This is a genomic window from Pseudomonas sp. JAI115 (genome assembly GCF_014200835.1).
GTDB lineage: Bacteria > Pseudomonadota > Gammaproteobacteria > Pseudomonadales > Pseudomonadaceae > Aquipseudomonas > Aquipseudomonas putida_A.
The window spans coordinates 1-57,671 of the sequence record NZ_JACHCY010000019.1 but is presented as its reverse complement, the minus strand read 5'-3'; the positions used below and the strand labels follow the sequence as shown (position 1 = coordinate 57,671).

53 protein-coding genes (1 of these 53 running past the window's edge) are annotated in these 57,671 nt (G+C 60.9%); 33 read left to right on the top strand and 20 right to left on the bottom strand.

Annotation, left to right across the window (positions count from 1 at the left end):
• From HDC30_RS26580 to HDC30_RS26555, 6 genes are all read left to right on the top strand, one after another.
• On the top strand, positions 1-996 hold the 3' portion of the coding sequence (locus HDC30_RS26580; protein WP_409347926.1) for a polysaccharide deacetylase family protein. The gene continues 81 nt to the left of window position 1, outside the view; the window shows 996 of its 1,077 coding nt (coding positions 82-1,077); the start codon falls outside the window, past its left edge; it ends in the stop codon at positions 994-996.
• A gap of 337 nt (positions 997-1,333) precedes the next feature.
• Positions 1,334-2,728 carry a PhoH family protein gene (locus HDC30_RS26575; RefSeq protein WP_027610931.1) on the top strand — a complete coding sequence of 465 codons (1,395 nt, stop codon included), beginning with the start codon at positions 1,334-1,336 and terminating at the stop codon, positions 2,726-2,728.
• Positions 2,729-2,966: 238 nt separating this feature from the next.
• On the top strand, positions 2,967-3,440 hold the full coding sequence (gene moaC / locus HDC30_RS26570; protein ID WP_027610932.1) for a cyclic pyranopterin monophosphate synthase MoaC: 474 nt from the start codon (positions 2,967-2,969) through the stop codon (positions 3,438-3,440).
• Complete coding sequence (locus HDC30_RS26565; RefSeq protein WP_183785823.1) at positions 3,437-3,679, top strand: MoaD/ThiS family protein; 243 nt, start codon at positions 3,437-3,439, stop codon at positions 3,677-3,679. The genes moaC and HDC30_RS26565 overlap by 4 nt, the downstream gene beginning before the upstream one ends.
• A gap of 3 nt (positions 3,680-3,682) precedes the next feature.
• Positions 3,683-4,135: a molybdopterin synthase catalytic subunit MoaE gene (moaE, locus tag HDC30_RS26560; protein ID WP_007965204.1), complete on the top strand. Its 453-nt coding sequence runs from the start codon at positions 3,683-3,685 to the stop codon at positions 4,133-4,135.
• Positions 4,136-4,408: 273 nt separating this feature from the next.
• The gene (locus tag HDC30_RS26555) at positions 4,409-5,185 is read left to right on the top strand and encodes an ABC transporter substrate-binding protein (protein ID WP_096795178.1); all 777 of its coding nucleotides are present in this window, start codon (positions 4,409-4,411) and stop codon (positions 5,183-5,185) included.
• A 100-nt stretch (positions 5,186-5,285) separates the two neighbouring features.
• Here the strand turns inward: HDC30_RS26555 and HDC30_RS26550 are convergent, their stop codons facing one another.
• The 5 genes from HDC30_RS26550 to HDC30_RS26530 form a co-directional block, all read right to left on the bottom strand.
• A complete protein-coding gene (locus tag HDC30_RS26550) occupies positions 5,286-5,912 on the bottom strand; it encodes a transcriptional regulator (RefSeq protein WP_183785821.1) in 627 nt (208 codons plus the stop codon).
• A 92-nt stretch (positions 5,913-6,004) separates the two neighbouring features.
• Entirely contained in the window at positions 6,005-7,132 is a 1,128-nt protein-coding gene (locus HDC30_RS26545; RefSeq protein ID WP_027610936.1) for an FAD-binding oxidoreductase, read from the bottom strand.
• A gap of 152 nt (positions 7,133-7,284) precedes the next feature.
• The gene (locus HDC30_RS26540; protein ID WP_183785819.1) at positions 7,285-8,229 is read right to left on the bottom strand and encodes an ornithine cyclodeaminase family protein; all 945 of its coding nucleotides are present in this window, start codon (positions 8,227-8,229) and stop codon (positions 7,285-7,287) included.
• A gap of 137 nt (positions 8,230-8,366) precedes the next feature.
• Positions 8,367-9,839 (bottom strand): ATP-dependent RNA helicase RhlB, encoded by a 1,473-nt coding sequence (rhlB, locus tag HDC30_RS26535; RefSeq protein ID WP_183785817.1) that lies wholly within the window; start codon positions 9,837-9,839, stop codon positions 8,367-8,369.
• 96 nt (positions 9,840-9,935) lie between these two features.
• Entirely contained in the window at positions 9,936-10,592 is a 657-nt protein-coding gene (locus HDC30_RS26530) for an alpha/beta hydrolase (protein ID WP_183785816.1), read from the bottom strand.
• Positions 10,593-11,060: 468 nt separating this feature from the next.
• Here HDC30_RS26530 and HDC30_RS26525 point away from each other — a divergent pair, with 468 nt between their 5' ends.
• The 9 genes from HDC30_RS26525 to HDC30_RS26485 all read left to right on the top strand — a co-directional run bounded on the left by HDC30_RS26525 (position 11,061) and on the right by HDC30_RS26485 (position 19,333).
• On the top strand, positions 11,061-12,092 hold the full coding sequence (locus HDC30_RS26525; protein WP_007965188.1) for an amino acid ABC transporter substrate-binding protein: 1,032 nt from the start codon (positions 11,061-11,063) through the stop codon (positions 12,090-12,092).
• Positions 12,093-12,157: 65 nt separating this feature from the next.
• Positions 12,158-13,339, top strand: coding sequence for an amino acid ABC transporter permease (locus HDC30_RS26520; RefSeq protein WP_097086328.1), 1,182 nt, complete (start codon positions 12,158-12,160; stop codon positions 13,337-13,339).
• A 10-nt stretch (positions 13,340-13,349) separates the two neighbouring features.
• Positions 13,350-14,447 carry an amino acid ABC transporter permease gene (locus tag HDC30_RS26515; protein WP_027610941.1) on the top strand — a complete coding sequence of 366 codons (1,098 nt, stop codon included), beginning with the start codon at positions 13,350-13,352 and terminating at the stop codon, positions 14,445-14,447.
• A gap of 13 nt (positions 14,448-14,460) precedes the next feature.
• Positions 14,461-15,225: an amino acid ABC transporter ATP-binding protein gene (locus HDC30_RS26510; RefSeq protein ID WP_003221897.1), complete on the top strand. Its 765-nt coding sequence runs from the start codon at positions 14,461-14,463 to the stop codon at positions 15,223-15,225.
• 135 nt (positions 15,226-15,360) lie between these two features.
• Entirely contained in the window at positions 15,361-16,020 is a 660-nt protein-coding gene (locus tag HDC30_RS26505; protein ID WP_183785815.1) for a FadR/GntR family transcriptional regulator, read from the top strand.
• The gene (locus HDC30_RS26500) at positions 16,010-17,296 is read left to right on the top strand and encodes a CynX/NimT family MFS transporter (protein ID WP_183785814.1); all 1,287 of its coding nucleotides are present in this window, start codon (positions 16,010-16,012) and stop codon (positions 17,294-17,296) included. The genes HDC30_RS26505 and HDC30_RS26500 overlap by 11 nt, the downstream gene beginning before the upstream one ends.
• Positions 17,297-17,500: 204 nt before the next feature.
• On the top strand, positions 17,501-17,971 hold the full coding sequence (locus tag HDC30_RS26495) for a nuclear transport factor 2 family protein (protein ID WP_183785813.1): 471 nt from the start codon (positions 17,501-17,503) through the stop codon (positions 17,969-17,971).
• 39 nt (positions 17,972-18,010) lie between these two features.
• On the top strand, positions 18,011-18,313 hold the full coding sequence (locus HDC30_RS26490; protein ID WP_097086337.1) for a GIY-YIG nuclease family protein: 303 nt from the start codon (positions 18,011-18,013) through the stop codon (positions 18,311-18,313).
• 84 nt (positions 18,314-18,397) lie between these two features.
• Positions 18,398-19,333, top strand: coding sequence for a glutathione S-transferase family protein (locus tag HDC30_RS26485; RefSeq protein WP_183785812.1), 936 nt, complete (start codon positions 18,398-18,400; stop codon positions 19,331-19,333).
• Positions 19,334-19,491: 158 nt separating this feature from the next.
• Here HDC30_RS26485 and HDC30_RS26480 read toward each other — a convergent pair whose 3' ends face one another.
• Both HDC30_RS26480 and yejK read right to left on the bottom strand, forming a co-directional pair.
• A complete protein-coding gene (locus HDC30_RS26480) occupies positions 19,492-19,842 on the bottom strand; it encodes a glutaredoxin family protein (RefSeq protein WP_115988153.1) in 351 nt (116 codons plus the stop codon).
• Complete coding sequence (gene yejK, locus HDC30_RS26475) at positions 19,842-20,846, bottom strand: nucleoid-associated protein YejK (protein ID WP_095138266.1); 1,005 nt, start codon at positions 20,844-20,846, stop codon at positions 19,842-19,844. The genes HDC30_RS26480 and yejK overlap by 1 nt, the downstream gene beginning before the upstream one ends.
• Positions 20,847-21,241: 395 nt before the next feature.
• On the opposite strand from yejK, the gene HDC30_RS26470 reads away from it, so the two are divergent.
• Positions 21,242-21,523, top strand: a complete 282-nt coding sequence (locus tag HDC30_RS26470) for an HU family DNA-binding protein (RefSeq protein ID WP_003221909.1) — start codon at positions 21,242-21,244, stop codon at positions 21,521-21,523.
• A gap of 191 nt (positions 21,524-21,714) precedes the next feature.
• Here HDC30_RS26470 and rlmF read toward each other — a convergent pair whose 3' ends face one another.
• From rlmF to HDC30_RS26445, 5 genes are all read right to left on the bottom strand, one after another.
• On the bottom strand, positions 21,715-22,734 hold the full coding sequence (gene rlmF / locus HDC30_RS26465) for a 23S rRNA (adenine(1618)-N(6))-methyltransferase RlmF (RefSeq protein WP_183785811.1): 1,020 nt from the start codon (positions 22,732-22,734) through the stop codon (positions 21,715-21,717).
• 234 nt (positions 22,735-22,968) lie between these two features.
• Positions 22,969-25,815 (bottom strand): valine--tRNA ligase, encoded by a 2,847-nt coding sequence (locus HDC30_RS26460; protein WP_183785810.1) that lies wholly within the window; start codon positions 25,813-25,815, stop codon positions 22,969-22,971.
• Positions 25,816-26,064: 249 nt separating this feature from the next.
• A complete protein-coding gene (locus HDC30_RS26455) occupies positions 26,065-26,460 on the bottom strand; it encodes a DNA polymerase III subunit chi (protein ID WP_183785808.1) in 396 nt (131 codons plus the stop codon).
• Between the two features lie 8 nt (positions 26,461-26,468).
• Positions 26,469-26,897, bottom strand: coding sequence for a DNA polymerase III subunit chi (locus HDC30_RS26450; protein WP_183785806.1), 429 nt, complete (start codon positions 26,895-26,897; stop codon positions 26,469-26,471).
• A 60-nt stretch (positions 26,898-26,957) separates the two neighbouring features.
• The gene (locus HDC30_RS26445) at positions 26,958-28,448 is read right to left on the bottom strand and encodes a leucyl aminopeptidase (protein ID WP_027610952.1); all 1,491 of its coding nucleotides are present in this window, start codon (positions 28,446-28,448) and stop codon (positions 26,958-26,960) included.
• 308 nt (positions 28,449-28,756) lie between these two features.
• On the opposite strand from HDC30_RS26445, the gene lptF reads away from it, so the two are divergent.
• From lptF to pdxJ, 8 genes are all read left to right on the top strand, one after another.
• Positions 28,757-29,878 carry an LPS export ABC transporter permease LptF gene (lptF, locus tag HDC30_RS26440; protein WP_183785804.1) on the top strand — a complete coding sequence of 374 codons (1,122 nt, stop codon included), beginning with the start codon at positions 28,757-28,759 and terminating at the stop codon, positions 29,876-29,878.
• The gene (gene lptG / locus HDC30_RS26435) at positions 29,871-30,932 is read left to right on the top strand and encodes an LPS export ABC transporter permease LptG (RefSeq protein ID WP_103369733.1); all 1,062 of its coding nucleotides are present in this window, start codon (positions 29,871-29,873) and stop codon (positions 30,930-30,932) included. Before lptF ends, lptG begins: the two co-directional genes overlap by 8 nt.
• A gap of 172 nt (positions 30,933-31,104) precedes the next feature.
• The gene (lepA, locus tag HDC30_RS26430; RefSeq protein WP_003221926.1) at positions 31,105-32,901 is read left to right on the top strand and encodes a translation elongation factor 4; all 1,797 of its coding nucleotides are present in this window, start codon (positions 31,105-31,107) and stop codon (positions 32,899-32,901) included.
• 9 nt (positions 32,902-32,910) lie between these two features.
• On the top strand, positions 32,911-33,765 hold the full coding sequence (lepB, locus tag HDC30_RS26425) for a signal peptidase I (protein WP_025112167.1): 855 nt from the start codon (positions 32,911-32,913) through the stop codon (positions 33,763-33,765).
• A 183-nt stretch (positions 33,766-33,948) separates the two neighbouring features.
• The gene (rnc, locus tag HDC30_RS26420; RefSeq protein ID WP_024011703.1) at positions 33,949-34,638 is read left to right on the top strand and encodes a ribonuclease III; all 690 of its coding nucleotides are present in this window, start codon (positions 33,949-33,951) and stop codon (positions 34,636-34,638) included.
• Positions 34,631-35,533: a GTPase Era gene (gene era / locus HDC30_RS26415; RefSeq protein ID WP_003221935.1), complete on the top strand. Its 903-nt coding sequence runs from the start codon at positions 34,631-34,633 to the stop codon at positions 35,531-35,533. Before rnc ends, era begins: the two co-directional genes overlap by 8 nt.
• A gap of 168 nt (positions 35,534-35,701) precedes the next feature.
• A complete protein-coding gene (gene recO, locus HDC30_RS26410) occupies positions 35,702-36,391 on the top strand; it encodes a DNA repair protein RecO (protein ID WP_183785802.1) in 690 nt (229 codons plus the stop codon).
• Between the two features lie 39 nt (positions 36,392-36,430).
• Positions 36,431-37,174: a pyridoxine 5'-phosphate synthase gene (gene pdxJ / locus HDC30_RS26405; RefSeq protein WP_064382428.1), complete on the top strand. Its 744-nt coding sequence runs from the start codon at positions 36,431-36,433 to the stop codon at positions 37,172-37,174.
• Between the two features lie 126 nt (positions 37,175-37,300).
• Here pdxJ and mltF read toward each other — a convergent pair whose 3' ends face one another.
• Positions 37,301-38,761, bottom strand: coding sequence for a membrane-bound lytic murein transglycosylase MltF (mltF, locus tag HDC30_RS26400; RefSeq protein ID WP_097086355.1), 1,461 nt, complete (start codon positions 38,759-38,761; stop codon positions 37,301-37,303).
• A gap of 285 nt (positions 38,762-39,046) precedes the next feature.
• Here mltF and purL point away from each other — a divergent pair, with 285 nt between their 5' ends.
• The 4 genes from purL to HDC30_RS26380 all read left to right on the top strand — a co-directional run bounded on the left by purL (position 39,047) and on the right by HDC30_RS26380 (position 45,308).
• The gene (purL, locus tag HDC30_RS26395; protein WP_183785800.1) at positions 39,047-42,943 is read left to right on the top strand and encodes a phosphoribosylformylglycinamidine synthase; all 3,897 of its coding nucleotides are present in this window, start codon (positions 39,047-39,049) and stop codon (positions 42,941-42,943) included.
• Positions 42,944-42,948: 5 nt separating this feature from the next.
• Complete coding sequence (locus HDC30_RS26390) at positions 42,949-43,260, top strand: YqfO family protein (RefSeq protein WP_097086744.1); 312 nt, start codon at positions 42,949-42,951, stop codon at positions 43,258-43,260.
• A 1,147-nt stretch (positions 43,261-44,407) separates the two neighbouring features.
• Entirely contained in the window at positions 44,408-44,770 is a 363-nt protein-coding gene (locus tag HDC30_RS26385) for a DUF6124 family protein (RefSeq protein ID WP_183785798.1), read from the top strand.
• 244 nt (positions 44,771-45,014) lie between these two features.
• The gene (locus HDC30_RS26380; RefSeq protein WP_027610959.1) at positions 45,015-45,308 is read left to right on the top strand and encodes a hypothetical protein; all 294 of its coding nucleotides are present in this window, start codon (positions 45,015-45,017) and stop codon (positions 45,306-45,308) included.
• Positions 45,309-45,390: 82 nt separating this feature from the next.
• Here the strand turns inward: HDC30_RS26380 and nagE are convergent, their stop codons facing one another.
• The 7 genes from nagE to HDC30_RS26345 form a co-directional block, all read right to left on the bottom strand.
• Complete coding sequence (gene nagE, locus HDC30_RS26375; protein ID WP_183785796.1) at positions 45,391-47,106, bottom strand: N-acetylglucosamine-specific PTS transporter subunit IIBC; 1,716 nt, start codon at positions 47,104-47,106, stop codon at positions 45,391-45,393.
• A gap of 35 nt (positions 47,107-47,141) precedes the next feature.
• On the bottom strand, positions 47,142-49,655 hold the full coding sequence (gene ptsP / locus HDC30_RS26370) for a phosphoenolpyruvate--protein phosphotransferase (RefSeq protein ID WP_183785794.1): 2,514 nt from the start codon (positions 49,653-49,655) through the stop codon (positions 47,142-47,144).
• Between the two features lie 181 nt (positions 49,656-49,836).
• Entirely contained in the window at positions 49,837-50,859 is a 1,023-nt protein-coding gene (locus tag HDC30_RS26365) for an SIS domain-containing protein (protein ID WP_183785792.1), read from the bottom strand.
• Positions 50,840-51,946, bottom strand: a complete 1,107-nt coding sequence (gene nagA, locus HDC30_RS26360; protein WP_183785790.1) for an N-acetylglucosamine-6-phosphate deacetylase — start codon at positions 51,944-51,946, stop codon at positions 50,840-50,842. The genes HDC30_RS26365 and nagA overlap by 20 nt, the downstream gene beginning before the upstream one ends.
• Positions 51,947-51,976: 30 nt before the next feature.
• Positions 51,977-52,708: a GntR family transcriptional regulator gene (locus HDC30_RS26355; protein WP_027610964.1), complete on the bottom strand. Its 732-nt coding sequence runs from the start codon at positions 52,706-52,708 to the stop codon at positions 51,977-51,979.
• 282 nt (positions 52,709-52,990) lie between these two features.
• Positions 52,991-53,506, bottom strand: a complete 516-nt coding sequence (locus HDC30_RS26350; RefSeq protein ID WP_183785788.1) for a murein L,D-transpeptidase family protein — start codon at positions 53,504-53,506, stop codon at positions 52,991-52,993.
• A gap of 48 nt (positions 53,507-53,554) precedes the next feature.
• Entirely contained in the window at positions 53,555-54,106 is a 552-nt protein-coding gene (locus tag HDC30_RS26345; RefSeq protein WP_150370332.1) for an NUDIX hydrolase, read from the bottom strand.
• Positions 54,107-54,252: 146 nt separating this feature from the next.
• On the opposite strand from HDC30_RS26345, the gene HDC30_RS26340 reads away from it, so the two are divergent.
• From HDC30_RS26340 to purT, 5 genes are all read left to right on the top strand, one after another.
• The gene (locus HDC30_RS26340; RefSeq protein ID WP_003221960.1) at positions 54,253-54,852 is read left to right on the top strand and encodes a CoA pyrophosphatase; all 600 of its coding nucleotides are present in this window, start codon (positions 54,253-54,255) and stop codon (positions 54,850-54,852) included.
• Between the two features lie 60 nt (positions 54,853-54,912).
• Complete coding sequence (locus HDC30_RS26335) at positions 54,913-55,437, top strand: gamma carbonic anhydrase family protein (RefSeq protein WP_183785786.1); 525 nt, start codon at positions 54,913-54,915, stop codon at positions 55,435-55,437.
• Complete coding sequence (locus HDC30_RS26330; protein ID WP_183785784.1) at positions 55,434-55,649, top strand: DUF1289 domain-containing protein; 216 nt, start codon at positions 55,434-55,436, stop codon at positions 55,647-55,649. The genes HDC30_RS26335 and HDC30_RS26330 overlap by 4 nt, the downstream gene beginning before the upstream one ends.
• A gap of 165 nt (positions 55,650-55,814) precedes the next feature.
• Positions 55,815-56,282 (top strand): VUT family protein, encoded by a 468-nt coding sequence (locus HDC30_RS26325; RefSeq protein ID WP_007967799.1) that lies wholly within the window; start codon positions 55,815-55,817, stop codon positions 56,280-56,282.
• Between the two features lie 99 nt (positions 56,283-56,381).
• A complete protein-coding gene (gene purT / locus HDC30_RS26320) occupies positions 56,382-57,563 on the top strand; it encodes a formate-dependent phosphoribosylglycinamide formyltransferase (RefSeq protein WP_003221968.1) in 1,182 nt (393 codons plus the stop codon).
• The last annotated feature ends 108 nt before the right edge of the window (positions 57,564-57,671 follow it).

Genomic DNA, 57,671 nt, shown 5'->3' with positions numbered 1-57,671 from the left:
GCCTCGCGTGCGGAAATCCTCATGTTCGCCCGGGGCCTGCTCGGCACCGAAGCGCTGGACGAGGCCGCGCTGGCCCAGCGCCTTGGGCTGCGCACGGTCAACGTCGACGCGATCAGCCACCTGCGTCAGCGGCTTTGGGAACGTCTGTTGGCCAACTACAACTTCGCCCAGCAGAGCTGCGATCAGGATGCCTCGTTCTGCTTCCTCGTCGAAGACCTGCCGACCCTGCGCGAGCAGGCCGCCAAGTTCGTGGTCAGCGACGACAGCTATTACACCAAGTGGGCCGAGCCGAGCCGGCTGTTTCATCTGCAGTATCTGGACGAGCTGATGCGCAAGGCCGCGCTGTCGCCGCAGACCAGCAGTGAAATCGATCGTTTCGGCGACTATGAACGCAGCGGCGACGAGATGCATGACCGGCTGTTTCTGCTGAGTTTCGACAGCGCTGCAAACCTGCAGCCGGACAACACCGACTGGATCGCCGACTACCTGCGCAAATCCAATCTCAGCGGCACGTTCTTTCTGTTGGGCAAGGATGTGCAGGCGCGGCTCGCTGATCGCTCGGTGAGCAATCTGCAATCGGAGTTCTCGAAACAGTGTGTCGGCGTGCAGGGTTGGGAGTTCCGTTCCCACAGCTATTGGCAAGACTGGCAGGACTCGGTGCGCCGCAGCAGTGACTTGGTGAAAAACAAGTTGCCGGAAAACTACGTGCCGCTGTTCCGTCCGCCGGAGGGGCAGCGTCGCTCTGATGCTGGCAGTTTCTTCCGCAATCAGGGCCTGCAAGTGGCGCTGTGGGATATCGATGCACAGGACGGCGCCGGCAAGCTCAAGGGCGCGCAGAGTGCGCAGCGGGTGCTGACCCTGATGCTGCTGTGGCGTCACGGGGTGATCAATTTCAACATGAAACAGGATGCGGTGAAGACCGCGTTGCCGTGGCTGATCACGCAAACTGCGCAAAGCGGCATCGGCTTTGAAGACTGTCAGGACGGGTTTCGCTGATAAACGGAAAAAGCCCGGAAACATTGGGCTTGGGGCGATTTTTCTAGAGAATTCGATGCAGGCGGACTTCCGACTTTAGCGGGGTCTGGACGGTCCGCCAAGGGCTTTTCGTCATTCTGCAAAATAAACTTAAAAAAACCGTCAAAGTGCTTTTTTATGTCATGGGTTTTGGAGTATTACGAAGACAGACCGCCGAAACCTGCAACACAGGTGGCGTCTTCCAAGACTCCTTTTGTGTGCAGTTCATCCAGGCCCTCGTGGATGAATTCGGCAGTCACTTCGAGGCGCAGCACCGCCCAGGTATTGCGTCGAATGGCTCCCACAAAGGTGACCGAGTATGGATGATCACGGACGTAGCCCTTCTTCCAACCAGCCAATCCTTTATGTACTCGATACCAACGTATTGATTCACGATCCAAATGCCCTGCTGAATTTCGAAGAACACCACGTCGCGATCCCGATGACCGTGCTCGAAGAGCTGGACAAGCTCAAGAGCGGCCATCACAGCGTTGCTGCCGAATGCCGCCAGGCGATCCGCCTGATCGACAAGACCCTGGGCGATGCCTCCCCCGAGGACGTTGAACTGGGTGTGCCGATCCAGCGCGGCAAGGGCGGCCCAAAGGGCTTGCTGTCAATTCTGATGAGCAAACAGGCCGAGTCGAACCTGATTCTGCCCGAGCATCTGAACGACAACAAAATCATCAACCAACTGATCGACCTGCACACCCGTGATCCGAAGAAGGCCGTGGTGCTGGTCACCAAAGACATCAACATGCGCCTCAAGGCGCGCGCCTGCGGGATCGATGCCGAGGACTACAGCACCGACCAGTTGGTCGACGACGTGTCCCTGCTGCCCAACGGCTACCACAACATGACCGGCTCCTTTTGGGACCGCGTGAGCAAGGTCGAAACCCGTCAGGATCACGGCCGCACCTGGCATCAGGTGCAGTTGATCGACAACCTGCCGGCGGTGCACATCAACGAGTTCATCATTGACGAACAAGGCTTTGTCGGCTGGATCAAGGAAATCCAGGAAGACAAGCTGCTGATCCTCGACCTGCATCAGGAACCGCTGCTGCATCAGGAAGCCTGGGGTCTCAAACCGCGCGATATCTACCAGAGCCTGGCGCTGTATGCCTTGCTGGATCCGGACATTCACCTGGTCAACCTGTCGGGTGCAGCGGGTTCCGGTAAAACCATTCTGGCGCTGGCTGCGGCGATCGAGCAGACCATGGTCAGCAAACGCTATCGCCGGATCATTGCGACCCGCAGCGTGCAGGGCCTGGACCAGGAAATCGGCTTCCTGCCGGGCACCGAAGCGGAAAAAATGGAGCCTTGGCTGGGCGCCATCACCGACAACCTCGAAGCCTTGCACATGGATGACGAAAACACCCATGGCAGCGTCGATTACATCCTCAGCAAAGTGCCGTTGCAGTTCAAATCGCTCAACTACATTCGTGGTCGCAGCTTCCAGCAGAGCCTGATCCTGATCGACGAATGCCAGAACCTCACGCCGCACCAGATGAAAACCATCATCACCCGGGCCGGCGCCGGTTCCAAAGTGGTGTGCCTGGGCAACCTGGCACAGATCGACACCCCTTACCTGTCCGCGACCAGCTCCGGGCTGACCTACCTGACCGAACGTTTCAAGGATTTCCCCAACGGGGTGCACATCACCCTGCAAGGGGTGCCTCGCTCGATTCTGGCCGAATACGCCGAATCGCATTTGTAACCCTTCCAACAAAACCGGGCGGCTCAAAAGCCGCCCGGTTTTTTTATGGGCAAGTGCCTGTCCAATGTGGGAGCGGGCTTGCTCGCGAAAGCGGTGTGTCAGCCACCAAATGTGTGCCTGATACACCGCTTTCGCGAGCAAGCCCGCTCCCACAGGGGATAGTGGTGAATTCATAATCAGTGATGCGGAAATTTGACCCGCAGGTTTACAATCCACGCTCCTGATCAGGAGTAATCCCGTGCTGACTCATCTCGATTCCCAAGGTCGCGCCAACATGGTCGACGTCACCGAAAAAGCCGTGACGTTCCGTGAGGCGACGGCCCAAGCGCTGGTGCGCATGCTCCCCGAAACCCTGCAGATGATCGTCAGCGGCGGCCATCCCAAGGGCGACGTGTTTGCCGTGGCGCGCATTGCCGGCATTCAGGCGGCTAAGAAAACCAGTGATCTGATCCCGCTGTGCCATCCGCTGATGCTGACCGGGGTCAAGGTTGAACTCAGCGCTGAAGGTGACGACAGCGTGCGCATCGTCGCCCGCTGCAAGCTGTCAGGGCAGACCGGCGTGGAGATGGAAGCACTGACCGCTGCCAGCGTCGCCGCACTGACCATCTATGACATGTGCAAAGCGGTGGATCGCGGCATGATCATCGAAAGCGTGCGTCTGCTGGAGAAGGTCGGCGGCAAGAGCGGGCATTTTCAGGCGGAGCAGCCATGAAGCTGACGGTTAAATTCTTTGCCCGTTATCGTGAAGCGCTGGGCGTGGACTCGGTGGAGGTCGAAGGCGATTTCGCCACGGTCGACACTGTGCGTGCGCTGCTCGCGCAACGCGAGGGCGCCGAAGTGCTGAGCGAACAGAACCTGATGTGCGCACGCAACGAAGACCTGTGCCCGCTCGACGAGCCGGTGAGCGATGGCGACGAAGTGGCGTTTTTCCCCACCGTGACCGGAGGCTGAGGCATGGCGATTCGGGTGCAGTCCACGGCGTTCGATCCCGGCGCTGAAGTCAACGCGATGCACGCGGCGAATGTCGGTGTCGGCGCGGTGGTGAGTTTTGTCGGCTACGTGCGCGACTTCAACGACGGTCTGGATGTGGCGGGGATGTTCCTTGAGCATTATCCGGGCATGACCGAAAAAGCCCTCGGCAAGATCGCCGTCGAGGCCGAGCAGCGCTGGCCGCTGCTGAAGCTGGAAGTGCTGCACCGCATCGGCGCGCTGGAGCCTGGCGAGCCGATCGTGTTTGTCGGTGCGGCCAGTGCCCATCGCCAGGCGGCGTTCGACGCCTGCGCCTTTGTCATGGACTACCTGAAAACCCGCGCGCCGTTCTGGAAAAAAGAGAACACCAGCGACGGCCCGCGCTGGGTCGAGGGGCGTGACAGTGATCATGCCGCTGCGGATCGCTGGAAGAAGTAATTACTGCATCGCCCTCTAGTCAGCCATCGCTGGCAAGCCAGCTCCCACAGTGTTTTGTGTCGTGCACATATTTTATGTCCACCACTGAACCGTGTGGGAGCTGGCTTGCCAGCGATGAGGCCATCTGCAACACCAAAACCTTTCTTTCCTCTAATTGACGATTTGTACACATGAGTCCAATATGGATTTATAAGTACAAAAAAGACATATCCCCCCGTTCCAGCTCTTTTCTTCTGTCTTGCCAAACCAACAACAACCCGCGAGAGAACGAACATGAAGAAACTCCCCCTGATCACCGGTCTGGCCCTGAGCCTGTTGGCGTGCACCAGCTCGTTTGCCGCCGAGAAAACCCTGCGCATCGGCATCGAGGCCGCTTATCCACCGTTCGCTTCGAAAACCGACAAGGGTGAAATCGTCGGTTTCGACTACGACATCGGCAACGCCCTGTGCGCGCAGATGAAGGTCAAATGCGTGTGGGTCGAGGGTGAGTTCGATGGTCTGATTCCTTCGTTGAAAGTGAAGAAAATCGACATGGCGCTGTCGTCGATGACCATCAACGAAGACCGCAAGAAGTCGGTGGATTTCACCCACAAGTACTACTTCACGTCGTCACGGCTGGTGATGAAGGAAGGCGCCACGGTCGATGACCAATACGCCAGCCTCAAGGGCAAGAGCGTCGGCGTGCAGCGCGCCACCACCACCGATCGTTATGCTACCGAGGTGTTCGAACCGAAGGGCATCAACGTCAAGCGCTACGGCAATAACGAAGAAATCTACATGGACCTGGCGGCCGGGCGGCTCGATGCGATTTTCGCCGACACCATCCCGCTGAACGATTTCCTGTCGATGCCACGCGGCAAGGGCTATGCGTTTGTCGGGCCGGAGCTGAAGGATCCGAAGTACGTGGGCGAGGGCGCGGGGATTGCGGTGCGCAAGGGCAATACCGAGCTGGTCAGCGAGTTGAACACGGCCATCGACGGGATTCGGGCGAGTGGCGAATATCAGAAGATTTCCCAGAAGTACTTCAAGTCCGACATCTACGGCGACTGATAGTCCGCTATCGCGAGCAGGCTCACTCCTACAGGGGAACGCATTCCAACTGTAGGAGTGAGCCTGCTCGCGATGGGGCCAGAACTGCCAATGCAGATCTTCAGCCCTTCAATTCCTTCAAATGCTTGTACACCGTCGCCCGCCCCATGTTCAGCACATTGGCCACATAGTTCGAGGCGCTCTTGCCCTTGAACGCGCCTTCGGCGTGCAGCGCCAGCACCAGTTCGCGCTTGTGATCGCGGGTCAGCAGATTCAGGCTCAGCTGCCGCTCGCGCAGCCAGGCGTGGAGGAAGGTGTTGATGCGTTCCTGCCAGTCATCGCGAAACAGTGAATCCGGCTGCGGGATCAGTTTGCTCGGCGACAGGAACAGATCCAGCGCAGCCTTGGCATTCTCGAACAGCGAAATATTCAGGTTGATGCACAGCACCGCCAGCGGCCGCTCTTCGCGGTCGCGCAGCACGGTGCTCAGGCTGCGGATTTTCTGGCCGTCCCAATTGAGCTTTTCGTACGGGCCGATGTTGCGCTCACTGACCTCCTCGCTGAGCATGTCTTCAAGCGATGAATCGTCGCCGATCTCGCGCTTGGACAGGTTGTTGGCGATGTAGTCGACCTTCTGCGTGCGCAGGTCGTGCAGCACCACCTCGGCGTGGGGAAAGAACAGCGTGGCGATGGCGTCGGCGATGGCACGGAAGTTATCCAGTGCCGGATCGATTTCGGGGGCGGTCATGTTTGTGGAGCTCCAGGCGGCGTCAGCGCCCCCGTGCACGGGGGCGCTGCGAGTGTGCCGCAATCCGTTGAGCGCGTCATCCGCAGGGGCCATCAGCGCAGTCGTGAAGGGGAGAGCATGGCGCTGCTCAGGCCGAACTGCTGCAACGACTCAGGCAACGGCTGACCACGCACCAATGCCGCGCTGGCCTGGCCCATGGCCGGTGAAGTCTGAATACCGTAACCGCCCTGGGCCGCGACCCAGAACAGCCCCGGCACCTGCGGATCGAAACCGCTGAGCAGATCACCGTCGGCGACGAAGCTGCGCAGTCCGGCCCAGGTGCGGGTCGGGCGGCGAATGGTCAGGGTCGTAGCCTCTTCGATCTGATAGATGCCCATGGCGATGTCCAGCTCTTCCGGTTGCACATCATGCGGTTCGACCGGATCGGCGTTGGCCGGCGAGCCGAGGAACATCCCGGCGTCGGGCTTCATGTAGAACGATTCGTCGAGGCTGACCAGCATCGGCCAGTGATGAATGTCCACGCCCTCGGGGCCGGCGAAAATGAACGCTGCGCGGCGCTTGGGTTGCAAGCCCAGCGCCTGGGCGCCAGCCAGTGCGCCGATCTGGTCGGCCCAGGCGCCGGCGGCGTTGATGATGACCGGCGCGCTGAAGGTCTGACCGTTGGTTTGCACCTGCCAGAGGCCAGCGGCGTCGCGCGTCAGGCCCAGCACTTCGCAATCGGTGTGCACTTGGCCGTTGTTGCGGCGGATACCGCGCAGGTAGCCCTGATGCAGGGCGTCGGTGTCGATGTCACTGGCGGTCGGATCGTAGATCGCGCCGTGGACTTTTTCCCGACGCAGGATCGGCAGACGGGCGCAGGCTTCGTCGGCGCTGAGCAACTGCATTTCTGGCACTGTGGCTTTAGCGCTGAGGTACTGGTTGTTCAGCTCGGCGGCGTCACCGCTGAAGTCCACGGTCATTTCGCCGCGCGGTGTCAGCAATGGGTGCTCGCAAAAGCCGCTCGGCGGATGGTCGAAAAACTCACGGCTGGCCAGCGTCAGCGCCCGCACCTGCGGCGTACCGTAGGCGGCGGTGTACAGCGCGGCAGAACGCCCGGTGGAGTGATAGGCCGGGTGCGATTCACGTTCGAGCACGATCACTTTGGCGTGGGGCGACAGCCAGAAACCGGTGGAAGCGCCGGCAATCCCGCCGCCGATGATGATGAAATCTGCCTGGCTCATGAAAGGTCTCCGGTGTTTACGCAATATCAAGGCGTTCACTAGTCCCCTGTGGGAGCGAGCCTGCTCGCGAAAGCGGTGTATCAGTCGACATCTTCGGTGAATGTCAGACCGCATTCGCGAGCAGGCTCGCTCCCACAATGGGATGTGTGGTGTCAGTTATTTAATTGATAAACCGCATTGGCCAGCGCAATGTCTTCCAGGCCCAGGCCAATTGAACGGAAAAATACGTGACGGTCGTAACCGGGGCGCGGCACTTTCTCGCTGAGCAGGTCGGCGAGGTCACCGACAATCGCAGACTTGTCCCAGCCATGCTGCTCGGTCGCGATCAACATCTCACCGGCCGAGCCCGGCGTGGTCAGCCGATAGTCACAGAACACTTGCATGTCGCCCAGGCTCTGCGGCGGCACCTCATGGGCGCGTGGCGCGTTGGTGCTGATCGAGGTGATCAGCGCCGGTTTGCTCAAGCTGGCCGGGTCGATGACCGGGCCGGCGGACGAGGTGCAGAGCATGATCACGTCCGCGTCTGTGAGGGCGACATCGCGGCTGTCGGCAATCTTCACCCCCGGGTAGATCTCTTTCAGCAGCGCCCGGGTTTCAGCGTCTTCAGACAGGCTCGGCGAATACACGCTGATGTTCTGCCAGTCGCGCAGACCTTTCACGTAATGCAAATGAGCCTGGGCAACCTTGCCGCTGCCGATGATCGCCAGTCGTTGGGCATTCAGCGGGGCGAGGGCATCGACTGCAACGGCGGTGGTCGCTGCAGTGCGTGCGGTGGTCAGCTCGCCGGCATCGCAAAGCAGCAGCGGTTGGCCGGTTTTCATCGACATTAATAGGGTCCACGCTGTCACCAGTGGCCCTTGCTCGCGGACGATGTACGGCGAGGTCTTGACCCCGTACACGCCGTCCTCGGCCAGCACCCCCAGATAATTGATGAAGTCGCCGGCGCCCTGCGGAAACTCCACCAACTGCTGCGCCGGTTGCACGGCGTGGCCGGCGGCGAGGTCGCGGAACAGTTTTCGCAGGATCTGCGGCACGTCGATGCGCGCCAGCAGCTCGCGGGCCTGGGTGTGGTCGATCACGTAGGGTGTACTGGTCATGTCAGGCTCCACGGTCTGGATATAAACTAATTTGTCCATTATGGACTTTTAGTTGTCTACCGCAAGCGCCTGTTGAAAACGCCGGGCAAAAAAAAGCGCAGTCCGTTGCCGGCTGCGCTTTTTGCGTTACAGATCGCTTACTGCGGCTGCGGACGCTTGCGTTCCACCGCGCGCAACAAATGCGTCGGCGGTGTTTCGCAGCTGATCTTGCGACCGAGTTTCTCTTCGATCGACGGCAACTGGTAGGAGTCGTCCTCGCCGGCGAAGCTGATCGACACGCCGTCGGCGCCCGCGCGACCGGTACGGCCGATGCGGTGTACGTAGTCGTCCGGCACTTCCGGCAGGGTGAAGTTGATCACGTGGCTGATGCCGTCGATGTGGATGCCGCGACCGGCGACATCGGTGGCCACCAGCACGCGGATCTTGCCTTCGCGGAAGCCTTCGAGGGTCTTGATGCGCTTGTGCTGCGGCACGTCGCCGGACAGTTGCGCGGCGTTGATGCCGTCACGCACCAGGCGCTCTTCGATGCGGCGCACTTCGTCCTTGCGGTTGGCGAAGACGATCACGCGTTCCCAACCGTTGTCGTTGACCAGGTTGTAGAGCAGTTTGTATTTGTCAGCCGCGGCCACCGCATAGATGTGCTGCTCGACGTTTTCGTTGGCCACGTTGGTGACTTCGATTTCAACGATTGCCGGATCGGTGGTCCATTGCTTGGCCAGGTTCATCACGTCTTCGGTGAAGGTCGCGGAGAACAGCAGGGTCTGACGCTCGGACTTCGGCGGGGTCTGGCGAATGATCTGCCGCACTTGCGGGATGAAGCCCATGTCGAGCATGCGGTCGGCTTCGTCCAGCACCATCACTTCGACCATGTCCAGATGCACGTCGCCGCGCTGGTTGAAGTCGAGCAGACGGCCCGGGGTGGCGACGAGGATGTCGCAGTGGCGCGCTTCGAGGTGCTTGAGCTGCTTGTCGAAGTCCATGCCGCCAACGAACGTCATCACGTTGAGGCCGGTGTACTTGGTCAGGTCTGCAGCATCCTTGGCGATCTGCACCACCAGCTCGCGGGTCGGCGCGATGATCAGCGCACGGGGTTCACCCATGTAGCGTTCTTTCGGCGGTGGCGTCTGCAACAACTGAGTGATGATCGAGATCAGGAACGCGGCGGTCTTGCCAGTGCCGGTCTGCGCGCGACCGATGGCGTCTTTGCCGGCGAGGGTAAAACCCAGCACCTGCGCCTGGATCGGCGTGCAATACGGGAAGCCCAGGTCCTGGATGGCGTGCATCAGTTCCGGAGCGAGCTTGAAATCGTGAAAGCGGGTTTTGCCTTCCTGGGGTTCGACGACGAAATCTTCGAGCTTCCAGGGAATGACCGGTGCCTTGGGCTTCGGTTCGCGGCGCGGCCGGGGTGGTTTCGGCGCTTCGGCGCGGACCGGTTCGGTGGCGATGGCAGGTTGCGGCTTGGGCTGGGGTGTCGCTACCGGAGCCGGACGTTCAGCCTTGGGCGCATCGCTGCGAGGGCCGGGGGCGTGCGACGGCGCACTGGGGACTGGCGCGAGCTGCTCAGCCTCGCTTTTACCGAACATTTTCTTGAGTGCTTTGAGCACGGTCATCTCATCAATTGGTTAAGGAATGTACGCCGGCCAGTGTAATGCAAGAAACGGGCGCGGCGTAGTGGGATGATCAAAGCGGTCCGCCAAGCGGCCGAATCAACGCAGGCGTTCGCTCAGCCAGACGCCAATGTCGCGAATTTCTTCGGGTAACACTTCGTGCTCCATTGGGTATTCCTGCCATGTCACGGTGACACCATGCTTCACCAAATGCTCATAGGCGCTGCGCCCCATCGAGTTCTGCACCACGCCGTCGAACTGGCCGTGCAGGCACAGCGCGGGAATACGCTGTTGACTGGCTGAAAGCTCCATCTCGTCAGTGAAGGTCGGGGCATAGGTGGAGAGGGCAAGTACGCCACCCAACGGACCTTGCCACTTTATATAACCGGTGTGCAGAACGACGGCGCCCCCCTGGGAAAACCCGGCGAGAAAAATCCGCGAAGCGTCTATTCCGCTGGCGCGCTCCTTTTCGATCAATTCAATGATGCGATCCGCCGACGCTTCCAGCTGCTCACGATCAATCGACCGCGCCGGGCTCATGGCCTTTATGTCGTACCAGCTCGGCATCTCGTAACCACCATTGATGGTGACGGGCTGGGTTGGCGCTTGCGGCAATACAAAGCGGGTAGTCAGCAGGCTTTCCTGCAGCGCTTCGGCGACCGGCAAGAAGTCATAGCGGTCCGCGCCGAGGCCGTGCAGCCAGATTACGCAGGCGTCTGCAGGCTTTACGGGTTGAAGAATCAGGGGCTCGGTCATGGCTGCTCCAAAAATGTGCGGGCGCTCTCAATAAGTGCGTGATTGAGGTGCGCGTCCGGTCGATCCGTTAAGAAGATGTCGCAAGGCTACAAGTTTTGCTATTGACCTGTCGCGCAATCGCTTCAGCAGGCGGTGTGGTACGGGCTTTGCTATGGAGGATTCTGTACGAAGCGTCCTACGCCTTGCGGTAACACTATCAGTGTACGTCTTGCGACGGGATTGCAAAGAATCCGGTGATGGATGTTCGCCAATGGCCGCTACGGGCAAAGCGAACGTGAAATGGCTACAGCCCGTTCGGCCGATTGGTGAGAAGTGAGTTGTCCATGATGTGGATTTTCTCCTACTAGACTCATAGCGAAGGTCTTACGTCGGTTGACCCCAAAAAAAGCCAACACGGGTCAACAACGCCTCAAAAGGGTGCGACTGGACTCAAGCTCCGACACAACAAGAGCAAAACTGGAGGTTTGAATGAAGATGTTGAAATCCACTCTGGCGGTCGTGACTGCAGCAGCAGTACTCGGCGTCAGCGGGTTCGCTCAGGCGGGTGCAACCCTGGATGCCGTGCAGAAGAAAGGTTTCGTGCAATGTGGCGTGAGCGACGGTCTGCCGGGTTTCTCGGTGCCGGACGCTTCGGGCAAGATCCTCGGGATCGACGCTGACGTCTGCCGCGCTGTGGCCGCTGCCGTATTCGGCGACGCCAACAAGGTCAAGTTCAGCCAGTTGAACGCCAAGGAGCGCTTCACCGCGCTGCAGTCCGGCGAAATCGACCTGCTCTCGCGCAACACCACCATGACCAGCTCGCGCGACGCCGGCATGGGCCTGAAATTCCCGGGCTTCATCACTTACTACGACGGCGTGGGCTTCCTGGCCAACAACAAGCTGGGCGTGAAAAGTGCCAAGGAACTGGACGGTGCAACCATCTGCATCCAGGCCGGTACCACCACCGAACTGAACGTGTCCGACTACTTCCGCGCCAACGGCCTGAAGTACACCCCGATCACTTTCGACACCTCCGATGAAAGCGCCAAGTCGCTGGAATCCGGTCGTTGCGACGTGCTGACCTCCGACAAGTCGCAGCTGTACGCACAGCGCAGCAAACTGGCTTCGCCAAAAGACTACGTGGTGCTGCCGGAAACCATCTCCAAAGAACCACTGGGCCCGGTCGTGCGTAACGGCGACGACGAGTGGCTGGCGATCGTTCGCTGGGTTGGCTACGCGCTGCTGAACACTGAAGAAGCCGGCGTGACCTCGAAAAACGTGCTGGAAGAAGCCAAATCCACCAAGAACCCGGACGTCGCTCGTCTGCTGGGTGCTGACGGTGAATACGGTAAGGACCTGAAACTGCCGAAGGACTGGGTTGTGAAAATCGTTTCGCAGGTCGGTAACTACGGTGAAATCTTCGAGAAAAACCTCGGCAAGAGCACTCCGCTGGAAATCGACCGTGGCCTGAACGCGCTGTGGACCAACGGCGGCATTCAGTACGCACCACCAGTGCGCTAATGGTTCTATCACCCGGCGGGCCAACCGCCGGGTGATGTTCTGTTCCATTTCTTCCGGGGCACTTCATGCAAAATTCAATCGGCGCACCAAAGCAGAGGCTCAGCCTCAGCGATCCGCGAGTGCGTGCGTGGCTGTTTCAGATCATCACCGTCGTGGCGGTGGTCGCCATGGGCTGGTATCTGTTCGACAACACCCAGACCAACCTGCAGCACCGGGGCATCACCTCCGGTTTCGACTTTCTGGAGCGCAGTGCCGGGTTCGGCATCGCTCAGCACCTGATCTCCTACACCGAAGCGGACAGTTACGCTCGGGTGTTCGTGATCGGCTTGCTCAACACCCTGTTGGTGACCTTCATCGGCGTGATCCTGGCGACCCTGCTGGGCTTCATCATCGGTGTGGCGCGGCTGTCGCCGAACTGGATCATCAGCAAACTGGCGACCGTGTATGTGGAAGTGTTCCGCAACATTCCGCCGCTGCTGCAGATCCTGTTCTGGTACTTCGCGGTATTCCTGACCATGCCGGGACCGCGCAACAGCCACAACTTCGGCGACACTTTCTTCGTCAGCAGCCGGGGCCTGAACATGCCGGCCGCGCAAATGGCTGACGGCTTCTGGGCGTTCTTCATCAGCGTGGTGCTGGCCATTGTCGCCATCGTGCTGATGTGCCGCTGGGCCAACAAGCGTTTCGAAGACACCGGCGTCCCGTTCCACAAGTTCTGGACCGGTCTGGCGATCCTGCTGGTGATCCCGACCTTGTGCGCGCTGATCTTCGGCGCACCCCTGCACTGGGAAATGCCGCAACTCAAGGGTTTCAACTTCGTCGGTGGCTGGGTGTTGATCCCGGAACTGCTGGCGCTGACCCTCGCCCTGACCGTGTACACCGCGGCGTTCATCGCGGAAATCGTCCGTTCGGGGATCAAGTCGGTCAGCCATGGCCAGACCGAAGCGGCGCGTTCGCTCGGCCTGCGCAATGGCCCGACCCTGCGCAAGGTGATCATTCCGCAAGCCTTGCGAGTGATCATTCCGCCGCTGACCAGCCAATACCTGAACCTGGCGAAGAACTCGTCGCTGGCCGCCGGTATCGGTTATCCGGAAATGGTTTCGCTGTTCGCCGGCACCGTGCTCAACCAGACCGGTCAGGCCATCGAAGTCATTGCCATCACCATGAGCGTGTACCTGGCGATCAGTATCAGCATTTCCCTGCTGATGAACTGGTACAACAAGCGCATTGCGCTGATCGAGCGGTGAGGAAACGCGCATGACAACCCATACTTTCAAACCCGACATGCCACCGCCGGCCAAGGTCTTCGGCCCGATGGCATGGATACGCGCGAACATGTTTTCCAGCTGGCTCAACACCCTGCTGACCCTGTTTGCGTTCTACCTGATCTACCTGGTAGTACCACCGATCCTCAGTTGGGCGATTCTCGATGCCAACTGGGTCGGCACCACCCGCGCCGATTGCACCAAGGACGGCGCCTGCTGGGTGTTCATTCAGCAGCGTTTCGGCCAGTTCATGTACGGCTATTACCCGGCGGAACTGCGCTGGCGCGTTGACCTGACCGTGTGGCTGGCGGTGATCGGCGTGGCACCGCTGTTCATCAAACGCGTGGCACACAAAGCTGTGTACGGCCTGAGCTTCCTGGTGATCTACCCGATTGTCGCCTGGTGCCTGCTGCACGGTGGCGTGTTCGGCCTCGACGCCGTGGCGACCAGCCAGTGGGGCGGTCTGATGCTGACCCTGGTCATCGCCACCGTGGGTATCGCCGGCGCCTTGCCGCTGGGGATCATTCTGGCGCTGGGCCGGCGCTCGAACATGCCGGCGATTCGTGTGGTCTGCGTGACCTTCATCGAGTTCTGGCGCGGCGTGCCTTTGATCACGGTGCTGTTCATGTCCTCGGTGATGCTGCCGCTGTTCCTGCCCGAAGGCATGAACTTCGACAAGCTGCTGCGGGCGCTGATCGGGGTGATCCTGTTCCAGTCGGCCTACGTTGCCGAAGTGGTGCGCGGCGGTCTGCAAGCGATCCCCAAAGGTCAGTACGAAGCGGCAGCGGCGATGGGCCTCGGTTACTGGCGCGCCATGGGCCTGGTGATTCTGCCGCAAGCCCTGAAGCTGGTGATTCCGGGCATCGTCAACACCTTCATTGCGCTGTTCAAGGACACTAGCCTTGTGATCATCATCGGGCTGTTCGACCTGCTCAACAGCGTCAAGCAAGCCGCTGCCGACCCGAAATGGCTGGGCATGGCCACCGAAGGCTACGTGTTCGCCGCCCTGGTGTTCTGGATTTTCTGTTTTGGTATGTCGCGCTATTCCATGCATCTGGAACGCAAGCTCGACACTGGCCACAAGCGTTAGGAGTTCTCTGTAAATGAGCGAAGCAATCAAAAAGCCTGTCGGCCCTGAAGGCATTATCCAGATGCAGGGCGTCAACAAGTGGTACGGCCAGTTCCATGTGCTGAAAGACATCAACCTCAACGTCAAACAGGGCGAGCGCATTGTCCTGTGCGGCCCGTCGGGTTCGGGCAAATCGACCACCATTCGCTGCCTCAACCGTCTGGAAGAACACCAGCAGGGCCGCATCGTCGTCGATGGTGTGGAGCTGACCAACGACCTCAAGCAGATCGAAGCGATCCGCCGCGAAGTCGGCATGGTGTTCCAGCACTTCAACCTGTTCCCGCACCTGACCATCCTGCAGAACTGCACGCTGGCGCCGATGTGGGTGCGCAAGATGCCCAAGCGCAAGGCCGAGGAAATCGCCATGCATTATCTGGAGCGCGTACGCATTCCGGAGCAGGCGCATAAATTCCCGGGGCAACTGTCCGGCGGTCAGCAACAGCGTGTGGCGATTGCCCGCGCGCTGTGCATGAAACCGAAAATCATGCTGTTCGACGAACCGACCTCGGCCCTCGACCCGGAGATGGTCAAAGAGGTGCTGGACACCATGATCGGCCTCGCCGAAGACGGCATGACCATGCTCTGCGTGACCCACGAAATGGGCTTCGCCCGCACCGTGGCCAACCGTGTGATCTTCATGGACAAGGGCGAAATCGTCGAACAGGCGGCGCCGAACGACTTCTTCGACAACCCGCAGAATGACCGTACCAAACTGTTCCTGAGCCAGATCCTGCATTGATCGAAATCAGCCAGTGAAATAAACCCGGACCTGTTCCGGGTTTTTTTTGCCCGCGATTTGCCCCTTGTGCCGATTCGGCTGCCTGACTACCATGTCAGGAAATTCATCCTATGATTGGATGAAAGGGCGAATTTCATGACAGACATCTCACCTTTGATCAAGCGATCCCTGGTCGATCAGGCCTTGGATCAACTGCGCCAGCGCATCAGCGATGGCGTGTGGCAGGTCGGCGAACGGCTGCCGACCGAGCCTGAGCTGTGCGCCGATCTGGGCATCAGCCGCAACACCGTGCGCGAAGCCATGCGCGTGCTGGCGTTTTCCGGGTTGATCGAAATCCGTCAGGGCGACGGCAGTTATTTGCGCGCAGTGGTCGATCCGATGGACACGCTCAAAGCGTTGTCCCGCTGCTCGCTGGAGCAGGCACGCGAGACTCGGCACATCCTCGAAGTCGAGGCCATTGGCCTGGCCGCGCTGCGTCGCACCGATGAAGATCTCGCCGCATTGCGCGAAGCGCTCGGCACCAGCGGCAGCCACTACCACGGCGATCTCGACACTTACATTGCCTGCGATCTGGTGTTCCACCGCCGTCTGGTGGACGCCGCGCACAACCCCACCCTCAGCGAGTTGTATCGCTATTTCTCCAGCATCGTCGGCGCGCAATTGCGCCAGACGCTGAACATCGTCCCGCGCCGTCAGGAAGTGTTCGACCTGCACATCGAGTTGCTCGATGCCGTCGAACAACGCGACCCGGAACGGGCCAAAGCCATATCGAGGCAGTTGATCAATGAACCTTGAAAGCGAGAAAAACTTTTCAACCCCCAAGCGCACGGCGGAGCTCGAAGAGCTGCTGATCGACGCCGAGGCTGACGACGAACAAGTACAGCAAAGCCATCCGCTGGTGCGCCGGCCGTGGCTGTTGCTGCTGGGGCTGATTCTGGTGGCGCTGAACCTGCGCCCTGCGCTGTCGAGCATGGCGCCGCTGCTCAGCGAAGTGTCGAAAAGCCTTGGTCTGTCTGCGGCTCAGGCCGGTTTGCTGACCACGTTGCCGGTGTTGTGCTTAGGACTGTTCGCGCCGCTGGCGCCGATTCTGGCGCGGCGTTTCGGCGCTGAGCGGGTGGTGCTGGGGATTCTGCTGACCCTGGCCGCCGGGATTATTGTGCGCAGCAACTTCGGTGAGATCGGGCTGTTTGCAGGTAGCGTGCTTGGCGGTGCGAGCATCGGCATTATCGGCGTGCTGCTGCCGGGCATCGTCAAACGCGACTTCGCCAGACACGCCGGAACCATGACCGGCGTCTACACCATGGCCCTGTGCCTGGGCGCGGCAATGGCCGCGGGTTCCACCGTGCCGTTGAGCGAACACTTCGACCACAGCTGGGCACTGGGCCTGGGCTTCTGGGTAATCCCGGCGCTGGTGGCGGCGTTGTTCTGGCTGCCGCAGGTCGGGCAGAAACACGGCGCGCACAACGTCGCCTATCGGGTGAAAGGTCTGCTGCGCGATCCGCTGGCGTGGCAAGTGACCTTGTACATGGGCCTGCAATCGTCGCTGGCGTACATCGTGTTCGGCTGGTTGCCGTCGATCCTGATCGGTCGTGGCCTGACTCCGACCCAGGCCGGCCTGGTGCTGTCCGGTTCGGTGATCATCCAGCTCGCCAGTTCGCTGGCGGCGCCGTGGCTGGCGACCCGTGGCAAGGACCAGCGCCTGGCGATCGTGGTGGTGATGGCGCTGACCCTCGGTGGTCTGTTCGGTTGCCTGTATGCACCGATTGAAGGGCTCTGGGGCTGGGCGATTCTGCTGGGGCTGGGGCAGGGCGGTACGTTCAGTCTGGCGCTGACCCTGATCGTGCTGCGCTCGCGGGATTCGCATGTGGCGGCGAACCTGTCGAGCATGTCCCAGGGCTTCGGCTACACCCTGGCGTCGATGGGGCCGTTCGCGGTCGGCGTGGTGCATGACTGGACCGGCGGCTGGAATGCTGTGGGCTGGATCTTCGGCATCATTGGCACCGGTGCGATCATTGCCGGCCTTGGTGCCGGCCGGGCGCTGTACGTGCAAGTGCAAAGCGAAAAGATCTGACGCGGTTCAACTTGTAGGAGTGAGCCTGCTCGCGATAACGGTGTGTCGGTCAACATTGCGCTGACTGATACACCGCTATCGCGAGCAGGCTCACTCCTACAGTGGTTCTGTGTGCGGCTGATATTCGCTTTGCGAATGCCGATAGTGTTTCTGCGATTTGCAGCTTATCGTGCTGGCAATCTGTCCATTTCCCGGAGTTTGCCCATGAGCGAAGCCCACGCCGCCCTGATCACCCGCTTCTACCAGGCCTTCCAGCGCCTCGACGCCGACGCCATGGCCGCCTGCTACACCGACGATGTGGTGTTCAGCGATCCGGCCTTCGGTGAACTGCGCGGGCGCGATGCCGGCGACATGTGGCGCATGCTCACCACCCGCGCCAAGGACTTCTCCCTGACCTTCGACAATGTCCGCGCCGACGAGCGCAGCGGCGGCGTGCACTGGGTGGCGACTTACCTGTTCAGCCAGACTGGCAACGTGGTGATCAACGATATCCAGGCGCGCTTCGTCTTTCGCGACGGCAAGATCTGCGAACACCACGATCACTTTGACCTGTGGCGCTGGTCGCGGCAGGCGTTGGGCTTCAAAGGCCTGCTGCTCGGCTGGACTCCGCTGGTGCGCAACGCGGTCCGGGCGCAGGCGCTGAAAGGTCTGAAGGCATTTCAGGCTACTCGCTGATAAGATCGCGGCCTGTTTCCTACACATCCAGATCCCGAAGTGACCAGCCTCAGCGAAAAACCGGTTGAAGTCGTCGAGCCAGCGAGCAAGGCCTGGTTCGTCTACCTCGTGCGCGCGGCCAACGGTTCGCTGTACTGCGGGATCAGCGACGACCCGGTGCGCCGCTTCGCCAAGCATCAAAGCGGCAAGGGCGCACGCTTCTTCCTGTCCAGCCCGGCGATGGCGCTGGTCTACACCGAGCGTTGCCGCGACAAGAGCGACGCGTTGCGTCAGGAACGGCTGATCAAAAAACTGCGCAAGAGCGCCAAGGAATGCCTGGTCGCGTCTTATCAATCTGACTGATTGGTTCCCATCAGGCAGATCTGTAGGCTGCTAATCAAATGCACGCTAAGCTGCGGACTCACTTTCTGTGCGGCGGAGCCGAGCATGTCCGAGTTGATTCTGCATCATTACCCGACCTCTCCATTTGCTGAAAAGGCTCGTCTGCTGTTGGGCTTCAAGGGGCTTTCCTGGCGCTCGGTGCACATTTCGCCGGTGATGCCCAAGCCGGATCTGACCGCGCTGACTGGCGGCTACCGCAAGACCCCGGTGTTGCAGATCGGCGCCGACATCTATTGCGACACATCGTTGATTGCCCGTCGTCTGGAGCAGGAAAAAGCCCTGCCAGCGTTTTTCCCGGAAGGCCAGGAAATGACCAGCGCCAGCTTCGCCGCTTGGGCTGATTCGGTGGTGTTCCAGCACGCGGTCAGCCTGGTGTTCCAGCCAGAATCGGTGGCGGTGCGTTTCGGCAAGTTGCCGCCGGAAGCGATCAAGGCCTTTATCGCTGACCGTGCCGGGCTGTTCAGTGGCGGCAGCGCCACGCGACTGTCGGCCGAACAGGCCAAGCATCAATGGCCAACGATCATGGCGCGGCTGGAGCAGCAATTGCAGCGCGAGCAGGGCGACTTCCTGTTCGGTGAGCCGTCGATTGCCGACTTCGCCCTGGCGCATCCGCTGTGGTTCCTCAAGGCGACGCACGTCACTGCGCCGTTGGTCGATGAATATCCGGCCGTGACTGCCTGGCTGGGCCGTGTGCTGGGCTTTGGTCATGGTGCCGCGAGCGAAATGACTGCCGAGGAGGCGCTGGAAGTGGCGCGCAGTTCGACGCCGGCGGCGCTGCCGGATGAGCAGTTTGTCGATCCGAACGGTTTCAAGGCCGGGCAGCAGGTGGCGATTGCCGCGACAGATTACGGGGTTGATCCGGTGGTGGGTGAGTTGCTGTTTGCTGGCCGCGAAGAGCTGATCCTGCGCCGTGAAGACCCGCGTGGCGGCGTGGTGCATGTGCACTTCCCGCGCTTTGGTTTCCGCATCGAAGCCCGCTGATCAGCAAGCGGCCTTTGCTTGGGGGGCAATTGTGGTGAGGGGATTTATCCCCGATGGGGCGCGAAGCGCCCCCAAAAAACTGCACGCCCTACCAAGCAGATTTTGCGACGGCTTCGCCGCCGATCGGGGATAAATCCCCTCACCACAGAGGAGTTGTGTTATTTCAGGGCGGCGAGGATCTCGTCCGGGTCGAACCCGCGAATCAACGTGCCATTCACGTCGATCAGCGGAATCCCGCGTCCACCCAGCGCCTCATACGCCTTGCGCGCCTCGGCGTTCTTCTCGATATCGAATTCCTTGAAAGGAATCCCCTTGCTGTCGAGAAAGCGTTTGGTCTGCTTGCAGTAGCCGCACCAGTCGGTGGCATACAGCACGACATGGGCCTGCGCCCGCGTCTGCTCAGAGACCATCTGCGATGGGTTGAACACCCGCTCGATCTTGCCCCAGTTCTGATAGACCACGACCACCAGCAGAACCAGCGCAACCTTCTTCAGCACATTACCGAGCATCAGTTGCGGCGCTTGAGCTGATCGGTGAGCGAGGTTGGCAGGCCCTTGATGATCAAGGTGCCGGCCTCCTCGTCGTACTCGATCTTCGAACCCAGCAGGTGCGCTTCAAAGCTGATCGATAGACCCTCGGCGCGGCCGGTGAAGCGGCGGAACTGGTTGAGGGTGCGTTTGTCCGCGGGAATCTCCGGCGACAGGCCGTAATCCTTGTTGCGGATGTGATCGTAGAAGGCTTTCGGCCGTTCTTCGTCGATCAGCTCCGACAGCTCTTCCAGGCCCATCGGCTCGCCGAGCTTGGCCTGGCTGCTGGCGTAATCGACCAGGGTCTTGGTTTTCTCGCGGGCGGAGTCTTCCGGCAGGTCTTCGCTCTCGACGAAGTCGCTGAAGGCCTTGAGCAGCGTGCGGGTCTCGCCCGGGCCATCGACGCCTTCCTGGCAGCCGATGAAGTCGCGGAAGTATTCCGAAACCTTCTTGCCGTTCTTGCCCTTGATGAACGAGATGTACTGCTTGGACTGCTTGTTGTTCTGCCACTCGGAGACGTTGATCCGCGCCGCCAGGTGCAATTGGCCGAGGTCGAGGTGGCGCGACGGCGTCACGTCCAGTTCATCGGTCACTGCCACGCCTTCGCTGTGGTGCAGCAGGGCAATCGCCAGGTAGTCGGTCATGCCTTGCTGATAGTGAGCGAACAGCACGTGGCCGCCGACCGACAGGTTCGACTCTTCCATCAGCTTCTGCAGGTGCTCTACCGCAACCCTGCTGAACGCGGCGAAGTCTTTGCCACCGTCCATGTATTCCTTCAGCCAGCCGCTGAACGGGAACGCACCGGATTCCGGATGGAACAGGCCCCAGGCTTTGCCCTGTTTGGCATTGTAGCTCTCGTTGAGGTCGGCGAGCATGTTCTCGATGGCCGCGGACTCAGCCAGTTCGGAGTCACGGGCGTGCAGAACTGCGGGCGTGCCGTCGGGTTTTTTGTCGATCAGGTGGACGATGCAATGACGGATCGGCATGGGCTTCTCGGCTGGTGGAAGGGAGGAGGGCAGGCTCCCCCGAAAAAGCGCCCAGTGTACCGCAACCACTGGTTTTGGCGCGGGGTGAAGGGCAAATCCAGGGCGGGTGGGTGCCCTTATGCAGTTTTTTACCGATTTAGAGCAATAAAGCTGACCAAATGGGTAGCTAGAGGCGGATATTTCCCCGTCTCTGTGCTAGTTTTGCCCGGTCTTACGCGAAGTCACTGCGTTAAGCGTGCAATCAGCATTTGTCAGGTCGAACCAAACCCTGATTTCGGCATCTATAACCCGACTCGTCGTGGTTATCGCCGAGGGTGCCAGATCCAGAAGATCGGGCTCGATGGCTGACACTGCACTCTGCAATCCATATGAATTTGATAGGGAAGGAACACTACATGGCTCTTACTAAAGACCAACTGATCGCCGACATCGCTGAAGCTATCGACGCGCCGAAAACCACCGCGCGTAACGCTCTGGACCAACTGGGCCAAATCGTTGCCGATCAGCTGGAAAACGGCGGCGAAATCACCTTGCCAGGTATCGGCAAGCTGAAAGTGACCGAGCGTCCTGCCCGCACTGGCCGTAACCCTTCGACTGGCGCTGCCATCGAAATCCCTGCCAAGAAAGTGATCAAGCTGGTTGTGGCCAAAGGCCTGACCGACGCTGTGAACAAGTAAGACGCAGCGATAAAAAAACCGTGCACCGGAGCGATCCGGGCACGGTTTTTTTGTGTCTGCGATTTGGCGGCGCCACGCAATCCAATGTGGGAGCGAGCCTGCTCGCGAAAGCGTTGGATCAGTCACCTTCAATATTGACCGACCTGCCGCTTTCGCGAGCAGGCTCGCTCCCACATGGAATCATCCGCGTGTTAGCGAACCCAGCGCTCGCGCCGCCAGATCTGCTGCTCGGACTTGGTCTGGAAGGTCCAGGCCACGAAGCGACTCTGCTTCTGCCCTTGCGACATCTCCACCACCTGGCTTTCCAGCACGCCGGCCTTTTTCAGGGCGGTTTCGATGGCGGGCAGGTTCGAGGCTTTTGACACCAGCGTGCTGAACCACAGCACCTTGTGCTGGAAGTGCGCGCTCTCGGCGATCAGTTGCGTCACGAAACGCGCTTCACCGCCCTCACACCACAGTTCGGCGGACTGACCACCGAAGTTCAGCACTGGCAGCTTGCGTTTCGGATCGGCCTTGCCCAGTGCGCGCCATTTGCGCTCGCTGCCCTTGGTCGCCTCTTCCATCGAAGCGTGGAACGGCGGGTTGCACATGGTCAGGTCAAAGCGCTCGCCCGGCTCCAGCAAGCCGATCAGGATGTGCTTGCGGTTTTCCTGCTGGCGCAGCTGGATCACTTTGTTCAGCCCGTTGGACTGGACGATGGCTCGGGCGGCAGCCACGGCGGTCGGGTCGATTTCCGAACCGAGGAAGTGCCAGCGGTATTCGCTGTTACCGATCAGCGGATACACACAGTTGGCACCCATGCCGATGTCCAGCACGTTGACGATCGCACCGCGCGGAACCTTGCCGTCGTTCATGCTGGCCAGCAGGTCGGCGAGGAAATGCACGTAATCGGCACGGCCCGGGACCGGTGGGCACAGATAATCCGCCGGAATGTCCCAATGCTCGATGCCATAGAACGCCTTGAGCAGCGCCCGGTTGAACACGCGCACCGCGTCGGGGCTGGCGAAGTCGATGCTTTCCTTGCCGTACGGGTTGGTGATCACGAATTTTGCCAGTTCCGGCGTGGTCTTGATCAGCGCCGGGAAGTCGTAGCGACCCTGGTGGCGATTGCGCGGGTGCAGGCTGGCCTTTTCACGCGGCTCGACGGCTTTGGCCGGGGTCGCGGCATCAGGCTTCTTGCGCGCAGGTTTGGGTGTGCGGGGGGCGTTCATGGGTGTGATCGATTCGGGTATGGCTGAAAGTGGCGGGTATTGTCCCACATCTAAAGGCAACACCGTTCAAACTGTGGGAGCGGGCTTGCTCGCGAAAGTGGTGTGTCCGCCAACACATAGGTTGAATGACACACCGCATTCGCGAGCAGGCTCGCTCCCACAGGGGATTCGTGGCGATTCTTGAATAAAAAAGGGAGGCCTTTACGGGCCTCCCTTTTTCATTGCGGCTTGCCCTTACAGGCTGGAAATCCGCGCGTGCTGCTCGGCCAGTTTGCCCAGGGCCTGTTCAGCCTCGGCCAGTTTGGCGCGTTCCTTCTCGATGACTTCGGCCGGGGCCTTGTCAACGAAACCGGCGTTCGACAGCTTGCCGCCAACCCGCTGGACTTCGCCCTGCAGACGCAGGATTTCCTTGTCCAGACGTGCCAGCTCGGCGCCCTTGTCGATCAGGCCGGCCATCGGCACCAGCACTTCCATCTCACCCACCAGAGCGGTGGCGGACAGCGGCGCTTCTTCGCCAGCCGCCAGAACGGTGATCGATTCCAGACGCGCCAGCTTCTTCAGCAGCGCTTCGTTCTCGGTCAGACGACGCTGATCTTCAGCGCTGACGTTCTTCAGGTAGATCGGCAGCGGTTTGCCCGGGCCGATGTTCATTTCGCCACGGATGTTGCGCGTGCCGAGCATCAGGCCCTTGAGCCATTCGATGTCGTCTTCGGCGGCTGGATCGATGCGCTCCTCGTTGGCCACCGGCCAAGGCTGCAGCATGATCGTCTTGCCCTGAATGCCGGCCAGCGGCGCGATGCGCTGCCAGATTTCTTCGGTGATGAACGGCATGAACGGGTGCGCCAGACGCAGCGCCACTTCCAGTACGCGCACCAGGGTGCGACGGGTGCCGCGCTGACGCTCGACCGGCGCGTTTTCGTCCCACAGCACTGGCTTGGACAGTTCCAGGTACCAGTCGCAGTATTGGTTCCAGATGAACTCGTACAGCGCTTGCGCGGCGAGGTCGAAACGGAACTGATCCAGTTGACGGGTCACTTCGGCTTCGGTGCGCTGCAGTTGCGAGATGATCCAGCGATCCGCCAGCGACAGCTCGTAGGCTTCGCCGTTCTGGCCGCAGTCTTCGCCCTTGTCCAGAACATAACGCGCGGCGTTCCAGATCTTGTTGCAGAAGTTGCGATAGCCTTCGACGCGGCCCATGTCGAACTTGATGTCGCGACCGGTGGACGCCAGCGAGCAGAAGGTGAAGCGCAGGGCGTCGGTGCCGTAGCTGGCGATGCCGTCGGCGAACTCGTCGCGGGTCTGCTTCTCGATCTTCTTCGCCAGTTTCGGCTGCATCATGCCGGAGGTGCGTTTCTGCACCAGGGCTTCCAGCTCGATACCGTCGATGATGTCCAGCGGGTCCAGGACGTTGCCCTTGGACTTGGACATCTTCTGGCCCTGGCCATCACGCACCAGGCCGTGCACGTAAACGGTCTTGAACGGTACTTGCGGAGTGCCGTCCTCGTTCTTGATCAGGTGCATCGTCAGCATGATCATCCGGGCAACCCAGAAGAAAATGATGTCGAAACCGGTGACCAGCACGTCGGTGGAGTGGAATTTTTTCAGGAACTCGGTTTGTTCCGGCCAGCCGAGGGTGGAGAACGTCCACAGACCCGAGCTGAACCAGGTGTCGAGCACGTCGTTGTCCTGTTGCAGTGCAACGTCCGGGCCGAGGTTGTGCTTGGCCCGCACTTCGGCTTCGTCGCGACCGACGTAGACCTTGCCCGACTCGTCGTACCAGGCCGGAATCCGGTGGCCCCACCACAGCTGACGGCTGATGCACCAGTCCTGGATGTCGCGCATCCACGAGAAGTACATGTTTTCGTACTGTTTTGGCACGAACTGGATACGGCCGTCTTCAACGGCGGCAATCGCCGGTTCAGCCAGAGGCTTGGTCGACACGTACCACTGGTCGGTCAGCCACGGCTCGATGACGGTACCGGAACGGTCGCCTTTCGGCACTTTCAGGTTGTGATCGTCGACGCTGACCAGCAGGCCGGCGGCGTCGAACGCCGCGACGATCTGCTTGCGCGCTTCGAAACGCTCGAGACCGGCGTACTCGGCCGGAATCTTGCCGTCGATGCTGTCGTTCAACGTGCCGTCGAGGTTGAACACCTGGGCTGCGGGCAGCACGTTGGCGTTCTTGTCGAAGATGTTCAGCAGCGGCAGGTTGTGGCGCTTACCGACTTCGTAGTCGTTGAAATCGTGGGCCGGGGTGATCTTCACGCAACCGGTGCCGAACTCTGGATCGCAGTAATCGTCGGCGATGATCGGGATGCGGCGGCCAACCAGTGGCAGCTCGACAAATTTGCCGATCAGGGCTTTGTAGCGCTCATCGTTCGGGTTAACCGCCACGGCGGAGTCGCCGAGCATGGTTTCCGGACGGGTGGTCGCGACGATCAGGAAATCGTTGCCTTCAGCGGTTTTCGCGCCGTCAGCCAGCGGATACTTGAGGTTCCACAGGAAACCTTTCTCGTCGTGGTTTTCCACTTCGAGGTCGGAAATCGCCGTGTGCAACTTGGTGTCCCAGTTGACCAGACGCTTGCCGCGGTAGATCAGGCCGTCTTCGTGCAGGCGTACGAAGGCTTCTTTAACCGCTTCCGAGAGACCGTCGTCCATGGTGAAGCGCTCGCGGCTCCAGTCCACGGACGAGCCGAGGCGGCGGATCTGACGGCTGATGTTGCCGCCGGACTGATCCTTCCACTCCCAGACTTTCTCGAGGAATTTCTCGCGACCCAGGTCATGACGGTTCTGGCCGGTGGCTTCCAGTTGACGCTCCACCAGCATCTGCGTGGCGATACCGGCGTGGTCGGTGCCCGGCTGCCACAGGGTGTTGCGACCCTGCATGCGGCGGAAACGGATCAGGGCGTCCATGATCGCGTTGTTGAAACCGTGACCCATGTGCAGGCTGCCGGTGACGTTTGGCGGCGGGATCATGATGGTGTAGGAATCGCCCGCGCCTTGCGGTGCGAAATAGTTCTCGGACTCCCAGGTGTTGTACCAGGAAGTTTCAATGGCGTGCGGCTGGTAGGTCTTATCCATGCGCGGCGGGACCCTATTGGCATTTATTCAGGAAAAGCCGGGAAGTATAGCGGGGCATGGGGCCGAGGGCGAGCGGGGGGAGGCTGGGCGGACACGAATGTTGGGGGGAGCCTTGTGGTGAGGGGATTTATCCCCGATGGGCCGCGCAGCAGCCCTAATATTTCAATCACGCTGCGTATTTGCAGGGTTCACGACTGCTGCGCAGCCGATCGGGGATAAATCCCCTCGCCACAAGGAGATCCATCCGGGTTATTCGTACTGGCTGAGGAGCCGTTCCATCCGCGCCTCGAGGCGGCGTTTGATTTCGGTCTCGATGTGCGGCGCGAAGTCGTCGATCACGTCCTGCATGATCAATTGCGCGGCGGCGCGCAGTTCGCTGTCCAGGTGCAGCAGGGCGTCCGGGCCTTTATCCACAGGCGCTGCCGGTTTGGCAGCAGGCGCCGGGGCCGGAGCTTGGTGCGGTTCGATGGCGGACGGCGCGGTGTCGACGGCCTCGAACAACATCGGAATCTGTTCCTGTTCGCCGTCCTCGACCGTGTCGGTCAGCAAGGGCGGTTGCAGGTTGTCATCGCCGAGCAACTGGCGGATCGATTCGAGATCGTCCAACAGGTGTGCAGGCTTTTGCAGCGGTTTTGGAGTGTCCATCGGCGTACTCAGAGTCGCTGTAAACGGTGGTCTTGCAGAGGATAGCCCTGTTCGCGGTAGAAACGGAAACTCTCCCGTGCCGCCGCGCGAATCGTCGGATCTTCCACCACCACTTCCGCCACGCGGGCGAATTGGCTGGCGAAGGCCGGGACTTTCAGGTCGAGGTTGACCAGCAGATCCTGATGCTCGCCGCAGTCAGCGCCAAGTCCCAGCACGATCAAACCGTCCGGTTCGCTCTCGGCAGGGCCGTGCGGCACGAAGGCTTCGCCCTTGAACGCCCACAGGCGCGCATCGAGATCGTCACGCTGAGCAGCATCGCTGCAATGCAGGTAGATGCGATGGCCCATGCGCCAGGCTTTCTCGGTGAGCTTGCAGGCAAAGTCCAGGCGAGCCGATGGGTCGGCGCTGGGCAGGATATAGAAGTCGACTTTGGTCATTGCGGTTCCTGAGCCTTGAGCGGCGTCACCGTAGAGTGACGCCGCCCAGGTTCATCGGTTTCAGGCTTTGGCGCGGTCCAGCAGGTATTGGGTCAGCAGCGGAACCGGACGGCCAGTGGCGCCCTTGTCCTTGCCGCCGCTGGTCCATGCGGTGCCCGCGATGTCCAGGTGCGCCCAGTTGAGGTTCTTGGTGAAGCGCGACAGGAAGCACGCGGCGGTGATGGTGCCGGCCTTCGGCCCGCCAATGTTGGCGATGTCGGCGAACGGGCTGTCCAGTTGCTCCTGGTATTCGTCGAACAGCGGCAGTTGCCAGGCGCGGTCGTCAGCGGCTTTGCCGGCGCTGAGCAGTTGTTCGATCAGTTCGTCGTTATTGCCCAGCAGGCCGGAAGTGTGGGCGCCGAGTGCGACCACGCAGGCACCGGTCAGGGTGGCGATGTCGATCACTGCTTGCGGCTTGAAGCGCTCGGAGTAGGTCAGGGCGTCGCACAGCACCAGACGGCCTTCGGCGTCGGTGTTGAGGATTTCCACGGTCTGGCCGCTCATGGTGGTGACGATGTCGCCCGGACGCGAAGCATTGCCGCTCGGCATGTTTTCGGCGCAGGCGAGGATGCACACCAGGTTGATCGGCAGCTTCAGTTCGAGCACCGCACGCAGGGTACCGAACACGGAGGCCGCGCCACCCATGTCGTACTTCATTTCGTCCATGCCGGCGCCCGGCTTGAGGCTGATGCCGCCGGTGTCGAAGGTGATGCCTTTGCCGACCAGCGCGTAAGGCTTCTCGGACTTCTTGCCACCGTTGTATTGCATGACGATCAGGCGCGGCGGCTGAGCGCTGCCCTGGCCGACGGCGTAGAACGAGCCCATGCCCAGGGATTTGATCTTCTTCTCGTCGAGGACTTCGACTTTCAGATCCTTGAACTCTTTGCCGAGGTTCTTCGCTTGCTCGCCGAGGAAGGTCGGGTGGCAGATGTTTGGCGGCAGGTTGCCCAGATTACGGGTGAAGGCCATGCCGTTGGCGATCGCGGTGGCATGGTTCACGGCGCGCTGCACTTCAGCCTGCGCAGCCTTGATGGTCAGCAGGGTGATTTTCTTCAGGGCGCGCGGTTCGGCTTTCTGGCTCTTGAACTGGTCGAAAGTGTATTCGCCGTCCACCAGGGTTTCCGCCAGCAGACGGGTCTTGCCGTAGCTGTCGCGGTTCTTGACGATGATTTCATCCAGGGCCAGCACGGCATCGCTGCCACCCAGACCTTTCAGGGTGTTGAGGATGCCAGCCACGATTTTACGGAACGGACGGTCGCCCAGTTCTTCATCCTTGCCCACGCCGACCAGCAGCACGCGCTCGGCTTTCAGGTTCGGCAGGCTGTGCAGCAGCAGGCTTTGACCGACCTTGCCGGCCAGATCGCCACGCTTGAGCACGGCGCTGATCGCGCCACCGCTCAGCTCGTCGACCTGTCTGGCGGCGACGCCGAGTTTGCGGCCTTCGCCGACGGCAACCACCAGGGTGGCGGTTTTCAACGTTTCTGGGCTAACGCTTTTTACAACCAGTTCCATGTCCGGATCCCTGAATGAATGGTCAACACACAGGCGTTCGACGGTGTCCGCAGTCGCCTGCTTATAGATAGAAGAGGCGCAGGTCTGTGCCTGCGACGAAGGCGGCAGTTTGAACCTCGCTCACCGCGCCTGACAACCCTCGGTTGTGCGATCTTCAACGGAATCTACGCTTGGGTGAGTGTGCGCAGTGACAGGCGCCCTCAATCACAGGATAATGCCGCATCTTTTTTCGACGGCTCTGCCTTGCGGGTCGCTCGAAACATTTGCTTGTTTGGCCGCCTTAGCCTGACAACCCTGGAGTGTCTGGTTTGATCGTCTTCCGTTATCTGTCCCGTGAAGTGATGTTGACCCTGAGCGCCGTCAGCGCCGTGCTGCTGGTCATCATCATGAGCGGTCGCTTCATCAAATACCTTGCCCAGGCCGCTGCGGGCCAACTCGATCCGGGATCGCTGTTCCTGATCATGGGTTACCGTCTGCCGGGTTTCATGCAACTGATCCTGCCGTTGGGGCTGTTTCTCGGGATCCTGCTGGCTTACGGCCGGTTGTACCTCGAAAGCGAAATGACCGTGCTCTCGGCCACCGGCATGAGTCAGCAGCGTCTGCTGCGCATGACCCTGTTCCCGGCGACGCTGGTGGCACTGGTGGTGGCGTGGCTGAGCCTGAGTCTGGCCCCGCAGGGCGCCAACCAGTTCCAGCTGCTGCTGAACAAGCAGGACGCCCTGACCGAATTCGATACCCTCGAACCTGGCCGTTTCCAGGCGTTGCGTGACGGCACTCGGGTGACCTACACCGAAAGCCTGACCGACGATCGCGTCAACCTCGGTGGCGTGTTCATCTCGCAGAAAAACCTCGGCTCCGATCAGAAGGACCGCGGGATTTCCGTGCTGGTGGCCGAGAAGGGCCGTCAGGAGATCCACTCTGACGGCAACCGCTACCTGATCCTGCACAACGGCTATCGCTATGACGGCAGCCCGGGTCAGGCCGATTACCGCGCGATCAAATACGACACCTACGGCGTATTGCTGCCAAAACCCGATGCCAGTGACGAAGTCACCGACCGTGACGCGATCCCGACTTCGACCCTGCTGGGCGCCGACGACGAGCGTTCCAAGGCAGAATTGCAATGGCGGATTTCCCTGCCGTTGCTGGTGTTCATCGTGACCCTGATGGCGGTGCCGCTGTCGCGGGTCAATCCGCGTCAGGGCCGTTTCCTGAAGCTGCTGCCGGCGATTCTTCTTTATATGGCTTACCTGACCATCCTGATTGCCGCCCGCGGCGCCCTCGAAAAAGGCAAGATCCCGCCGGCCCTTGGCCTGTGGTGGGTGCACGGGATCTTCCTGGTCATCGGTCTCGCCCTGCTGTACTGGGAGCCGTTGCGCCTGAAGCTGGCCAGCCGTCGCAGCGCTGCGCTGGAGGTGGCCCGTGGTTAAACTCGACCGCTACATCGGCAGCAGCGTATTCGTGGCGATCATCGCCGTGCTGGCGATCATTCTGGGTCTGGCGACCCTGTTTGCCTTCATCGACGAGATGAGCGACGTCAGCGATACCTACACACTGGCTGACGTGCTGAGCTTCGTCATGCTCACCGCGCCGCGTCGCCTGTACGAAATGTTGCCGATGGCCGCGCTGATCGGCTGTCTGATCGGCCTCGGCAGTCTGGCCAGCAGCAGCGAACTGACGGTCATGCGTGCCGCGGGTGTGTCCATCGGGCGCATCGTCTGGGCCGTCATGAAGCCAATGCTGGTGTTGATGCTGGCCGGCGTGCTGATCGGCGAATACGTGGCGCCGGCCACCGAAAGCATGGCCCAGGCCAATCGCTCGCTGGCGCAAGGCAGCGGCGACGCGCAGAGCGCCAAGCACGGCATGTGGCACCGTCAGGGTGAGGAATTCATCCATATCAACGCCGTGCAACCCGACGGCCTGTTGTATGGCGTGACCCGCTATCACTTCGACAAAGAGCGCCACCTGCTCAGCTCCAGCTTCGCCAAGCGTGCGGAATTCGACGGCAAGCGCTGGCTGCTCAGCGACGTGACCACCACGGTGTTCCACGAGCGCAGCACCGAAGTGGTGAATGCGCCGAGCGAGGAGTGGGACGTATCGCTGAGCCCGCAATTGCTCAACACGGTGGTGATGGCACCTGAGTCGCTGTCGATTTCCGGTCTGTGGGGCTATATCCACTATCTGGCGGATCAAGGCCTGAGCAATGGCCGCTATTGGCTGGCATTTTGGGTCAAGGTGTTGCAGCCGCTGGTCACCGCCGCGCTGGTGCTGATGGCGATCTCCTTCATCTTCGGCCCGTTGCGCTCGGTCACCCTCGGTCAGCGAGTGTTCACCGGTGTGCTGGTGGGCTTCACCTTCCGCATCGTCCAGGATCTGCTCGGCCCGTCGAGCCTGGTGTTCGGTTTCTCGCCGCTGTTCGCGGTGCTGGTGCCGGCCACGGTCTGTGCGCTGGCGGGTGTGTGGTTGCTGCGACGGGCCGGCTGATGGCCGCGTTGTTGCCAACGCTGTAACCGCGAAAACGCCTCGGTCGACAGATCGGGGCGTTTTCGTATGCAATCCGGGTGACAGGCGAACGTGACGCTTGCGCCGTGTATCAGGTACAATTCCCGGCTATTTTTCGGCGGGCCAAGCCTGCAGCCTTTTTGAGTGTTGATCCGTGAGTGATTTGAGTCATATCCGCAATTTCTCCATCATCGCCCACATTGACCATGGCAAGTCGACGCTGGCTGACCGTTTCATCCAGATGTGCGGTGGCCTGGCCGAGCGTGAAATGGAAGCCCAGGTACTGGATTCCATGGATCTGGAGCGCGAACGCGGGATCACCATCAAGGCCCACAGCGTTACCCTCTATTACAAAGCCAAAGATGGCGTCACCTACCAGCTGAACTTCATTGACACCCCGGGTCACGTCGACTTCACCTACGAAGTCAGCCGTTCCCTGGCCGCGTGTGAAGGTGCGTTGCTGGTGGTCGATGCCGGTCAGGGTGTTGAAGCCCAGTCCGTGGCCAACTGCTACACCGCCATCGAGCAAGGCCTCGAGGTCATGCCGGTGCTGAACAAGATCGACCTGCCACAGGCCGAGCCGGACCGCGTCAAGGACGAGATCGAGAAGATCATCGGCATCGACGCCACCGACGCCGTCACCTGCAGCGCCAAGACCGGCCTGGGTGTCGACGAAGTGCTCGAGCGTCTGGTCGCGACCATTCCTGCGCCGACCGGCAACATCGAAGATCCGCTGCAAGCGCTGATCATCGACTCCTGGTTCGACAACTACCTGGGCGTTGTCTCCCTGGTGCGCGTGCGTCATGGCCGCGTGAAGAAGGGCGACAAGATCCTGGTGAAATCCACCGGCAAGATCCACCTGGTCGACAGCGTTGGTGTATTCAACCCGAAGCACACCGCTACCGCTGACCTCAAGGCTGGCGAAGTGGGCTTCATCATCGCCAGCATCAAGGACATTCACGGTGCTCCGGTCGGTGACACCCTGACCCTGAGCTCGACTCCGGATGTACCGGTTCTGCCCGGTTTCAAACGCATTCAGCCACAGGTTTACGCCGGTCTGTTCCCGGTCAGCTCCGACGACTTCGAGGACTTCCGCGAAGCGCTGCAGAAACTGACCCTGAACGACTCGTCGCTGCAGTACACCCCGGAAAGCTCCGACGCCCTGGGCTTCGGCTTCCGTTGCGGGTTCCTCGGCATGCTGCACATGGAGATCATCCAGGAGCGCCTCGAGCGCGAATACGACCTGGACCTGATCACCACCGCGCCAACGGTAATTTTCGAGCTGGTGCTGAAAACCGGTGAAACGATTTACGTCGACAACCCATCCAAGCTTCCGGATGTGTCGGCCATCGAAGACATGCGCGAGCCAATCGTGCGGGCCAACATTCTGGTTCCGCAGGAACACCTGGGCAACGTCATCACCCTGTGCATCGAGAAACGCGGCGTACAGGTCGACATGCTGTTCCTCGGCAATCAGGTCCAAGTGACCTACGACCTACCGATGAACGAAGTGGTCCTGGACTTCTTCGACCGTCTCAAATCCACCAGCCGCGGCTATGCTTCGCTGGATTACCATTTCGATCGTTACCAATCGGCTAATCTGGTGAAACTGGACGTGCTGATCAACGGTGACAAGGTCGACGCCCTGGCGTTGATCGTGCACCGTGACAATTCGCACTTCAAAGGTCGCCAGTTGACCGAGAAGATGAAAGAACTGATTCCTCGTCAGATGTTCGACGTGGCGATCCAGGCGGCCATTGGCGGTCAGATCGTTGCCCGGACAACCGTCAAGGCACTCAGAAAGAACGTATTGGCCAAATGCTACGGCGGTGACGTAAGCCGTAAGAAAAAGCTGCTTGAAAAGCAAAAGGCCGGTAAGAAACGCATGAAGCAGGTCGGCAACGTGGAAATTCCACAAGAAGCCTTCCTTGCCGTGCTCAGGTTGGAATAGTCAGGTCCTATGTCACTAAATTTCCCGCTGTTGCTGGTCATCGCCGTGTTCGTCTGCGGCCTGTTGGCGTTGCTCGATCTGCTGTTCCTGGCGCCGCGTCGGCGTGCTGCCATTGCCTCTTATCAAGGCAGTGTCAGCCAGCCCGAGCCCGTGGTGGTCGAGAAGCTGAACAAAGAGCCGTTGCTGGTTGAATACGGCAAGTCGTTCTTTCCGGTGCTGTTCATCGTGCTGGTGCTGCGTTCGTTCCTGGTGGAACCGTTCCAGATTCCGTCCGGCTCGATGAAACCGACCCTGGACGTCGGCGACTTCATTCTGGTGAACAAGTTTTCTTACGGGATCCGCCTGCCGGTGATCGACAAGAAAATCATCGAAGTCGGTGATCCGCAGCGTGGCGATGTGATGGTGTTCCGCTACCCGAGCGACCCGAACGTCAACTACATCAAGCGTGTAGTCGGCCTGCCGGGCGACACGGTGCGTTACACCGCCGACAAGCGTCTGTTGGTCAATGGCGAGTCGATTGCCGAGCAACTGGTCGGCTCCGAGCCGGGCACGCTGGGCAGCGCGGAGCTCTACAAGGAAAAACTCGGCGCTGCCGAGCACCTGATCCGCAAGGAAATGAGCCGCTACCGTGCTACCCCGGACCATACCTGGACCGTGCCGGCCGGGCACTACTTCATGATGGGCGACAACCGCGACAACTCCAACGACAGTCGCTACTGGGATGACCCGAACATTCCCAAGGATCTGCTGGGCATGGTTCCCGACCAGAATATCGTCGGCAAAGCCTTCGCTGTCTGGATGAGCTGGCCGGAACCGAAACTCAGCCACCTGCCGAATTTCTCGCGGGTTGGCCTGATCAAGTAATCAATCACGGCGCTGTTGACCACAGCGCCGAATGCATTTCTGGAGTCGACACAAATCGGCACCAGGGCATGAAGCCACGATATTCAGGACGTCATTTTTGAACACAGCGTTAATTGTCCCAGGCCTGCGCCGTACCCCGGCGATGGCAGTGGAATCCAGCCACGAACTCAGCGTGGGTAAACCGTGAGCGTTTCTCTAAGCCGTCTCGAGCGCCAGCTCGGTTACACCTTCAAGGATCAGGAGCTGATGCTGCTGGCCCTCACGCACCGCAGCTTTGCCGGGCGTAATAACGAACGCCTGGAATTCCTCGGCGATGCCATCCTCAACTTCGTCGCTGGCGAGGCGCTGTTCGATCGCTTCCCGCTGGCCCGCGAAGGCCAATTGTCGCGTTTGCGCGCACGTTTGGTGAAGGGTGAGACACTGGCCGTGCTGGCCCGTGGTTTCGACTTGGGCGACTACCTGCGTCTGGGCTCGGGCGAACTGAAAAGCGGTGGCTTCCGTCGCGAATCGATTCTGGCCGATGCCCTGGAAGCGCTGATCGGCGCGATCTACCTCGATGCCGGCATGGACGTCGCTCGCGAGCGCGTACTGGCCTGGCTGGCCGGGGAGTTCGAAGGCCTGACGCTGGTCGACACCAACAAGGATCCCAAGACCCGACTGCAGGAACACCTGCAATCGCGCGGTTGCGAACTGCCACGCTACGAAGTGGTGGATATCCAGGGTGAGCCGCACTGCCGTACCTTCTTCGTCGAGTGCGAAGTGGTCTTATTGAATGAAAAAAGCCGAGGTCAGGGTGTGAGCCGTCGTATTGCCGAACAGGTAGCGGCCGCCGCAGCACTGATTGCCCTGGGCGTGGAGAATGGCAATGACTGATACAAACGCAACTCGCTGTGGCTACGTTGCCATCGTCGGCCGTCCCAACGTCGGCAAATCGACATTGCTGAATCACATCCTCGGCCAGAAGCTCGCGATCACCTCGCGCAAGCCGCAGACCACCCGTCACAACATGCTCGGGATCAAGACCGAGGGTGACGTGCAGGCGATCTACGTCGACACCCCCGGCATGCACAAGGGTGGCGAAAAGGCCCTGAACCGCTACATGAATAAAACCGCTTCGGCAGCATTGAAAGACGTCGACGTGGTGATCTTCGTAGTCGATCGCACCAAGTGGACCGAAGAAGACCAGATGGTCCTGGAGCGCGTGCAGTACGTGACCGGCCCGCTGATCGTCGCACTGAACAAGACCGACCGCATCGAAGACAAGGCCGAGCTGATGCCGCACCTGTCGTGGTTGCAGGAACAGCTGCCGAACGCACAGATCATCCCGATTTCCGCGCAACACGGGCACAACCTCGACGCGCTGGAAAAGGTCATCGCCGATCACCTGCCGGAGAACGATCACTTCTTCCCGGAAGACCAGATCACCGACCGCAGCAGCCGTTTCCTCGCCGCTGAACTGGTGCGCGAGAAAATCATGCGCCAGATGGGCGCCGAGCTGCCGTACCAGATCACCGTCGAGATCGAAGAGTTCAAGCAGCAGGGCAAGACCCTGCACATCCATGCGCTGATCCTCGTCGAACGTGACGGCCAGAAGAAGATCATCATTGGCGACAAGGGCGAGCGTATCAAACGCATCGGCACCGAGGCGCGCAAGGACATGGAGCTGCTGTTCGACTCCAAGATCATGCTCAACCTGTGGGTGAAGGTGAAGGGCGGCTGGTCCGACGACGAGCGTGCACTGCGTTCGCTGGGTTACGGCGACCTGTAATCACCGTTCCTGAGAACACCGATACCCACTGTGGGAGCGAGCCTGCTCGCGAAGGGAAGTAACATTCAGCATTGATGTTGACTGTCACTCCGCTTTCGCGAGCAGGCTCGCTCCCACATTTGGTTTTTGGGTGGTGTGTAAAAACCGCGTTTCTTCATCGAGAACTCCATGTCGCAAACCCCACCTCCTGCCCAACTCGCCTACGTCCTGCATTCGCGCGCCTACCGCGAAACCAGCGCGCTGGTCGACTTCCTCACGCCGCAAGGGCGGCTGCGGGCGGTGTTGCGCAGTGCGCGGGGCAAGGCCGGGACACTGGCGCGGCCGTTCGTGCCGCTGGAAGTCGAGTTTCGTGGCAAGGGTGAATTGAAGAACGTCGGGCGCATGGAAAGTGCCGGCAACGCGACCTGGATGGTCGGCGAGGCGCTGTTCAGTGGCCTCTACCTCAATGAGCTGCTGATCCGCCTGTTACCCGCCGAAGACCCGCACCCGGCGGTGTTCGACCATTACGCTGCAACACTGCTGGCCCTGGCCGAGGGTCGCGCGTTGGAGCCGCTACTGCGTTCTTTCGAATGGCGCCTGTTGGACGATCTCGGTTACGGCTTCTCCCTGAACACCGATATCCACAGCGAACCGGTCGCGCCGGACGGTCTCTATCGTCTGCAAGTGGACGCCGGACTTGAGCGGGTGTTTCTGTTGCAGCCGGGCCTGTTCAACGGCACCGAGCTGCTGGCCATGGCCGAAGCCGACTGGACCGCTCCCGGCGCACTGTCGGCGGCCAAGCGCCTGATGCGTCAGGCACTGGCCGTGCACTTGGGCGGTCGCCCCCTCGTCAGCCGCGAGCTATTTCGCAAGCCCTGATATGCTGTGCGCCGAATCTTTCCCTTCAGGAGCGCATCCGTGACCACCAGCAATCGCATTCTTCTTGGCGTGAACATCGACCACGTCGCCACCCTGCGTCAGGCCCGTGGCACACGCTACCCGGATCCGGTCAAGGCAGCGCTGGACGCGGAAGAGGCGGGCGCCGATGGCATCACCGTGCACTTGCGTGAAGACCGCCGGCACATTCAGGAGCGCGACGTGCTGCTGCTCAAGGATGTGCTGCAGACCCGCATGAATTTCGAAATGGGCGTCACCGAAGAAATGATGGCGTTCGCCGAACGCATCCGTCCGGCGCACATTTGCCTCGTCCCGGAAACCCGTCAGGAACTGACCACTGAAGGCGGTCTGGATGTAGCGGGGCAGGAAGAACGCATCAGGGCAGCGGTCGAGCGCCTGTCGAAGATCGGCAGCGAAGTGTCGTTGTTCATCGATGCTGACGAACGCCAGATCGCTGCGTCGAAGCGCGTCGGTGCGCCGGCCATCGAACTGCACACCGGGCGTTACGCCGATGCCGAAACCCCGACTGAAGTCGCTGAAGAGTTGAAGCGTGTGGCGGATGGTGTGGCGTTTGGTCTGGCGCAGGGCCTGATCGTCAATGCCGGGCATGGCCTGCATTATCACAACGTCGAAGCGGTGGCGGCGATCAAGGGCATCAATGAACTGAACATCGGCCATGCGCTGGTGGCGCATGCGTTGTTCGTCGGGTTCAAGTCGGCAGTGTCCGAGATGAAAGCGCTGATCTTGGCTGCCGCCAAGCACTAAGCCTCAACACAAAAACCTGTGGGAGCGAGCCTGCTCGCGAAAGCGGTAAATCAGTCAACCATGATGTCGACTGACACGACGCCTTCGCGAGCAGGCTCGCTCCCACATTTGTTTTTGGGGCGGTGGTTAGAGCGGGGCAGGCTCTTGAGCCGGTTTTGACTTGTCGATACCGGGCACATGCAGATTGCCCTCGGCCACCTGATCGCCTTCAAGCTGCGGTTGGGTCACCCAGGTGAGGATGTCGTAGTAGCGACGGATGTTCGCCACGAAATGCACCGGCTCGCCGCCCCGGGCGTAGCCGTAGCGGGTCTTGCTGTACCACTGCTTCTGCGACAGGCGCGGCAGCATCTTCTTCACGTCCAGCCACTTGTCCGGGTTCAGGCCTTCGCGGGACGCCAGTTTGCGTGCGTCATCGAGGTGACCGCTGCCGACGTTGTACGCCGCCAGCGCAAACCAGGTGCGGTCCGGCTCCTGAATCGATTCGTCGAGCTGATCCTTCATGTAGGCCAGGTACTTGGCGCCGCCCATGATGCTTTGCTTGGGATCGAGACGGTTCGACACGCCCATCGCCTGAGCGGTGTTCTGGGTCAGCATCATCAAACCGCGCACGCCGGTTTTCGAAGTGACCGCCGGTTGCCACAGCGATTCCTGATAACCGATGGCCGCCAGCAGGCGCCAGTCGACTTTCTCTTTTTTGGCGTAAGTCTTGAAGTGCTGTTCGTATTTGGGCAAGCGCTGCTGCAAGTGCTGGGCGAACGTGGTGGCGCCCATGTAGCCGAGGACATCGACGTGGCCGTAATAGCGGTCTTTCAGGCGCTGCAGGGTGCCGTTTTTCTGCACCTTGTCGAGGTAGGCGTTGATCTCGTTGAGCAGGCTGTTGTCTTCGCCGGCGGCCACCGCCCAACTCTGGCTGCGCGCATCGCCGAGGTCGAAGGCCACGCGGATGTTGGTGAAGTACACCTGGTTCATCGCCACTTCGTTGGAGTCGACCAGCGTCAGGTCGATCTGGCCTTCATCGACCATGCGCAACAGGTCGACCACTTCAACGGCGTCGGATTCTTCGTATTCGATGCCTGGAAATTTCTTTTTCAGCTCCGCCAGTTGTTCAGCGTGGGTGCTGCCCTTGAGCACCATGATTTTCTTGCCGACCAGATCGCCCGGGTCGGTAGGGCGAGACTGGCCGTTGCGGTAGATGATCTGCGGAGTGACTTCGAGGTAGGAGTGGGAAAACCGCACCTGCTTCTTGCGATCCTCGCTGCTGACCAGACCTGCCGCCGCCAGCACCGGGCCGTTCGGCTTGCCGATCTGATTGAACAGGTCATCGAGGTTGTCGGCGGTCTCGATCTTCAGTTCGACCCCCAAATCGTCGGCGAAGCGTTTCACCAGCTCGTATTCGAAGCCGGTTTCACCGCTGCGATCCTGAAAGTAGGTGGCGGGGCTGTTACGGGTAATCACCCGCAGCACACCATCCTCCTTTACGCGCTCGAGTGTGTTGGGTTTATCAACACAGCCACCGAGCATCAGGAAGAGTCCGGTTGCGATCAGCCATTTGGCGTACCGCGGACGCAAAGCCGTTGGGAAAAACATCTGCGCAGTATACGCAAACGGCTGCGGGCGCCATATCTCGACAGTGAGCGGCTTGTCTGCTAGAGATCACAAAACCGCACGAAACCCCGCAGGAATGGGGCTGAACGGCATTTTGTGACAGGAAAAATAAGCGCTGCTCGCAAACCCTTTAAATTTGACTTCAAAGGCAGAAACACAGATTGATATCCGAGTGCAACCGTGCGTAGCGTTTCGGGTGATGTTGAGGGCGGTTTAGGCTAGAATGCACGGCCTCAAAGCACACCCCTTCCCGAGGCTGTCCCGAAGATGTTGATCCTGCGCGGCGCTCCTGCCCTTTCTGCCTTTCGCCACAGCAAACTCCTTGAGCAACTGAGCCAGAAGGTTCCAGCTGTCAGTGGCCTGTATGCTGAATTCGCTCACTTCGCCGAAGTCACCGGCGTCCTGACCGGCGACGAACAGCAGGTGCTTGCGCGCCTTCTGAAGTACGGCCCAAGCGTTCCGGTACAAGAGCCGACCGGTCGTCTGTTTCTGGTGTTGCCGCGTTTCGGCACCATCTCGCCATGGTCGAGCAAGGCCAGCGACATCGCTCGCAACTGCGGCCTGAGCAAGATCCAGCGCCTGGAGCGCGGCATCGCGTTCTACGTGGCCGGCCAGTTCAGCGACGCCGAAGCCCAGCAAATCGCCGACGTGCTGCATGACCGCATGACCCAGATCGTTCTGGGCAATCTGGAGCAGGCCGCCGGTCTGTTCAGCCACGCCGAGCCGAAGCCGCTGACCACGATCGACATCCTCGGTGGCGGCCGCGCCGCGCTGGAAAAGGCCAACACCGAGCTGGGCCTGGCCTTGGCCGAAGACGAGATCGATTACCTGGTCAACGCCTTCAACGGTCTCAAGCGCAACCCGCACGACATCGAACTGATGATGTTCGCCCAGGCCAACTCCGAGCACTGCCGCCACAAGATCTTCAACGCCAGTTGGGATATTGACGGCGAGAGCCAGGAAAAAAGCCTGTTCGGCATGATCAAGAACACCTATCAAATGCACAACGAAGGCGTGCTGTCCGCTTATAAGGACAACGCTTCGGTGATCGTCGGTAACGTCGCCGGCCGCTTCTTCCCGGATCCGGAAACCCGCCAGTACGGCGCGGTGCAGGAGCCGGTGCACATCCTGATGAAGGTCGAAACCCACAACCACCCGACCGCGATCGCCCCGTTCCCGGGCGCGTCCACCGGTTCCGGTGGCGAGATTCGCGACGAAGGTGCAACCGGTCGTGGCGCCAAGCCAAAGGCCGGCCTGACCGGTTTCACCGTGTCCAACCTGCAGATCCCGGGCTTCGAACAGCCGTGGGAAGTGCCGTACGGCAAGCCTGAGCGCATCGTTACCGCGCTGGACATCATGATCGAAGGCCCGCTGGGCGGCGCCGCGTTCAACAACGAATTCGGTCGTCCGGCCCTGACTGGCTACTTCCGTACCTTCGAACAGTCGATCACCACCCCGCACGGTGACGAAGTTCGTGGCTACCACAAGCCGATCATGCTCGCCGGCGGCATGGGCAACATCCGTGAAGAACACGTCAAGAAAGGCGAGATTCTGGTCGGCTCCAAGCTGATCGTGCTTGGCGGCCCGGCAATGCTGATCGGTCTGGGCGGCGGTGCTGCGTCCTCGATGGCCACCGGCACCAGCTCGGCGGATCTCGACTTCGCTTCCGTACAGCGTGAAAACCCTGAGATGGAGCGTCGCTGCCAGGAAGTCATCGACCGTTGCTGGCAACTGGGCGACAAGAACCCGATCAGCTTCATCCACGACGTGGGTGCGGGCGGTCTGTCCAACGCCTTCCCGGAACTGGTCAACGACGGCGACCGTGGTGGCCGTTTCGAACTGCGCAACATTCCAAATGACGAGCCGGGCATGGCCCCGCACGAAATCTGGTCCAACGAATCTCAGGAACGTTACGTTCTGGCGGTCGGCCCGGCCGACTTCGAGCGCTTCAAGGCGATCTGCGAACGTGAGCGCTGCCCGTTCGCCGTGGTCGGCGAAGCCACTGCCGAGCCGCAACTGACCGTGACCGACAGCCACTTCGGCAACAACCCGGTGGACATGCCACTGGAAGTGTTGCTGGGCAAGGCCCCGCGCATGCACCGTTCGGTGGTTCGCGAAGCCGAGCTGGGCGACGATTTCGATCCGTCGAACCTCGACATCAGCGAATCCATCGAACGCGTCCTGCATCACCCGGCCGTGGCGAGCAAAAGCTTCCTGATCACCATCGGCGACCGTACCATCACCGGCCTCGTGGCCCGTGACCAGATGGTCGGCCCATGGCAGGTTCCGGTGGCCGACGTCGCAGTTACCGCCACCAGCTTCGACGTCTACACCGGTGAAGCGATGGCGATGGGCGAGCGGACTCCGCTGGCGTTGCTGGACGCTCCGGCGTCGGGCCGCATGGCTATCGGCGAAACCCTGACCAACATTGCCGCTTCGCGCATCAACAAGATCTCCGACATCAAACTGTCGGCGAACTGGATGTCCGCTGCCGGCCACCCGGGCGAAGATGCACGTCTGTACGACACCGTGAAAGCGGTCGGCATGGAACTGTGCCCTGAGCTGGGCATCACCATTCCGGTCGGCAAGGACTCGATGTCCATGGCCACCCGCTGGAACGATAACGGTGAAGAAAAAACCGTAACTTCGCCGATGTCGCTGATCGTGACCGGTTTCGCCCCAGTGGCTGACATCCGTCAGACCCTGACCCCGGAACTGCGCATGGACAAGGGCACCACCGACCTGATCCTGATCGACCTCGGTCGTGGTCAGAACCGCATGGGTGCCTCGATCCTCGCCCAGGTTCACGGCAAGCTCGGCAAGCAGGCGCCGGATGTCGATGACGCCGAAGACCTGAAAGCCTTCTTCGCGGTGATCCAGGGCCTCAACGCCGACGGTCACCTGCTGGCTTACCACGACCGTTCCGACGGTGGTCTGCTGACCTCCGTGGTGGAAATGGCGTTCGCCGGCCACTGCGGTCTGAGCCTGAACCTGGACAGCGTTGCCGAAAACTCGGCAGAAATCGCCGCGATCCTGTTCAACGAAGAACTGGGTGCGGTGATCCAGGTTCGTCAGGACGCCACGCCAGACATCCTCGCGCAATTCAGCGCGGCCGGTCTGGGCGACTGCGTGTCGGTGATCGGTCAGCCGATCAACAACGGCCAGATCAACATCACCTTCAACGGTGACACCGTGTTCGAAGGCCAGCGCCGTCTGCTGCAACGTCAGTGGGCCGAGACCAGCTACCAGATCCAGCGTCTGCGCGACAACGCCGACTGCGCCGAGCAAGAGTTCGACGCGCTGCTGGAAGAAGACAACCCGGGCCTGAGCGTCAAGCTGAGCTACGACGTCAACCAGGACATCGCCGCGCCTTACATCAAGAAAGGCATTCGCCCACAGGTTGCCGTGCTGCGTGAGCAGGGCGTCAACGGTCAGGTGGAAATGGCCGCCGCGTTCGACCGCGCTGGTTTCAACGCGATCGACGTGCACATGAGCGATATTCTTGCTGGCCGCGTCGACCTGAACGAGTTCAAAGGTCTGGTGGCCTGCGGTGGCTTCTCCTACGGCGACGTACTCGGCGCCGGTGAAGGCTGGGCCAAGTCGGCGCTGTTCAACAGCCGTGCCCGCGATGCGTTCCAGGGCTTCTTCGAGCGTAACGACAGCTTCACCCTCGGCGTGTGCAACGGTTGCCAGATGATGTCCAACCTGCACGAGCTGATCCCGGGCAGCGAGTTCTGGCCGCACTTCGTGCGCAACCGCTCCGAGCAGTTCGAAGCGCGCGTGGCCATGGTGCAGATCCAGGAGTCGAACTCGATCTTCCTGCAGGGCATGGCCGGTTCGCGTATGCCGATCGCCATCGCTCACGGTGAAGGCCATGCCGAGTTCTCCAGCGAAGAAGCTCTGCTGGAAGCCGATCTGTCCGGTTGCGTGGCGATGCGTTTCGTCGACAACCACGGCAAGGTCACCGAAGCCTACCCGGCCAACCCGAACGGTTCGCCGCGCGGGATTACCGGTCTCACCAGCCGCGACGGTCGTGTGACGATCATGATGCCGCACCCGGAGCGGGTGTTCCGCGCGGTGCAGAACTCGTGGCGTTCGGAAGACTGGACCGAGGATGCTCCCTGGATGCGCATGTTCCGTAATGCTCGCGTGTGGGTGAACTAAGCGTCGTGTACAAGCTCGGATTTTTTGTTCCTGACAGTCATGTCGAGGTGGTCAAGGACGCTTTATTCGCTGCCGGTGGTGGGCGGATCGGGGACTATGACCACTGTGCTTGGCAGGTGCTTGGGTCTGGTCAGTTTCGGCCTTTGGACGGCAGTCAGCCGTTCATTGGTGAGGCGGGGCAGGTTGAGCGGGTCGAGGAATGGAAGGTTGAGCTTGTGGTTTGTGACGCTTTGATTGGTGATGTGGTGGCTGCTCTCAAGTTGAGCCACCCTTACGAGACGCCGGCTTATGAGGTGTGGCGGCTGGAGGATTTCTGATCTTTTTGCCGCTGGAACGGAAAACCCGCAGATGAGTGATTGTCTGCGGGTTTTTTGTTGTCTGCGATTTGCGTTTCTGTAGGAGTGAGCCTGCTCGCGATGGCGCCCTGACAGGCGACCATGCTCTGGCTGACTGTGTGAATATCCGTTGCTTCGGGTGCAGCGGCTGGCGGTTTCGCCCTTACGGCGAGTCACTTTTTACAAACGCCTAAAAAGTAACCCAAAACGCTTGCTCCTGCGTTCGGCCCGCTCGCTGAGGCTCGGGGTCCCTTCGCTCCGGTATTGATCCGGGCGCAGCGCCTCCGGTTTGCTTCGCTGCACCTCCTCTCGCTGTGTTTGGCTGCGCCAAACGGTCGCTGCGCTCCCACCCCCGGATCAATCCCTCCACTCAGCCTTCCGACGTCGCCCGTGGATCAAGATCAAGAGCGACAGCCGAGCTTGCGCTCATCCTGGAGTGGGGCGGCTTCGCCGCATGGGGTGTGCGCTTGCTAAATTGCAGGAGCCAGGATGCTGGCGATGGTGGCCTGACAGCCGACCAATCTCTACCTGAATACACCGGGTTCAAAGTGTGGGAGCGAGCTTGCTCGCGAAGGCGTCCTGATAGCTCACTGATCCATCGCAGATGTACTCAACCCCTGTGGGAGCCTGGCTTGCCAGCGATGGCGGCCTGACAGCCGACCAATTTCTATCTGGTGCAGTACTCACCTGTAGGAGCTGCCGAAGGCTGCGATCTTTTGACTTTGGTTTTTTACAGTCAAAGGGCAGATCAAAAGATCGTCCGAACGCGGCCCGAGCCTTCCGCAGCTCCTACACGGGATGTTTTGTGTTTAAGAGTGTGTGGAATTACCAGAACCTTCCCACAAGGTTTTCAGGTTGTCCCTCGGACGCCCGGTCTCTAGGCTTTGTCTGTCGCTGCCAATTCAGCGACCGGGAGGTGAGATACCCGATTTGGATCCCCACACAAGTGCCCCCATAATTGCGGTCAGCTTTCACTGTCAGCAATTCCTTATGGCGGCTATGTACGGGCGGACTTCGGTCCGGCCGGATTTGGGGTCCTTACCGGTAATCTCACTCCGTACATGGCTGCCACCTCTTCTCCGAGTGAGATCGGGAGCAAGTGGCTACGACACTTAAAAGGACTTGTTCGATGGACAAACTGATCCCCGACCCACCCAACGAAACCACAGCACCACCCGTAGACGCCATCCGCGTCGAAGACCTGACGAAAGACCGTGAAGCCATCAAGCGCGCTGTCGATTTCTACTTCACCCCGCAACCCGCTGAGGCGCATCAGCCCAGCACGATGTTCCTGGTCAACCCCAGCATCGACACAGAAACCCTGCTGGCCCACGCCTACGAATCGTTGGCCTGCGCCAGTGCCATGGCCAGCAACTTCGCCAGCGAACTCAGCGGCCTGCAACGCAGTACCGCACTGGCGATTCAGCAAATCGTCATGCTCGCCGAACTGGCGGTAAATCGAGCGCTGGATCGAGTCGATCCGCGAACCTGATTCATCGGATGATCATTGCAAACCGGCTCGTCCCGTCGCGGGTCTCATATCCTTTTTGGGGAATTGAGACCTCACGTGGGAGCGGGCCGTCGGCGATCAAGTTTTGGATTCAATGCTTAGGTTCGTCTTGATGATGACCAATCATCGGAAACCACCGCTTACCTGTAATTTCTGACAGTGGTGCGATTCGGCAAACTTCTGTCTGATGAGACTTCCATTCACAACAGGTAAGAAGGATTTTGCTATGTCTACTGAAAAAAACACTGTGCCGGTAATTACCTCCATGAAAGACAGCCAAAGCGAGGAGATTCCAAACGGCGGTACCACCTCCTCCACTGTTGTGCAGTCGAGCGGCTTGGCGTCTGCCGGCGATGAACTCCAGATTTTCGACGGTGCTACTTTGAAAGGGCGAGTTGTTGCTGACGCTGCAGGCAATTGGCACTTTATCTTGACGGCTTTGTCATTGGGGGTTCATTCGATCACGGCCAGAGGACGGGTCCTTCACTCCCAAGCACGTACGTTCACCGTCAAGGCTTAGTAAACACTTGATAAAAAGCCGCTGAGCTCCACAGCCCAGCGGCTTTCCGTTTATCAGTGAGGCTGTTGAGTTTCGCTGTGGGTTATACCTTGGCGCTGACCTCACTCCGGTTCACCAACGCCTCAATCGCCCCACTCAAACTCGCCGCTTTCTCGCCAATCAACAAATGCCACACCCCACCCTCCAGCGGGCTGACACCCTGGCAACCCAGCTCTTTCAACTGAGCCTCGGACAACGCTTTTCCATCGGCCAATTGCAGGCGAATACGGGTCAGGGCGATGCAGTCCAGCTGCAGCACATTGTCGCTACCGCCCAACGCCGTCAGCCATTGCTGGGCTTCCGGTGCAGCGACCATTGCAGCTTTCGGTTCCTCGACCACCACTGCAGGCGCAGCCACCAACGCACGCCCCAGCGTCGGCATGGCGAGGCGGATTTCGTCGGCGATGCTGTCGGCCAATGGCCCGACCACCACCTGCAAGCTGCCGCCCTTGCCCGGGCGTACCACGGCCATCGCGCCCAGAGCCTTCAAGTCAGCGTCGGAAGCCTTGTTGCGATCGACCATTTCCAGGCGCAGACGAGTCGTGCAGGCGCCCACGGTAAGCAGATTCTCGGCACCGCCCAAGGCCTTGATGTACGCAGCAGCACGTTCGTTTTCCGTAAGCACCGACTTCTCGGTGGCGGCCACGTCCTCACGCCCCGGCGTCTTCAGATTGAAGCGGCGGATACAGAAATCAAACACCGCGTAATACACCACGGCGTACGCCAGCCCGACCGGAATCACCAGCCAGCCATTGGTCGAGCGCCCCCAACCCAGCACCATGTCGATGAAGCCGCCGGAGAAGGTGAAACCGAGGTGGATGTTCAGCGCATTGGTGATCGCCATCGACAGGCCGGTCAGCAACGCATGCAGCAGATACAGCAGCGGGGCGAGGAACATGAAGGCGAATTCGATGGGCTCGGTTACCCCGGTCAAAAACGAGGTCAGCGCCATCGACAGGAAGATCCCGCCCATGACCTTGCGCCGCTCCGGCAACGCGTTGCGGTACATCGCCAGGCACGCCGCCGGCAGGCCGAAGATCATCATCGGGAACATGCCGGTCATGAACTGGCCGCCCTTTGGATCGCCGGCGAAGTAGCGTGACAGGTCGCCGGTGACCAGTGCGCCGGTGGTCGGGTCGGTGAAGTTGCCGAACACGAACCACGCCATGTTGTTGAGGATGTGGTGCAGGCCGGTGACGATGAGCAAGCGGTTGAACACGCCAAACACGAACGCACCGATGCTGCCGCTTTCCATCATCAAGGCGCCGAAGCTGTTGATGCCGTGCTGGATCGGCGGCCAGATGTAGCCGAACACCACGCCCAGCGCGACGGCGGCGAAACCGGTGACGATCGGCACGAAGCGCCGGCCGCCGAAGAATGCCAGGTACTCCGGCAGCTTGATGTCTTTGAAGCGGTTGTACAGCGCGCCGGCCATCAGGCCGCTGACGATCCCGGCGAGCATGCCCATGTTGATGCTCGGGTCGAGCACCTTGAGCGTGGAGATCATCACTAGGTAACCGATCACTCCGGCCAGGCCTGCGGTGCCGTTGTTGTCCTTGGCAAACCCGACAGCGATGCCGATGGCGAAGATCATCGCCAGGTTGGCGAAGATCACCTGGCCGGCATCGTGAATGATCGCGATGTTCAGCAGGTCGGTGTCACCCAGACGCAGCAGCAGGCCGGCAATCGGCAGGATCGCGATTGGCAGCATCAGCGCACGGCCGAGGCGTTGCAGGCCTTCGATGAAGAGTTGGTACATGGTGGTTCTCCCTGCTCTTTATAGAGAGCTTGTTGTTAGTGCAGAGGCCAATGCTGGTGGCAGGCGTGACGAACCGCAGCGGCGCTGTTGAGTTTCAACAGGTCGAGGCTGAGGCGTTGGCATTCGGCCTCGTGCAACTGGCGCACGCGATCCTTGATTTCACCGATTTGCACCGGGCTCACCGACAGCTCGGTCACGCCGAGGCCGATCAGCACTGGTGTCGCCAGTGGATCGGAGGCGAGGGCACCGCACACGCCAACCCAGCGTTTGTGCACCGCCGCGCCTGCGCAGGTCATGGCGATCAGCCGCAGCAACGCCGGGTGCAGGGCATCGACGCGAGCGGCGAGGCCGGCGTGGTCGCGGTCCATGGCCAGTGTGTATTGCGACAGGTCGTTGGTGCCGATCGACAGGAAGTCGGCGTGCTCGGCCAGTTGTTCGGCTTGCAGCGCGGCGGCGGGGACTTCGATCATCACGCCGATTTCCGGGCGCTGATTGATGCCCAACTCCAGGCACAGCGCATCGACCCGTTGGCGGATGTGCAGCAGTTCGTCGACTTCGGTGACCATCGGCAACAGGATCCGGCAACGGCGCAGCGGGCTGACTTGCAGCAGTGCGCGCAATTGCTGATCGAGGATTTCCGGACGGGCCTGGGCCAGACGAATGCCGCGCAGGCCGAGTACCGGATTGGCTTCGGCGGGCAGCGGCAGGTAGTCGAGTTGCTTGTCGCCGCCGACATCGATGGTGCGGATGATCACCGAGTGCTCACCCATGGCATCGAGCACGGCTTGATAGGCGGCGCGCTGCTCGTCGACGTCCGGCGCGGTCTGCCGGTCGACGAACAGAAATTCGGTGCGTAGCAGGCCGACGCCATCGGCGCCGTTGGCAAAGGCGTCTGCCGCTTCATGGCTGGAGGCGACATTGGCGACCACTTCGATCGCCACGCCATTGCGGGTTTCGGCGGACAGATGGGCTTTGGTTTGTTGCGCATCGCGGCGTTGCTGACGCTCGATTTGCGCCTGTTGTACTTCGGCCAGGCGTTCGGTGTTCGGCGTCAGTTCGAGGCGGCCGCCATCGGCATCCAGCACCACCGACTGACCCTGTGCTTGATCGAGTAAAGCGGCGCCCAGTGCAACCAGGCACGGCAGACCTTTGCCGCGCGCCAGAATCGCCACGTGCGAAGTCGCGCCGCCCTCGGCCATGCACAACCCGGCGACACCTTGCGCGCTGAGTTGCAGCAGATCCGACGGCGTCAGTTCATGCGCAGCGACAATGGAGCCGGCCGGCACTTCGTAATGCCAGGCTTCGCCGAGCAGGGCGCGCAGGACACGTTGCTTGAGGTCGCGCAGGTCGTTGGCGCGTTCGGCCAGCAGCGCACTGCCGGTGTGTTGCAGCACTTCGCACTGCACGTCGATCGACTGGCTCCACGCGTGGGTCGCCGCTGTGCCTTGGTCGATAGCATGCTGCGCGGCGTCGAGCAGGGCCGGGTCTTCGAGCAGTGCCAGGTGCGCGGCGAAGATCGCTTCTTCGTCGGTGCTCTTGTGCTTTTTCGCTTGGGCGAGGGTAGCGTTGATTTCGCCGCGAACCTGATTCAGCGCGCTTTCAAGTTTCTGCAGTTGCTCAAGCGGAGCATGATTGCCCGCATCTGCCGGCAGGCTGATCGCGTTCAGGCGAAACAGCGGCCCGCCGACCAGACCCGGTGCGGCGCACACACCCTGCAATACGCCAGCCTCGGCGGGGCGTTTGCGCGGTGCGGCGTTGACCGGTGCAGCAGCGTGATGATCATCGGGCAGGGCGGTCGCCAAGGCATTGAGCAAGGCTTGCAGCGCGGCTTCGGCGTCCGGCCCCTGACAGCTGACCTGCACCTCATCCTGCTCGCCGATGGCCAGTCCCATCAGCCCGATCAGGCTGTTGCACGGCGCCGACTTACCAGCGAAGTGCAGCTGCGACTGGCTCTTGAAGCCTTGTGCGGTCTGCCGAATCAGTGCGGCAGGGCGCGCATGCAGACCGCCGCGATGAGCCACCAACACTTGCCCACGCACCTCAGGCCCGCCAGTTTCTTCAACATTCGCAGCCGCACCGTTGCGGGCAATAATGTGCAGCAACGGCTCGCCGACCTTCACCGCTTTGAGTGTGATCGGGCGCACCTGGAAATCCTGGCTGTTGGTCAGGATCAACAGGCTGACCAGGCTTTTGCACTGCTGGCCGACCTTGTCCAGGTCATAGCGCAACAACGGCTGGCCGTTGCTGACCCGCGTGCCTTCCTTGACCAGCATCGAGAAGCCTTCGCCGTTCAGTTCAACGGTATCGAGGCCCAGGTGCAGAAGGATTTCCGCGCCGTTGTCGGCGCGCACGGTCAGCGCGTGGCCGGTGCGGGCGACGTGGATGATCTCCCCGGCGCAGGGCGAATACAGGGTGTCATTCAGCGGGTCGATGGCGATGCCGTCACCCATCGCGCCGCTGGCGAACACCGCGTCCGGGACTTTGGCGAGCGTGAGCACCGGGCCGCTGAGCGGGGCGCTGAGGGTCAGCTCTTTATTGTTGTTGTGCATGGCTCGGTCTCATCAGTAATTTCGCTGTCCCCTGTAGGAGCTGCCGCAGGCGGCGATCTTTTGATCTTGTTTTTTTCAACGTCAAAATCAAAAGATCGCAGCCTGCGGCAGCTCCTACAGGGTTGTGCATCAATCAACGGTTTTCCGTCCGCCGACAGGGTTGTGCATCGTTCAGCAGTGGTTAGTGCGTACGGGTCACTTTGCTCAGGTGGCGCGGTTGATCCGGGTCCATGCCACGGGCCACGGCGAGACCTGCGGCCATCACGTAGAAGCTCTGGATCGCCAGAATCGGGTCGAGGGCCGGGTGTTCGGCGCGGCTCAGGGTCAGGTCGCGTTCGAGGATGTCGTCCGGCGCGGCCAGCAGCACGCGAGCGCCGCGTTGACGCATCTCTGCCGCAAGACTGATCAGACCGGCCTGTTCGGCACCGCGCGGGGCGAACACCAGCAACGGGTAATGCTCGTCGATCAGCGCCATCGGGCCGTGACGGACTTCGGCACTGCTGAAGGCTTCGGCCTGGATCGCCGAGGTTTCCTTGAATTTCAGCGCGGCCTCTTGGGCGATGGCAAATCCGGCACCACGGCCGATGACCATCAGGCGTTCACAGTCGCGCAAGGCGTCGATCGCGGTGCTCCAGTCCTGCTGCGCCGCTTCGCGCAGGCCTTCGGGCAGGGCGTTGTGCGCTTCCAGCAGTTCGTTGTCTTCTTTCCAGTGCGCGATCAGGCGGGCGCTGGCGCTGAGGGTGGCGATAAAACTCTTGGTCGCGGCGACGCTGCTTTCGGTGCCGGCGAGCAGCGGCAGGCTGAATTCACATGCGGCTTCCAACGGCGAATCGTCAGCGTTGACCATCGACACACTGAGGGCGCCACGCTTGCGCAACAGTCGCAGACTGTTGACCAGATCCGGACTTTGCCCCGACTGCGAGAACGCGAACGCCACCTGACCGCTGACCTTCAGCGGCGCCTGCTGCATGGTCACCACCGACATCGGCAACGACGCCACGGGTACGCCCAGTTGCTGCATGGTCAGGTAGGCGAAGTAGCTCGCCGCGTGGTCGGAGCTGCCGCGCGCAACGGTCATCGCCACTTGTGGCGGCTGACGGCGCAGGCGCCCGGCGATCTCGATCATCTGCGGGTCGAGCTGTTGCAGTTGGGCTTGCACGGCCTCGAACGAGGACAGCGCCTCTTCAAGCATTTTTGAAGTCAATGTCTTCTCCTTCGACCATGACGGCGGTCAGTGTGAGTGAGCGATCCAGCCGCACGCAGTCGGCCCAGGCCCCCGGTTGCAGGCGCCCGCGTTCAGTGATGCCGAGGTAGTCGGCGGGAAATTGCGAAAGACGTTGCGAGGCCTCGGCAATCGGCAAGCCGATCTTCACCAGATTGCGCAGGGCCTGATCCATGGTCAGGGTGCTGCCGGCCAGCGTGCCGTCGGACAGGCGCACGCCGCCCAGGCATTTGGTCACGGTGTGGCTGCCGAGCTTGTATTCACCGTCGGGCATGCCGGCGGCCGCGGTCGAATCGGTGACGCAATACAGGCATGGGATCGAACGCAGGGCCACGCGGATCGCACCGGGATGCACGTGCAGCAAGTCCGGGATCAGTTCGGCGAATTTGGCGTGGGCCAGCGCGGCGCCGACGATCCCCGGTTCGCGGTGATGCAGCGGACTCATGGCGTTGTACAAATGGGTGAAACTGGTCGCGCCAGCCTCCAGAGCGGCGACGCCTTCCTCGTAGCTGCCGAGGGTGTGGCCGATCTGCATGCGGATGCCCCGGCTGCTCAGTTCACGAATCAACCCGTCGTGACCGGCGATTTCCGGGGCGATGGTGATCACCCGGATCGGCGCCAGCGCGAGGTATTGCTCGACCTCGGCCATCAACGCGGTGTGGGCGAAGTTCGGTTGCGCGCCGAGTTTTCCGGGGTTGATGTACGGGCCCTCCAGATGCACACCGAGTACCCGGGCGGCACCTTGCGGACGCTGTTCGCAGAACTCGCCGACCTCTTTCAGCACGCTGGAGATCTCGGCACTCGGCGCGGTCATGGTGGTGGCCAGCAGCGAAGTGGTGCCGAAGCGCACGTGGGTGCGAGTGATGGTTTCGAAAGCGCTGGCGCCTTCCATGATGTCTTTGCCACCACCGCCATGGACGTGCAGATCGATGAAACCCGGCAGCAGGTAGGGCAGATCATTGTCGGCCGGATCGCAGGGCACGCCTTCGATCGACACGACTCTGCCGTGTTCGTGGATCAGCCGGCCGCGAACCCAGCCGCTGGCGGTGAGGATGTTGTCTTCGGACATTTTGCTTCTCTCGTTTGGCCTGGCTGCTGATCAGCGGCGAAGCTCTGCAACAAAGTCGTAGTAGTCGTTGCGGCAATAGGTGTCGGTGACTTCGATCGGCGTGTTGTCTTCGAGGTAGCCGACCCGGGTCATCAGCAGCATGGCGGTGCCGGGGGCGATGCCGACCAGCGCGGCGAACTCGTCCGAGGCGTTGATCGCCTGGATGTGCTGCAGGGCGCGGACGATCGGTTTGCCGATGCCGTCGAGGTATTCGTAGAGCGAATCGCCGACCAGGTGCGGCTTGGGCATGATCGAGGCGGGCAGGGTGCTCATCTCGATGGCCATCACCGTGTCGTCGGCCTTGCGCAGGCGTTTCATGCGCGCGACCTTGTCGTTCGGCGACAGGCTCAGGCGGATCAGTTCTTCGTGAGTCGGCAGGGTGATTTCGCGCTCCAGCCACTGCGAGCTGGGGACAAAGCCCTTGAGGCGAAGCATTTCGCTGAAGCCCGAGAGGCGTGACAGCGGTTGTTCCAGACGGGGTGTGATGAACGTGCCGGAACCTTGCAGGCGGCGGATCAGACCTTGATCGAGCAGCACTTCCAGCGCTTTGCGTGCGGTGACCCGGGAGATACCCAGTTGCTCGCTGAGGTTGCGTTCGGAGGGCATCGCCTGCTCGGCCTTCCACTGCCCGGAATGGATCGCCGATTCCAGATTGCGCGCCAGCTGCAGGTACAGCGGCGTCGGCTGGGAGTCATCTGGGCGTAGGGCCTGGAGGTCGTTCATGTAGGTCATTTCCGACGCGAGTATAGGATTGTTGTGGCTCGCTTGTGGGGCGGAAATTAATACCACTTGAATACCATGTCAACGCGGGGAATTGGTGTTTAGCCCAATGAAATGGCGGGTTTCGGGGGTTGTGGTTTGAAGTGGTATTAGGGGTGGGCTGTAAAAAGCAAAAGATCGCAGCCTGCGGCAGCTCCTACAGTGGCAAGTGGTATCAACCCTGTAGGAACTGCCGCAGACTGTGATCTTTTGATTTATTTTTTTCAGGTGACCAGTGGTCGCTGGTTAAGGACGGATCTCGATCATCGTGCCGTCCGGCACCAGACCCCAGACTTCGCGCATGTCCATGTTGCGCATGGCGATGCAGCCGTCGGTCCAGTCCAGGGTGTGGAACAGGTCTTCCGGGGTTTCTTCCGAATCCGGGGTGCCGTGGATCATGATCATCCCGCCAGGCTCGACGCCTTCGCGGCGGGCGCGGGCCGAGTCGCTGATGTTCGGGTAGGAGATGTGCATCGCCAGGTTGAATTTTTCACTGACCTTGCGCCAGTCGATCCAATAGAAACCTTCGGGCGTGCGTTTGTCGCCTTCAATCAGTTTCGGACCTTTTTTCGCGCCCTTGCCCAAGGAGATTCGATAGGTCTTGATCGGCTTGCCGTCGGCGATCAATTGCAGTTGATGAGCCGATTTGAGCACCAGGATTTTTTCGATCATCGGGGTATTCGACGGCGTCACGGTGGTCACGAATGACGCTTGGGACATGGTGACGAACGACAGGCAAAACAGGGCAAGCAACCAGCGCATTGAAACGATTCCCCAAGGAGTGACGCAGATATTTTATTTATAGAAGCTTTAGGTGATGGCAGGCTGCGTCAACGGCGGAATCGATTCGGAGCGAACCGGGTAGCTTTCGGCGCGGCGATCAGCGAAGAAGCATTCTAAGGTACGCCCCACGGTGCGGAAAGCCAGCTCGTCCCACGGGATGTCGGCTTCGTCGAATAGTTGTACTTCGAGGCTTTCGGGCCCGGCAGCAAAGTCCAGATCGACCAGTTCGGCGCGGAAAAATACGTGCACCTGGCTGATGTGCGGCACATCGATCAAGGTATAGATGCTCAGGTTGCGTACCCGGGCGCAGGCTTCCTCGGCGGTTTCGCGGATCGCGGCTTGCTCGATGGTTTCGCCGTTTTCCATGAAACCGGCGGGCAGCGTCCAGTAACCGAGGCGTGGCTCGATGGCGCGGCGGCAGAGCAGCACTTTACTGCCCCAGGTCGCGACGCAACCGGCGACGATATTGGGGTTTTGATAGTGAATGGTCTGACAGCTGTCACAGACAAATCGCAGCCGCGAATCGCCTTCGGGAATGCGCTGGGTCACCGGGTTGCCGCACTGGCTGCAAAATTTCATGCTGGGGTTCCTGAATGCTGCGCCTATCTTGGCGTGCAGCGGTGCCGGTCGGCAAGTTGTCGTTTCGCGACATGGCCCGGTCAGGGGCTTGGGCGGCTGCAATGATTGGTGCATGATGCAGGGTAAGGCACAGATCGAGAACACTCATGCTGGACGAGCTACTGCATAGGGTAAGCAACCACACACCGCGCACGCTGGAGACCGATAAACGTTTCCCCGAGGCCGCTGTTCTGGTGCCGATCACCCGCAGTGACGAACCCGAGCTGGTGCTGACCCTGCGCGCCAGCGGCCTCTCGACCCATGGCGGCGAGGTGGCCTTTCCCGGCGGTCGCCGCGACCCGGAAGACCCCGATCTGATCTTCACCGCTCTGCGCGAAGCCGAGGAAGAAATCGGCCTGCCACCGGGGCTGGTCGAGGTGATCGGCCCGCTCAGCCCGCTGATCTCCCTGCACGGCATCAAGGTCACGCCGTATGTCGGGGTGATCCCGGACTTCGTCGAATACCAGGCCAACGATGCCGAGATCGCAGCGGTGTTCAACGTGCCGCTGGAGTTTTTCCGCAAAGATCCGCGCGAACACACGCACCGTATCGATTACCAGGGCCGTAGTTGGTATGTGCCGAGTTATCGCTACGGCGAATTCAAGATCTGGGGTTTGACCGCTATCATGATCGTCGAACTGATCAATCTGCTCTATGACGAACAGATCAGCCTGCATCACCCGCCCAAAAGTTTTATTAATACCTGAAGCATCAACACCTGAAGCCATCGCTCGAATGGCCCGTTCTTGAGCCCTGAGGAAAACAAGATGAAATACCGCCTGGGCGAGGCCCGCGTCGACACCCAGCCACAGAGCTGGGTCGCGCCCAATGCCGTGCTGGTGGGCAAGGTCAGACTGGAGGAGGGCGCCAACGTCTGGTTCAACGCCGTATTGCGCGGCGACAACGAACTGATCCTGATCGGCAAGAACAGCAACGTCCAGGACGGCACGGTGATGCACACCGACATGGGCTATCCGCTGACCATCGGCACCGGCGTGACCATCGGTCACAACGCCATGCTGCATGGCTGCACCGTCGGCGACTACAGCCTGATCGGCATCAACGCGGTGATCCTCAACGGGGCGAAAATCGGCAAGAACTGCATCATCGGCGCCAATTCGCTGATCGGCGAAGGCAAGGAGATCCCCGATGGCTCGCTGGTGATGGGCTCGCCGGGCAAGGTCGTGCGTGAGCTGACCGAGCCGCAGAAGAAGATGCTCGAAGCCAGCGCCGCGCACTATGTGCATAACTCGCAGCGCTATGCGCGTGATCTGGTCGAGCAGGAAGAATGAGTACTCCCGAAAGACCGGTTGCCTCGCCGTGTGTGAATATCTGCGCACTGGATGAAGACGATATTTGTACCGGTTGCCAGCGCACGGTCGCGGAGATCACCCGCTGGGGGCGCATGACCAATGACGAGCGACGGGTGGTGCTGGGGTTGTGTCATGAGCGGGCGAAGGCGAGTGGGTTGGTGTGGATGATCCCCGGGAAATCTGGCGTCTGACAAACAGCCTTCGCGAGCAAGCCCGCTCCCACATTGGATTTGTGTTCACATTCGATCAACTGTGGGAGCGGGCTTGCTCGCGAAGAGGCCGGAACAGTCGCTACTTCTTATTGGCCCGACTCCAAGCCTGAAGTAACCTGTGCGCCAATTTCCCAGGTCGCCGCCATGATTTTCCTCATCGCCTACATCAGCAGCGTCGTGCTGATCAACTTCGCTTTCTCCACCGCGCCACACCTGGACATCATCTGGTCGGCCTGGGGCGGGTTGGTGTTCGTGTTGCGCGACATGGTGCAAACCCGTTTCGGCCACGGTGCGCTCGTGGCGATGCTGGCGGCGCTGGTACTGTCTTACGTCACTTCTGATCCATCCATCGCCTTGGCCAGCGCCACGGCGTTCGCGGTGTCGGAAATCATCGACTGGCTGGTGTTCAGCGTCACCAAACGGCCGCTGCGCGACCGCCTGTGGATCAGCTCGGCGCTGAGCATTCCGCTCGATACCTTCATCTTTTTCGGCATGATCGACCTGATGACGCCACCGGTGATCATCACTGCACTGGTCTCGAAGTTCGCTGGCGTCACTGCCGTCTGGCTGATCATGGCCTGGCGCGAGCGCAAACAGGCTGTCGCCAGCTGAGCCAAACCCTGCGGTTCATGTAAAATGCCGCGCTTTCTCCCCATGGAAAGCGCGTCTGGCGTTGCTTTCCTCGATGATCCGCTTCTTTGAGGACCTGAGATGACCCGTATCGGAACTCCATTGTCGCCGACCGCGACCCGCGTATTGCTGTGTGGCTGTGGTGAGTTGGGCAAGGAAGTGGTGATCGAGCTGCAACGCCTGGGCGTTGAAGTGATTGCCGTCGACCGTTACGCCAACGCGCCGGCCATGCAGGTGGCGCACCGCAGCCACGTGATCAACATGCTCGACGGCGCCGCGCTGCGTGCAGTCATCGAAGCCGAGAAACCGCACTTCATCGTGCCGGAAATCGAAGCCATCGCCACCGCCACGCTGGTCGAGCTGGAAGCCGAAGGCTTCACCGTGATTCCGACCGCCCGCGCCGCGCAGTTGACCATGAACCGCGAAGGCATCCGCCGTCTGGCCGCTGAAGAGCTGGACCTGCCAACCTCGCCGTACCACTTTGCCGACACCTTCGAGGACTACAGCAAAGCCGTTCAGGACCTGGGTTTCCCGTGCGTGGTCAAGCCAGTCATGAGCTCGTCGGGCAAAGGCCAGAGCCTGCTGCGCAGCGCCGATGACGTGCAGAAAGCCTGGGATTACGCGCAAGAGGGCGGTCGCGCCGGCAAAGGTCGGGTGATCATCGAAGGCTTCATCGATTTCGACTACGAAATCACTCTGCTGACTGTGCGCCATATTGGCGGCACCACGTTCTGCGCACCGGTCGGTCACCGTCAGGAGAAGGGCGACTATCAGGAATCCTGGCAGCCGCAAGCCATGAGCCCGATTGCCTTGGCTGAGTCCGAGCGCGTGGCCAAAGCCGTGACCGAGGCCTTGGGCGGTCGCGGGCTGTTCGGCGTCGAGCTGTTCATCAAGGGTGATCAGGTGTGGTTCAGCGAAGTCTCGCCGCGCCCGCATGACACCGGTCTGGTGACCCTGATTTCCCAGGATCTGTCGCAGTTCGCCCTGCACGCCCGCGCCATTCTCGGTCTGCCGGTGCCGCTGATCCGTCAGTTCGGCCCATCCGCTTCGGCGGTGATTCTGGTGGAAGGACAGTCGACCCAGACCGCGTTCGCCAACCTGGGCGCAGCGCTGAGCGAGCCGGATACGGCGTTGCGTCTGTTCGGCAAGCCTGAAGTCAATGGTCAGCGCCGGATGGGCGTGGCGTTGGCGCGGGATGAGTCGATTGAGGCAGCGCGTGCCAAGGCGACCCGGGCTGCTCAGGCTGTTGTTGTAGAGCTGTAAACCGAGGCGCGGCATTCGCGAGCAGGCTCGCTTGTATGTTTAGACTTGAAGGGGTGGGCGGGACTACAGACTCGATTCTGACTCTGACCAGTACAGACCGTGGGAGAC

Coding starts and splice junctions, on each gene's coding strand:
- HDC30_RS26500 (WP_183785814.1), top strand. CDS start 16,010: ATGAACCTTGAAAGCGAGAAAAACTTTTCAACCCCCAAGCGCACGGCG.
- HDC30_RS26330 (WP_183785784.1), top strand. CDS start 55,434: ATGAGTACTCCCGAAAGACCGGTTGCCTCGCCGTGTGTGAATATCTGC.
- purL (WP_183785800.1), top strand. CDS start 39,047: ATGTTGATCCTGCGCGGCGCTCCTGCCCTTTCTGCCTTTCGCCACAGC.
- nagA (WP_183785790.1), bottom strand. CDS start 51,946: ATGTCCGAAGACAACATCCTCACCGCCAGCGGCTGGGTTCGCGGCCGG.
- ptsP (WP_183785794.1), bottom strand. CDS start 49,655: ATGCACAACAACAATAAAGAGCTGACCCTCAGCGCCCCGCTCAGCGGC.
- moaE (WP_007965204.1), top strand. CDS start 3,683: ATGGCGATTCGGGTGCAGTCCACGGCGTTCGATCCCGGCGCTGAAGTC.
- era (WP_003221935.1), top strand. CDS start 34,631: ATGACTGATACAAACGCAACTCGCTGTGGCTACGTTGCCATCGTCGGC.
- recO (WP_183785802.1), top strand. CDS start 35,702: ATGTCGCAAACCCCACCTCCTGCCCAACTCGCCTACGTCCTGCATTCG.
- rhlB (WP_183785817.1), bottom strand. CDS start 9,839: ATGACCGTGCTCAAAGCACTCAAGAAAATGTTCGGTAAAAGCGAGGCT.
- HDC30_RS26460 (WP_183785810.1), bottom strand. CDS start 25,815: ATGGATAAGACCTACCAGCCGCACGCCATTGAAACTTCCTGGTACAAC.
- HDC30_RS26345 (WP_150370332.1), bottom strand. CDS start 54,106: ATGAAATTTTGCAGCCAGTGCGGCAACCCGGTGACCCAGCGCATTCCC.
- lepB (WP_025112167.1), top strand. CDS start 32,911: ATGTCACTAAATTTCCCGCTGTTGCTGGTCATCGCCGTGTTCGTCTGC.
- HDC30_RS26350 (WP_183785788.1), bottom strand. CDS start 53,506: ATGCGCTGGTTGCTTGCCCTGTTTTGCCTGTCGTTCGTCACCATGTCC.
- HDC30_RS26480 (WP_115988153.1), bottom strand. CDS start 19,842: ATGCTCGGTAATGTGCTGAAGAAGGTTGCGCTGGTTCTGCTGGTGGTC.
- rlmF (WP_183785811.1), bottom strand. CDS start 22,734: ATGAACGCCCCCCGCACACCCAAACCTGCGCGCAAGAAGCCTGATGCC.
- HDC30_RS26485 (WP_183785812.1), top strand. CDS start 18,398: ATGTCCGAGTTGATTCTGCATCATTACCCGACCTCTCCATTTGCTGAA.
- HDC30_RS26565 (WP_183785823.1), top strand. CDS start 3,437: ATGAAGCTGACGGTTAAATTCTTTGCCCGTTATCGTGAAGCGCTGGGC.
- purT (WP_003221968.1), top strand. CDS start 56,382: ATGACCCGTATCGGAACTCCATTGTCGCCGACCGCGACCCGCGTATTG.
- HDC30_RS26445 (WP_027610952.1), bottom strand. CDS start 28,448: ATGGAACTGGTTGTAAAAAGCGTTAGCCCAGAAACGTTGAAAACCGCC.
- nagE (WP_183785796.1), bottom strand. CDS start 47,106: ATGTACCAACTCTTCATCGAAGGCCTGCAACGCCTCGGCCGTGCGCTG.
- HDC30_RS26385 (WP_183785798.1), top strand. CDS start 44,408: ATGGACAAACTGATCCCCGACCCACCCAACGAAACCACAGCACCACCC.
- HDC30_RS26340 (WP_003221960.1), top strand. CDS start 54,253: ATGCTGGACGAGCTACTGCATAGGGTAAGCAACCACACACCGCGCACG.
- HDC30_RS26335 (WP_183785786.1), top strand. CDS start 54,913: ATGAAATACCGCCTGGGCGAGGCCCGCGTCGACACCCAGCCACAGAGC.
- yejK (WP_095138266.1), bottom strand. CDS start 20,846: ATGCCGATCCGTCATTGCATCGTCCACCTGATCGACAAAAAACCCGAC.
- HDC30_RS26505 (WP_183785815.1), top strand. CDS start 15,361: ATGACAGACATCTCACCTTTGATCAAGCGATCCCTGGTCGATCAGGCC.
- HDC30_RS26455 (WP_183785808.1), bottom strand. CDS start 26,460: ATGGACACTCCAAAACCGCTGCAAAAGCCTGCACACCTGTTGGACGAT.
- HDC30_RS26355 (WP_027610964.1), bottom strand. CDS start 52,708: ATGAACGACCTCCAGGCCCTACGCCCAGATGACTCCCAGCCGACGCCG.
- HDC30_RS26555 (WP_096795178.1), top strand. CDS start 4,409: ATGAAGAAACTCCCCCTGATCACCGGTCTGGCCCTGAGCCTGTTGGCG.
- HDC30_RS26530 (WP_183785816.1), bottom strand. CDS start 10,592: ATGACCGAGCCCCTGATTCTTCAACCCGTAAAGCCTGCAGACGCCTGC.
- HDC30_RS26495 (WP_183785813.1), top strand. CDS start 17,501: ATGAGCGAAGCCCACGCCGCCCTGATCACCCGCTTCTACCAGGCCTTC.
- HDC30_RS26550 (WP_183785821.1), bottom strand. CDS start 5,912: ATGACCGCCCCCGAAATCGATCCGGCACTGGATAACTTCCGTGCCATC.
- HDC30_RS26545 (WP_027610936.1), bottom strand. CDS start 7,132: ATGAGCCAGGCAGATTTCATCATCATCGGCGGCGGGATTGCCGGCGCT.
- HDC30_RS26470 (WP_003221909.1), top strand. CDS start 21,242: ATGGCTCTTACTAAAGACCAACTGATCGCCGACATCGCTGAAGCTATC.
- HDC30_RS26380 (WP_027610959.1), top strand. CDS start 45,015: ATGTCTACTGAAAAAAACACTGTGCCGGTAATTACCTCCATGAAAGAC.
- HDC30_RS26525 (WP_007965188.1), top strand. CDS start 11,061: ATGAAGATGTTGAAATCCACTCTGGCGGTCGTGACTGCAGCAGCAGTA.
- HDC30_RS26540 (WP_183785819.1), bottom strand. CDS start 8,229: ATGACCAGTACACCCTACGTGATCGACCACACCCAGGCCCGCGAGCTG.
- HDC30_RS26325 (WP_007967799.1), top strand. CDS start 55,815: ATGATTTTCCTCATCGCCTACATCAGCAGCGTCGTGCTGATCAACTTC.
- HDC30_RS26575 (WP_027610931.1), top strand. CDS start 1,334: ATGGATGATCACGGACGTAGCCCTTCTTCCAACCAGCCAATCCTTTAT.
- HDC30_RS26450 (WP_183785806.1), bottom strand. CDS start 26,897: ATGACCAAAGTCGACTTCTATATCCTGCCCAGCGCCGACCCATCGGCT.
- mltF (WP_097086355.1), bottom strand. CDS start 38,761: ATGTTTTTCCCAACGGCTTTGCGTCCGCGGTACGCCAAATGGCTGATC.
- HDC30_RS26515 (WP_027610941.1), top strand. CDS start 13,350: ATGACAACCCATACTTTCAAACCCGACATGCCACCGCCGGCCAAGGTC.
- HDC30_RS26520 (WP_097086328.1), top strand. CDS start 12,158: ATGCAAAATTCAATCGGCGCACCAAAGCAGAGGCTCAGCCTCAGCGAT.
- HDC30_RS26510 (WP_003221897.1), top strand. CDS start 14,461: ATGAGCGAAGCAATCAAAAAGCCTGTCGGCCCTGAAGGCATTATCCAG.